The organism is Streptomyces sp. NBC_01454, assembly GCF_036227565.1.
GTDB lineage: Bacteria > Actinomycetota > Actinomycetes > Streptomycetales > Streptomycetaceae > Streptomyces.
In genome coordinates this window covers 1987059-2043702 of sequence record NZ_CP109460.1, presented here as the reverse complement: position 1 = coordinate 2043702, position 56644 = coordinate 1987059, and the positions used below count along the sequence as shown (strand labels likewise).

Annotated in this window: 50 protein-coding genes and 4 pseudogenes (2 of these 54 only partly in view); 36 read left to right on the top strand and 18 right to left on the bottom strand. The window is 71.2% G+C overall.

Annotation, left to right across the window (positions count from 1 at the left end; translation table 11 throughout):
* Positions 1-224 carry the 5' portion of a DUF3093 domain-containing protein gene (locus OIU81_RS08860; RefSeq protein ID WP_329145590.1) on the bottom strand. The gene continues 220 nt to the left of window position 1, outside the view, so the window shows 224 of its 444 coding nt (coding positions 1-224); the start codon lies at positions 222-224; its stop codon lies beyond the left edge, outside the window.
* Positions 225-282: 58 nt separating this feature from the next.
* Here OIU81_RS08860 and OIU81_RS08855 point away from each other — a divergent pair, with 58 nt between their 5' ends.
* From OIU81_RS08855 to OIU81_RS08820, 8 genes are all read left to right on the top strand, one after another.
* A complete protein-coding gene (locus OIU81_RS08855; protein WP_329145589.1) occupies positions 283-885 on the top strand; it encodes a PaaI family thioesterase in 603 nt (200 codons plus the stop codon).
* Positions 882-1403: a dUTP diphosphatase gene (gene dut, locus OIU81_RS08850; protein ID WP_329145587.1), complete on the top strand. Its 522-nt coding sequence runs from the start codon at positions 882-884 to the stop codon at positions 1401-1403. Before OIU81_RS08855 ends, dut begins: the two co-directional genes overlap by 4 nt.
* A 1-nt stretch (position 1404) precedes the next feature.
* On the top strand, positions 1405-2172 hold the full coding sequence (locus OIU81_RS08845; RefSeq protein WP_329145586.1) for a DUF3710 domain-containing protein: 768 nt from the start codon (positions 1405-1407) through the stop codon (positions 2170-2172).
* A gap of 326 nt (positions 2173-2498) precedes the next feature.
* Positions 2499-2588, top strand: coding sequence for a K(+)-transporting ATPase subunit F (gene kdpF, locus OIU81_RS08840; RefSeq protein WP_096212427.1), 90 nt, complete (start codon positions 2499-2501; stop codon positions 2586-2588).
* A 31-nt stretch (positions 2589-2619) separates the two neighbouring features.
* Positions 2620-4296: a potassium-transporting ATPase subunit KdpA gene (kdpA, locus tag OIU81_RS08835; protein WP_329154976.1), complete on the top strand. Its 1677-nt coding sequence runs from the start codon at positions 2620-2622 to the stop codon at positions 4294-4296.
* Positions 4293-6437 (top strand): potassium-transporting ATPase subunit KdpB, encoded by a 2145-nt coding sequence (gene kdpB, locus OIU81_RS08830; protein ID WP_329145583.1) that lies wholly within the window; start codon positions 4293-4295, stop codon positions 6435-6437. The genes kdpA and kdpB overlap by 4 nt, the downstream gene beginning before the upstream one ends.
* Positions 6434-7114 (top strand): potassium-transporting ATPase subunit KdpC, encoded by a 681-nt coding sequence (gene kdpC, locus OIU81_RS08825; RefSeq protein WP_329145581.1) that lies wholly within the window; start codon positions 6434-6436, stop codon positions 7112-7114. Before kdpB ends, kdpC begins: the two co-directional genes overlap by 4 nt.
* Positions 7115-7478: 364 nt before the next feature.
* Positions 7479-8225, top strand: a complete 747-nt coding sequence (locus OIU81_RS08820; RefSeq protein ID WP_443073948.1) for an ABC transporter ATP-binding protein — start codon at positions 7479-7481, stop codon at positions 8223-8225.
* 197 nt (positions 8226-8422) lie between these two features.
* On the opposite strand, the gene OIU81_RS08815 is transcribed toward OIU81_RS08820, so the two are convergent.
* A complete protein-coding gene (locus OIU81_RS08815; RefSeq protein WP_443073947.1) occupies positions 8423-8995 on the bottom strand; it encodes a GNAT family N-acetyltransferase in 573 nt (190 codons plus the stop codon).
* A gap of 292 nt (positions 8996-9287) precedes the next feature.
* Between OIU81_RS08815 and OIU81_RS08810 the strand changes: the two genes are divergently transcribed.
* From OIU81_RS08810 to OIU81_RS08795, 4 genes are all read left to right on the top strand, one after another.
* Complete coding sequence (locus OIU81_RS08810) at positions 9288-11840, top strand: sensor histidine kinase KdpD (RefSeq protein ID WP_329145577.1); 2553 nt, start codon at positions 9288-9290, stop codon at positions 11838-11840.
* Positions 11841-11919: 79 nt separating this feature from the next.
* Positions 11920-12603 (top strand): response regulator, encoded by a 684-nt coding sequence (locus OIU81_RS08805; protein WP_006602617.1) that lies wholly within the window; start codon positions 11920-11922, stop codon positions 12601-12603.
* A 124-nt stretch (positions 12604-12727) separates the two neighbouring features.
* Complete coding sequence (locus OIU81_RS08800) at positions 12728-13126, top strand: OB-fold nucleic acid binding domain-containing protein (protein WP_189096321.1); 399 nt, start codon at positions 12728-12730, stop codon at positions 13124-13126.
* Between the two features lie 3 nt (positions 13127-13129).
* Complete coding sequence (locus OIU81_RS08795; protein WP_443073946.1) at positions 13130-14002, top strand: DUF3159 domain-containing protein; 873 nt, start codon at positions 13130-13132, stop codon at positions 14000-14002.
* Positions 14003-14084: 82 nt separating this feature from the next.
* Here OIU81_RS08795 and OIU81_RS08790 read toward each other — a convergent pair whose 3' ends face one another.
* The gene (locus OIU81_RS08790) at positions 14085-14756 is read right to left on the bottom strand and encodes a potassium channel family protein (RefSeq protein WP_129251348.1); all 672 of its coding nucleotides are present in this window, start codon (positions 14754-14756) and stop codon (positions 14085-14087) included.
* Positions 14753-15421 carry a potassium channel family protein gene (locus OIU81_RS08785; RefSeq protein ID WP_006602613.1) on the bottom strand — a complete coding sequence of 223 codons (669 nt, stop codon included), beginning with the start codon at positions 15419-15421 and terminating at the stop codon, positions 14753-14755. The genes OIU81_RS08790 and OIU81_RS08785 overlap by 4 nt, the downstream gene beginning before the upstream one ends.
* A 330-nt stretch (positions 15422-15751) precedes the next feature.
* On the opposite strand from OIU81_RS08785, the gene OIU81_RS08780 reads away from it, so the two are divergent.
* From OIU81_RS08780 to OIU81_RS08755, 6 genes are all read left to right on the top strand, one after another.
* Complete coding sequence (locus tag OIU81_RS08780; RefSeq protein WP_329154970.1) at positions 15752-17725, top strand: NAD-binding protein; 1974 nt, start codon at positions 15752-15754, stop codon at positions 17723-17725.
* A gap of 352 nt (positions 17726-18077) precedes the next feature.
* The gene (locus tag OIU81_RS08775) at positions 18078-20129 is read left to right on the top strand and encodes an APC family permease (RefSeq protein ID WP_329145572.1); all 2052 of its coding nucleotides are present in this window, start codon (positions 18078-18080) and stop codon (positions 20127-20129) included.
* Between the two features lie 170 nt (positions 20130-20299).
* A complete protein-coding gene (locus OIU81_RS08770; RefSeq protein WP_329145571.1) occupies positions 20300-21622 on the top strand; it encodes a class I SAM-dependent RNA methyltransferase in 1323 nt (440 codons plus the stop codon).
* Positions 21623-21686: 64 nt separating this feature from the next.
* Entirely contained in the window at positions 21687-21992 is a 306-nt protein-coding gene (locus OIU81_RS08765; RefSeq protein WP_329142501.1) for a transposase, read from the top strand.
* Positions 21993-22027: 35 nt separating this feature from the next.
* Positions 22028-23152: an IS30 family transposase gene (locus OIU81_RS08760; protein WP_329142502.1), complete on the top strand. Its 1125-nt coding sequence runs from the start codon at positions 22028-22030 to the stop codon at positions 23150-23152.
* 9 nt (positions 23153-23161) lie between these two features.
* On the top strand, positions 23162-23416 hold the full coding sequence (locus tag OIU81_RS08755) for an integrase core domain-containing protein (RefSeq protein ID WP_329145569.1): 255 nt from the start codon (positions 23162-23164) through the stop codon (positions 23414-23416).
* Between the two features lie 322 nt (positions 23417-23738).
* Here the strand turns inward: OIU81_RS08755 and OIU81_RS08750 are convergent.
* Both OIU81_RS08750 and OIU81_RS08745 read right to left on the bottom strand, forming a co-directional pair.
* Positions 23739-24315, bottom strand: a pseudogene (locus OIU81_RS08750) (alpha/beta hydrolase fold domain-containing protein).
* 109 nt (positions 24316-24424) lie between these two features.
* The gene (locus OIU81_RS08745; RefSeq protein ID WP_329145568.1) at positions 24425-25276 is read right to left on the bottom strand and encodes a LysR family transcriptional regulator; all 852 of its coding nucleotides are present in this window, start codon (positions 25274-25276) and stop codon (positions 24425-24427) included.
* An 80-nt stretch (positions 25277-25356) separates the two neighbouring features.
* On the opposite strand from OIU81_RS08745, the gene OIU81_RS08740 reads away from it, so the two are divergent.
* On the top strand, positions 25357-25851 hold the full coding sequence (locus OIU81_RS08740) for a cupin domain-containing protein (protein WP_329145565.1): 495 nt from the start codon (positions 25357-25359) through the stop codon (positions 25849-25851).
* 97 nt (positions 25852-25948) lie between these two features.
* Here OIU81_RS08740 and OIU81_RS08735 read toward each other — a convergent pair whose 3' ends face one another.
* Together OIU81_RS08735 and OIU81_RS08730 are read right to left on the bottom strand one after the other, a co-directional pair.
* Positions 25949-26284 carry an STAS domain-containing protein gene (locus OIU81_RS08735; RefSeq protein WP_329145563.1) on the bottom strand — a complete coding sequence of 112 codons (336 nt, stop codon included), beginning with the start codon at positions 26282-26284 and terminating at the stop codon, positions 25949-25951.
* Positions 26281-26760 (bottom strand): annotated as a pseudogene (locus OIU81_RS08730) (PP2C family protein-serine/threonine phosphatase); the annotation flags it as partial. The gene OIU81_RS08735 and the pseudogene OIU81_RS08730, both read right to left, overlap by 4 nt.
* A 720-nt stretch (positions 26761-27480) precedes the next feature.
* Between OIU81_RS08730 and OIU81_RS08725 the strand changes: the two are divergent.
* Positions 27481-28686, top strand: a complete 1206-nt coding sequence (locus tag OIU81_RS08725) for a PP2C family protein-serine/threonine phosphatase (protein WP_329145561.1) — start codon at positions 27481-27483, stop codon at positions 28684-28686.
* Positions 28687-28732: 46 nt separating this feature from the next.
* Here OIU81_RS08725 and OIU81_RS08720 read toward each other — a convergent pair whose 3' ends face one another.
* The 3 genes from OIU81_RS08720 to OIU81_RS08710 form a co-directional block, all read right to left on the bottom strand.
* The gene (locus OIU81_RS08720) at positions 28733-29290 is read right to left on the bottom strand and encodes a DinB family protein (protein ID WP_329145559.1); all 558 of its coding nucleotides are present in this window, start codon (positions 29288-29290) and stop codon (positions 28733-28735) included.
* A 158-nt stretch (positions 29291-29448) separates the two neighbouring features.
* On the bottom strand, positions 29449-30000 hold the full coding sequence (locus OIU81_RS08715; RefSeq protein ID WP_329145557.1) for a hypothetical protein: 552 nt from the start codon (positions 29998-30000) through the stop codon (positions 29449-29451).
* A gap of 168 nt (positions 30001-30168) precedes the next feature.
* Positions 30169-31086: a hypothetical protein gene (locus OIU81_RS08710; protein ID WP_329145555.1), complete on the bottom strand. Its 918-nt coding sequence runs from the start codon at positions 31084-31086 to the stop codon at positions 30169-30171.
* 537 nt (positions 31087-31623) lie between these two features.
* Here OIU81_RS08710 and OIU81_RS08705 point away from each other — a divergent pair.
* The 5 genes from OIU81_RS08705 (at position 31624) to OIU81_RS08685 (ending at position 37244) form a co-directional block, all read left to right on the top strand.
* Positions 31624-32079, top strand: coding sequence for a MarR family winged helix-turn-helix transcriptional regulator (locus OIU81_RS08705; RefSeq protein WP_329145553.1), 456 nt, complete (start codon positions 31624-31626; stop codon positions 32077-32079).
* On the top strand, positions 32076-33134 hold the full coding sequence (locus OIU81_RS08700; RefSeq protein ID WP_329145551.1) for an ATP-binding cassette domain-containing protein: 1059 nt from the start codon (positions 32076-32078) through the stop codon (positions 33132-33134). Before OIU81_RS08705 ends, OIU81_RS08700 begins: the two co-directional genes overlap by 4 nt.
* Positions 33094-33957 carry an ABC transporter permease gene (locus tag OIU81_RS08695; RefSeq protein ID WP_329145548.1) on the top strand — a complete coding sequence of 288 codons (864 nt, stop codon included), beginning with the start codon at positions 33094-33096 and terminating at the stop codon, positions 33955-33957. Before OIU81_RS08700 ends, OIU81_RS08695 begins: the two co-directional genes overlap by 41 nt.
* Before the next feature lie 219 nt (positions 33958-34176).
* Positions 34177-35223, top strand: coding sequence for a beta family protein (locus OIU81_RS08690; RefSeq protein WP_329145546.1), 1047 nt, complete (start codon positions 34177-34179; stop codon positions 35221-35223).
* A 983-nt stretch (positions 35224-36206) separates the two neighbouring features.
* On the top strand, positions 36207-37244 hold the full coding sequence (locus OIU81_RS08685) for a methyltransferase (RefSeq protein WP_329145544.1): 1038 nt from the start codon (positions 36207-36209) through the stop codon (positions 37242-37244).
* Between the two features lie 211 nt (positions 37245-37455).
* Here the strand turns inward: OIU81_RS08685 and OIU81_RS08680 are convergent, their stop codons facing one another.
* Positions 37456-38613, bottom strand: a complete 1158-nt coding sequence (locus OIU81_RS08680) for a magnesium and cobalt transport protein CorA (protein WP_329145542.1) — start codon at positions 38611-38613, stop codon at positions 37456-37458.
* Positions 38614-38833: 220 nt separating this feature from the next.
* Between OIU81_RS08680 and OIU81_RS08675 the strand changes: the two genes are divergently transcribed.
* The 7 genes from OIU81_RS08675 to OIU81_RS08645 all read left to right on the top strand — a co-directional run bounded on the left by OIU81_RS08675 (position 38834) and on the right by OIU81_RS08645 (position 46365).
* Positions 38834-39223 (top strand): cell division protein SepF, encoded by a 390-nt coding sequence (locus OIU81_RS08675; protein WP_329145540.1) that lies wholly within the window; start codon positions 38834-38836, stop codon positions 39221-39223.
* 55 nt (positions 39224-39278) lie between these two features.
* Positions 39279-40739, top strand: a complete 1461-nt coding sequence (locus OIU81_RS08670; RefSeq protein WP_329145539.1) for a biotin transporter BioY — start codon at positions 39279-39281, stop codon at positions 40737-40739.
* Positions 40736-41098, top strand: a complete 363-nt coding sequence (locus tag OIU81_RS08665) for a nucleotide pyrophosphohydrolase (protein ID WP_329145537.1) — start codon at positions 40736-40738, stop codon at positions 41096-41098. Before OIU81_RS08670 ends, OIU81_RS08665 begins: the two co-directional genes overlap by 4 nt.
* Positions 41099-41576: 478 nt before the next feature.
* Positions 41577-42032: a DUF6099 family protein gene (locus tag OIU81_RS08660; protein ID WP_329154968.1), complete on the top strand. Its 456-nt coding sequence runs from the start codon at positions 41577-41579 to the stop codon at positions 42030-42032.
* Between the two features lie 322 nt (positions 42033-42354).
* Positions 42355-43590: an arginine deiminase gene (locus OIU81_RS08655; protein WP_329145535.1), complete on the top strand. Its 1236-nt coding sequence runs from the start codon at positions 42355-42357 to the stop codon at positions 43588-43590.
* 130 nt (positions 43591-43720) lie between these two features.
* Positions 43721-44725 carry an ornithine carbamoyltransferase gene (gene argF, locus OIU81_RS08650; protein WP_329145534.1) on the top strand — a complete coding sequence of 335 codons (1005 nt, stop codon included), beginning with the start codon at positions 43721-43723 and terminating at the stop codon, positions 44723-44725.
* A 182-nt stretch (positions 44726-44907) separates the two neighbouring features.
* Complete coding sequence (locus OIU81_RS08645; RefSeq protein ID WP_329145533.1) at positions 44908-46365, top strand: amino acid permease; 1458 nt, start codon at positions 44908-44910, stop codon at positions 46363-46365.
* A gap of 376 nt (positions 46366-46741) precedes the next feature.
* Here the strand turns inward: OIU81_RS08645 and OIU81_RS08635 are convergent.
* A pseudogene (locus OIU81_RS08635) lies at positions 46742-46864 on the bottom strand (ATP-binding protein); the annotation flags it as partial.
* Between the two features lie 594 nt (positions 46865-47458).
* Positions 47459-47713: pseudogene (locus OIU81_RS42315) on the bottom strand (ATP-binding protein); the annotation flags it as partial.
* Positions 47714-48015: 302 nt separating this feature from the next.
* On the opposite strand from OIU81_RS42315, the gene OIU81_RS08630 reads away from it, so the two are divergent.
* Both OIU81_RS08630 and OIU81_RS08625 read left to right on the top strand, forming a co-directional pair.
* Entirely contained in the window at positions 48016-48843 is an 828-nt protein-coding gene (locus OIU81_RS08630; RefSeq protein WP_329145531.1) for an enoyl-CoA hydratase family protein, read from the top strand.
* Positions 48844-48845: 2 nt separating this feature from the next.
* A complete protein-coding gene (locus OIU81_RS08625; RefSeq protein WP_329154967.1) occupies positions 48846-51170 on the top strand; it encodes a bifunctional salicylyl-CoA 5-hydroxylase/oxidoreductase in 2325 nt (774 codons plus the stop codon).
* 116 nt (positions 51171-51286) lie between these two features.
* Here the strand turns inward: OIU81_RS08625 and OIU81_RS08620 are convergent, their stop codons facing one another.
* Together OIU81_RS08620 and OIU81_RS08615 are read right to left on the bottom strand one after the other, a co-directional pair.
* Positions 51287-52264, bottom strand: a complete 978-nt coding sequence (locus OIU81_RS08620) for a ScbA/BarX family gamma-butyrolactone biosynthesis protein (RefSeq protein WP_329145529.1) — start codon at positions 52262-52264, stop codon at positions 51287-51289.
* Between the two features lie 145 nt (positions 52265-52409).
* Complete coding sequence (locus OIU81_RS08615; RefSeq protein WP_189096402.1) at positions 52410-53027, bottom strand: ScbR family autoregulator-binding transcription factor; 618 nt, start codon at positions 53025-53027, stop codon at positions 52410-52412.
* Between the two features lie 192 nt (positions 53028-53219).
* Between OIU81_RS08615 and OIU81_RS08610 the strand changes: the two genes are divergently transcribed.
* Positions 53220-54248 carry an MDR family NADP-dependent oxidoreductase gene (locus tag OIU81_RS08610; protein WP_329145525.1) on the top strand — a complete coding sequence of 343 codons (1029 nt, stop codon included), beginning with the start codon at positions 53220-53222 and terminating at the stop codon, positions 54246-54248.
* A gap of 52 nt (positions 54249-54300) precedes the next feature.
* Here the strand turns inward: OIU81_RS08610 and OIU81_RS08605 are convergent, their stop codons facing one another.
* Positions 54301-54936, bottom strand: a complete 636-nt coding sequence (locus tag OIU81_RS08605) for a TetR/AcrR family transcriptional regulator (protein WP_329145523.1) — start codon at positions 54934-54936, stop codon at positions 54301-54303.
* Positions 54937-55386: 450 nt separating this feature from the next.
* Between OIU81_RS08605 and OIU81_RS08600 the strand changes: the two genes are divergently transcribed.
* Entirely contained in the window at positions 55387-56151 is a 765-nt protein-coding gene (locus tag OIU81_RS08600) for an HAD family hydrolase (protein ID WP_189096405.1), read from the top strand.
* Positions 56152-56168: 17 nt separating this feature from the next.
* Here OIU81_RS08600 and OIU81_RS08595 read toward each other — a convergent pair whose 3' ends face one another.
* A protein-coding gene (locus OIU81_RS08595) for a PaaX family transcriptional regulator (RefSeq protein ID WP_329145520.1) crosses the window boundary here: on the bottom strand, positions 56169-56644 show its 3' portion. The gene runs 367 nt beyond the window's last position; 476 of the gene's 843 nt are visible here — the last part of the coding sequence; the start codon falls outside the window, past its right edge — the gene reads right to left on this strand; its stop codon occupies positions 56169-56171.

Genomic DNA, 56644 nt, shown 5'->3' with positions numbered 1-56644 from the left:
GGGATCTTCGCCTCGCCGGCGATCAGCGCGCCGCCCACCACCCGGATCCGCGCCGAGCCGTACGTGCTCACCGCGACCGCGGACAGCGCCGTGCCGCCGATCAGTCCGCCGAGCATCGGGAGCGTCCCCACGGGGAGCAGCATCAGGGCGCAGGCGACACCGATCAGCGCGGCGATCACCCACCAGGAGCGGGGCGCGGTGAGACGTTCTTCGTACGACTGCATGGCTCCAGCTTGGCACGGCGGCGCGGGGCCGTGACGTGCGCGGGTAGGGTCTGCACTCGTGAGTGGAACTGACAGAACGAGGGCGGAGCTGACGCGGCTGACGCCACCGAAGGACGCCGTCGCTCCGGTCCGGCATGCCGATGCGCCGGCACCCGGAGAGCTCCTCGGCGCGCACTACGACCGGTGCTTCGGCTGCGGCACGGGGCAGCCGCACGGCCTGCACCTGGAGGCGCGGGCCGGCGAGGGTGTGAGCGTACGGGCGGAGTTCACCGTCAAGGAGGCCCACCAGGGTGCGCCCGGCCTGGCGCACGGCGGGGTGCTGGCCACCGCGCTGGACGAGACGCTCGGCTCGCTGAACTGGCTGCTGCGGGTGATCGCGGTGACCGGCCGGCTGGAGACCGACTTCGTGCGGCCGGTGCCGCTGGGCACGGTGCTGCATCTGGACGCGCGGGTCACCGCGGTGCACCGGCGGAAGATCTACTCGTCGGCCGTGGGCCGCATAGGCGGTCCGGACGGTCCGGTCGCGGTCCGCGCCGAGGCCGTCTTCATCGAGGTGAAGGTCGACCACTTCATCGACAACGGAAGGGCCGAGGAGATCCAGGCGGCGATGGCCGACCCGGACCAGGCCAAGCGCGCGCGTGCTTTCGAGGTGAACCCGTGAGTCAGGGACGCAATCCCGTAGAGGTGCTGCTGCGGCGGCTGGACCCGGAGGTGCCCGTTCCGTCGTACGGGCATCCCGGCGACGCCGGCGCGGACCTGGTGACCACCGAGGCCGCCGAGCTGGCGCCGGGGGAGCGCACCGTGCTGCCCACCGGGGTGTCGATCGCCCTTCCCGAGGGCTATGCGGCATTTGTGCATCCCCGGTCCGGGCTGGCCGCCCGGTGTGGACTGGCGCTGGTGAATGCCCCCGGGACGGTGGATGCCGGGTACCGTGGAGAGATCAAGGTGATCGTGGTCAATCTGGACCCGCGCGAGAGCGTGCGGTTCGAACGATTCGACCGGATCGCTCAACTGGTCGTCCAGCAGGTCGAGAAGGTGCGCTTCCACGAGGTGGCGGAACTTCCCGGCTCGGCGCGGGCCGAGGGGGGATTCGGTTCCACCGGCGGTCATGCGGCGGTGGACGGCTCCACGGGCGGGAATGAATACGCATCGGTCGGTGCCGACCGGGAAGGACAGTGACGTGTTCGGACGTCGCAAGAAGAACGAGGCTCCTGAAGAGTCGGCCAAGGACACCACCCTCGCCGACGAGCAAGCGGTGAGCGACGCCGACGAGGACGGCGCGGCACAGCAGCGGCACAGTCTTCCGCCCGCGCCGCGCCCCGACGGCCCCTGGGACGCGTCGGAGGTCTCCGAGCCCGGCGAGGGCCGGGTGGACCTCGGCGGTCTGTTCGTGCCCGGTGTCGAGGGTATGGAGCTTCGGGTGGAGGTCGCAGGCGACGCCATCGTCGCCGCGACCGTGGTGCTGCAGGACAGCGCCGTGCAGCTGCAGGCCTTCGCCGCCCCCAAGAACGAGGGGATCTGGGGCGAGGTCCGCGAGGAGATCGCCTCCGGCATCACCCAGCAGGGCGGCGTCATCGACGAGGTCGAGGGCCCGCTGGGCTGGGAGCTGCGCGCCCAGGTCCCCGTGCAGCTGCCGGACGGCACGAATGGCGTGCAGGTCGTGCGCTTCATCGGTGTCGACGGCCCCCGGTGGTTCCTGCGTGGTGTGATCTCCGGCCAGGGTGCGGTGCAGCCGCAGGCCGCGGGCGTGCTGGAGCACATCTTCCGGGACACCGTCGTCATCCGCGGTGAGGCCCCGATGGCGCCGCGTGACCCGATCGTCCTGAAGCTGCCGGACGACGCCCAGATGGTGCCGGACGGTGTGCAGCAGGAGCCGGTCGAGCAGTCGCGCTTCGGCGGCGGTGTGGAACGCCTGGAACGCGGACCGGAGATCACCGAGATCCGCTGACACAGATGGCGGCCGGGCGGCGCGTGGGCGCCCCGGTAACGGCTGGATTGTGACGCTCGCAAGGGCCCGTACTCCCCGACAGGGGGTGCGGGCCCTTGGTGTTTGCACAGGTCAGACCGGGATGCGTAGAGATTCCGTCAACGGGGCGCCAATGGCCGTAAGGGAGGCGTCAACGGCGGTCACAGGCGGCGGGAAGGGCGCTTTGCTCTAGGAGTCCTTACCTCCTCATCCCTCTAGGAGCACACGATGGCCGACGTGGCCTTCGTCGTCGTCACCCTCGCGGTCTTCGCCCTGGTGGCTCTCGTCGCCAAGGGGGTGGCGAAGCTGTGACCGTCGAAAACACCGTCGGCCTGATCGTGGCCGTCGCCCTGCTCGGCTACCTGGTCCTCGCCCTCGTCTTCCCGGAGAGGTTCTGAGGTGTCGACTGCTGCTGCCGCGGCGGGCCAGATGAGCCCCGTCCTTGCCGGCGTCCTCCAGCTGACAGCGCTCACCGCGGCGCTGGCCCTGGCCTACCGCCCCCTCGGCGACTACATGGCCGCCGTCTACAACGCGCCCAGGCACCTCCGCGTCGAGAAGGTCCTCTACCGCTGCATCGGCGCCGACCCGGACGCCGAGATGCGCTGGCCGGCCTACCTGCGCGGTGTCCTGGCCTTCTCCGCGGCGGGCGTGCTCTTCCTGTACCTGCTCCAGCGCGTCCAGGGCGGGCTGCCACTGTCCCTCGGCTTCGCGTCGATCAGCCCGGACCAGGCGTTCAACACCGCGGCGTCGTTCGTCACCAACACCAACTGGCAGTCCTACAGCGGCGAGCAGGCCATGGGCCACGTCGTACAGACCGCCGGCCTCGCGGTGCAGAACTTCGTGTCCGCCGCCACCGGCATGGCCGTCGCCGTCGCGCTGGTCCGCGGCTTCGCCCGGTCCCGTACCGGCGAACTCGGCAACTTCTGGGCCGACCTGGTCCGCGGCACCGTCCGGGTCCTCGTCCCGATCGCGGTCCTCGGCGCCCTCGTCCTGGTCGCCTGCGGCGCCCTGCAGAACCTCTCCGGCATCCACGAGGTCGGCCAGTTCATGGGCGGCGCCCAGCAGACCAACGGCGGCGCGGTCGCCTCCCAGGAGGCCATCAAGGAACTGGGCACCAACGGGGGCGGCTACTTCAACGCCAACTCCGCCCACCCCTTCGAGAACCCCAACGCCTTCAGCAACCTCTTCGAGATCTTCCTGATCCTGGTCATCCCGTTCGCGCTGACCCGCACCTTCGGCAAGCTCGTCGGGAACGTGAAGCAGGGGTACGCGATCCTCGCCACCACGGTCGTCATCTGGCTCGGCTTCACCGCGCTGATGATGTGGAGCGAGTTCGCCCACGGCGGACCGGCACTGCAGGCCGCGGGCGCCGCCATGGAAGGCAAGGAGACCCGCTTCGGCGTCGGTTCCTCCGCGATCTTCTCGGTGGCCACCACCCTGACCTCCACCGGCGCGGTCGACGCCTTCCACTCCTCGTTCACCGCCTTCGGCGGCGGCCTCCAGCTGCTCGGCATGATGCTGGGCGAGATCGCCCCCGGCGGGGTGGGCTCCGGGCTCTACGGCATGCTCGTGATGGCGGTCATCGCGGTGTTCCTCGCCGGCCTGATGGTGGGCCGTACCCCCGAATACCTCGGCAAGAAGATCGGCACCCGCGAGATCAAGCTCGCCGCCTGCTACCTCCTCAGCACCCCGACGCTGGTGCTCGGCTTCACCGCGGCGTCGATGACGCTGCCGGACGCGCTGGGCTCGATGCTCAACACCAAGGCGCTGGGAGCCGGTTCGCACGGCTTCTCCGAAGTCCTCTACGCGTTCACCTCCGGCGCCAACAACAACGGCTCGGCGTTCGCCGGACTGAACGCCAACACGCCCTGGTACAACACCACGATCGGCCTGGCGATGCTGCTCGGCCGCTTCCTGCCGATGGTGTTCGTGCTCGCCCTCGCCGGCTCGCTCGCCGAGCAGCAGCCGGTCCCCGAGACCGCGGGCACCCTGCGTACCGAAAAGCCGCTCTTCTCCGGGCTGCTCGTCGGCACGATCCTGATCGTCACCGGTCTGACCTACTTCCCGGCGCTGGCCCTCGGGCCGCTGGCGGAGGGGCTGTCATGACCGTCCCCGTGAAACCGGAGGAGCCCGGCTCCATGGCCTCCCGCTCGACACTCACCCCGACCCGCGCGCCGCACCAGGACGTCCCCGGCGGGCAGCAGCCCGGCGACGGCCGTGTGGGCGGCGGATTCTTCGACCCCAAGCAACTGATCACGTCCCTGCCGGACGCGCTACGCAAACTCGACCCGCGGGTGATGGTCAAGTCCCCCGTGATGTTCGTGGTCGAGGTCGGCTCCGTACTGACCACGGTCTTCGCCTGCACCTCCCCGACGGACTGGTTCGGCTGGGCGATCGCCGCCTGGCTGTGGCTGACCGTGGTCTTCGCCAACCTCGCCGAGGCGGTCGCCGAAGGCCGCGGCAAGGCGCAGGCCGACACCCTGCGCAAGGCCAAGACCGACACCGTGGCGCGCCGGCTCACCGGCGAGACCGAGGAGCAGATACCCGGCACCGAGCTGCGCATCGGGGACCTGGTGGTCTGTGAGGCCGGCGACATCATCCCCGGCGACGGCGATGTCGTGGACGGCGTGGCCTCTGTCGATGAATCGGCAATCACCGGTGAATCGGCCCCGGTCATCCGCGAGTCCGGCGGCGACCGCTGCGCGGTGACCGGCGGGACGAAGGTGCTGTCCGACCGCATCGTCATCAAGATCACGACGAGGCCCGGCGAGACCTTCATCGACCGGATGATCAACCTGGTCGAGGGCGCCGCACGGCAGAAGACCCCCAACGAGATCGCGCTGAACATCCTGCTCGCGTCGCTCACCATCGTCTTCCTGCTGGCGGTGGTCACCCTCCAGCCGTTCGCGATCTACGCGGGCGCCGAACAGCCCATGATCGTGCTGCTCGCCCTGCTGGTCTGCCTGATCCCGACGACGATCGGCGCACTGCTCTCGGCCATCGGCATCGCCGGCATGGACCGGCTCGTGCAGCGCAACGTCCTGGCCATGTCCGGCCGCGCCGTCGAAGCCGCAGGCGATGTATCGACATTGCTGCTCGACAAGACCGGCACCATCACCCTCGGCAACCGCCAGGCCGCCGAGTTCGTCCCGGTACGCGGCACCACCGAGGCCGAGGTCGCCGACGCTGCCCAGCTGTCGTCACTGGCCGACGAGACTCCCGAGGGCCGCTCCATCGTCGTCCTCGCCAAGGAGAAGTACGGTCTGCGCGAGCGCCACCAGGGCGAGTTGACGGGCGCCGACTGGGTCCCGTTCACCGCCCAGACCCGGATGTCGGGGGTGGACGTCGACGGGCGCAAGGTCCGCAAGGGCGCGTCCGGTGCGGTCATCGCCTGGGTCCAGGAACGCGGCGGCCCCGTCGCCGAGGACGCACGCCGGCTCACCGACGCCATCTCCCAGGCCGGCGGCACCCCGCTGCTGGTCGCCCTGGAGGACGAGAGCGGCCCACGCGTCCTGGGAGTCATCCACCTCAAGGACGTCGTCAAGGAGGGCATGCGCGAACGCTTCGTCGAACTGCGCAGGATGGGCATCAAGACCGTCATGATCACGGGCGACAACCCGCTGACGGCCAAGGCCATCGCCGACGAGGCGGGCGTGGACGACTTCCTCGCGGAGGCCACACCCGAGGACAAGATGGCGCTCATCAAGCGTGAACAGGCCGGCGGCAAGCTGGTCGCGATGACGGGCGACGGCACCAACGACGCGCCCGCGCTGGCACAGGCCGACGTCGGCGTGGCCATGAACACCGGCACCTCGGCCGCCAAGGAGGCCGGGAACATGGTGGACCTGGACTCCAACCCGACCAAGCTCATCGAGATCGTCGAGATCGGCAAGCAACTGCTGATCACCCGGGGCGCGCTGACGACTTTCTCGATCGCCAACGACGTCGCGAAGTACTTCGCGATCATCCCGGCGATGTTCGCGGTGGCCTACCCGGGCCTGGACACCCTCAACATCATGCGGCTCTCCAGCCCCAACTCCGCGATCCTCTCGGCGATCATCTTCAATGCGCTGGTCATCGTCGCCCTCGTGCCGCTCGCCCTCAGGGGGGTGCAGTACCGGCCGGTCAGCGCCGACCGGATGCTGCGGCGCAACCTCGCCGTCTACGGACTCGGCGGCCTGATCGCCCCGTTCCTCGGCATCAAACTCATCGATCTGCTCCTCTCCCTCATCCCCGGAATCGGGTGACCGCCGTGAACAACTCCGTACGCAACACCGCCCGCTTGATGGGGGCGGGCCTGCGCGCCCTGCTCGTGCTGACCGTGGTCTGCGGGGTCCTCTACCCGCTGGTGGTCACCGGCGTGGCCCAGGCGGCGTTCCCCGGCAGGGCCAACGGTTCCGAGCTGAGCTCCCAGGGCAAGGTCGTCGGCTCCTCGCTGATCGGCCAGCGCTACGACAAGGGCAAGGACAAGGAGGGCAACCCCGTCCCGGACCTGAAGTTCTTCCAGCCGCGCCCCTCGGCGGGGCTGGGCAGCAACCGGACCAACGGCGTCAACACGCGCTACGACCTCCAGGTCTCCGGAGCGTCCAACCTGGGCGCGACCAACACCGACCTCGTCAAGGCGGTGAAGGAGCGCAAGCAGTGGGTCGCCGACACGTACGGGGTGCCCGCCTCGAAGGTCCCGGCGGACGCCGTCACCTCGTCCGGCTCCGGCCTCGACCCGGACATCTCCCCGGCCTACGCCCAGCTCCAGGCCGACCGCGTCGCCCAGGAGAACCGACTCCCCGCGGACCAAGTACGCCGGCTGGTCAAGGACCACACCGACGGCCGCACCCTCGGCTTCATGGGCGAACCCCGGGTGAACGTGCTGGAGTTGAACATCGCACTGAGGGACTTGGAGCGGGGGCAGGGAGGTGCGCACTGAGCGGGGGTGCGGTGCGGCCTTGGAGTTGACGTGCTGTCATGTGCCTTGCTTCGGCTGAGGGGTTGAGGGGTTGAGGAGAGGGGCTGAGGTGGTGAGGGGCCCTGGCCTTGTGGCTTCGCGGCCCTGCGGATCCAGCCACCGCAGGTGCCGCCCCCCCCGCCGTGGTGGCTGTGCGGCAGGAGGCTGTTTTGCGCCTGATTTCCGAGTCGATGCGGGAGTTTTCCACAGGCGTTGCCCGCCGCGCCGCGCCCTACGCATACTGACGCAACCGGCAGGCGAGAGGGATCCGGCGACCCGGATCCGGCGCCGCGGGGCCCGGTGGCGGGGATCCGGGGGACGGACCTGCGAGGTGGGGGAGCGGAGCATGAACGGCGGGGGAAGCACAATCGGGGCCGGCGAGGGCGGGCAGGCAACTGCCGTCGCCGAGAGCGCACGGGCGATGGTCGTCGTCGAGGATGTGCACCGCAGTTACGGGAGCGACGCCGGGGCCGTACATGCCCTGCGCGGGGTGTCATGCCGCATACCGCGCGGCGAACTGGTCGCCCTGCGCGGCCGTTCCGGATCCGGCAAGACCACACTCCTCAACCTCATCGGCGGCCTGGACAACCCGGACTCGGGGCGGATAGTCGTCGACGATACGCCGCTCGCCGGCCTCGGTGAGAGCGGCCTGCTGAAGATGCGCCGCGATCGAATCGGTTTCGTCTTCCAGTCCTTCGGACTGATACCGATCCTGAGCGCCGCCGAGAACGTCGGAGTGCCGCTGCGGCTGCGCAAGGTGGCACCACGCGAACGCGAGGAGCGTGTCGCTCTCCTGCTGTCCCTGGTGGGTCTGGCCGGCCATGTCGCGCAGCGCCCGGGTGAGCTCTCCGGAGGCCAGCAACAGCGTGTCGCGATAGCCCGCGCACTCGCCAACCGTCCGGCACTGCTCATCGCCGATGAGCCCACGGGACAACTGGACGCCGAGACCGGCATGGAGGTGATGGAGCTGCTGCGCGCCGTGGTCCGCAGCGAGGACGTCACGGCCCTGGTCGCCACCCACGACCCCCACCTCCTCGGCCTCGCCGACCGCGTCCTGCACCTGAACGACGGTCTGATCACGGAGGAGGGGTAGGGCGGGGGAGGCGGGAGGGGGAGAGGCGGAGGGGGCGGGGTGGGAGGGGAGGGGGCGAAGAAGGCGGAACTTGCCCCCAGCGGCTGGGCCTGGCCCCGGCCTCAAAGCCTCAACCGCCAACCCCAACCTGCACCCCCAACCCCCAAGCCCCAACCCCCACCCCCAACTCCCAACCCGGCCCCCTGCCCCGTAGCGGATTACCAGACGTCGCCGTCGCGCCAGTCGCAGGTGAGGTCGGTGTCGAGGTCGAGTGCCGTGGTTGCGGTCGGGAGGACGTAGATGCAGCCGTCCTCGTCCGCGGTGCGCCGGATGCCGTGCGGAGTGAGCGCCCAGGAGTGGCCGCGCCACAGCTGCCAGCCGCGGGCGGCGTAGAAGGAGGCGGCCTCGTCGGAGGCGCCGAGCGCACCGAGGTCGTAGCCGCTGCGGACCACCCGCTCCAGGGCGCTCATCATGGCCGTACCATGACCGCGCCCGCGCCGGTCCGCACGGACGCCGACGCCCTCCACATATCCGCAGCGCAGTGCCCGGCCGCCGTGCAGCAGACGTCGCTGGATCACGGAGGCGTGCCCGATCACCTCGCTGTCCTCCTGGACCAGGGCGTGCAGACCGCCGAGTGCGTGTTCCCAGTCCTCCGAGGTCATGTCGTCGAAGACGTCGTAGAGGAGGGCGCGGACCGCCTTGAGGGTGGCGGCGTCCAGGTCGGAGGTGTGGGCGATCCGTACGTCGGGGATGCGGGGCGTCGTCAGCTGTGCCTCGGTCATGTCGGTCATCGTTGCAGCCGTCCGGTGGGCGGGCGACGGTTTTTCCCGTCCGCGGCTACGCCTTGCCGCCGTGCCGGTGCGGATGTCCCCCGATGCACTTCCTGCGGCCCGTCCGCTCGTCCGCCCGTCCCCCGACCCGCCAGCCCCTGAACCGGCCCCCGCCGCCTCCCACGCTCCCCATCAGAGTCCCGTCAAGACCAGCCTTGAAGTCGTCCGATGCGGCTTTTATCCCCTTGTCGGGTCGTAGGGTCGCAGCAGGCTCAGCCCGGTGGGGGCGGCCTTCACGTAAGACAATGGGGCCATGGCACGCGGCAAGCTACGGATATATCTCGGCGCGGCACCGGGCGTCGGCAAGACGTACGCGATGCTGTCCGAGGCGCACCGGCGCGTGGAGCGGGGCACGGACCTTGTGGTGGCGTTCGTCGAGCACCACGGCAGGCCCCGCACGGAGGTCATGCTCCACGGGCTGGAGCAGATCCGGCGCCGGGAGCTGGAGTACCGCGGCGCGGTTTTCACCGAAATGGACGTGGACGGGGTGCGGGCCCGCGGCCCGGCCGTGGCGCTGGTCGACGAGCTGGCGCACACCAACGTTCCCGGGTCGCGCAACGGCAAGCGGTGGCAGGACGTCGAGGAGCTGCTGGAGGCCGGGATCGATGTGATCTCGACGGTGAACATCCAGCATCTGGAGTCGCTCGGGGACGTCGTCGAGTCCATAACGGGTGTGCGGCAGCGCGAGACCGTACCGGACGAGATCGTCCGCCGGGCCGACCAGATCGAACTTGTCGATATGTCGCCCCAGGCGATCCGCCGGCGGATGGCGCACGGCAACATCTACCAGTCCGACAAGGTGGACGCCGCCCTGTCCAACTACTTCCGCCCGGGCAACCTCACGGCGCTGCGCGAGCTGGCGCTGCTGTGGGTCGCCGACCGGGTGGACGAGTATCTGCAGGAGTACCGCGCGGAGCATTCGATCCGCTCCACCTGGCAGGCGCGGGAGCGCATCGTCGTCGGACTCACCGGCGGGCCGGAGGGACGGACGCTGATCCGCCGCGCGGCCCGGATGGCGGCCAAGGGGTCGGGCAGTGAGGTGCTCGCCGTCTACATCGCCCGCAGCGACGGGCTGACCTCGGCCTCGCCCAAGGAACTCGCCGTCCAGCGCACGCTGGTGGAGGACCTGGGAGGAACGTTCCACCACGTCATCGGCGACGACATCCCCGGTGCCCTGCTGGAGTTCGCGCGGGGGGTCAACGCCACCCAGATCGTGCTGGGGTCCAGTCGCCGCAAGGCCTGGCAGTACATCTTCGGGCCGGGGGTGGGCGCGAGCGTCGCCCGGGATTCCGGGCCCGATCTCGATGTGCACATCGTCACCCACGAGGAGGCCGCCAAGGGCCGGGGGCTTCCGGTGGTGCGCGGGGCGCGGCTGGGGCGGGCCCGGATCATCGCCGGCTGGCTCGTCGGCGTCGTCGGCCCCGTACTGCTCTCACTGCTGCTGACCAGTATCGCCAACGGTCCCGGGCTGGCCAACGACGTGCTGCTGTTCCTCTTCCTGACCGTCGTCGCCGCGCTGCTCGGCGGGCAGCTGCCGGCGCTGGCGTCGGCAGCGGCCGGTTCGCTGCTGCTGAACTTCTACTTCACCCCGCCGACGCACACCCTGACGGTCAGCGACCCGGAGAACCTCGTCGCGATCGTGATCTTCTTCGCGGTCGCGGTGTCGGTCGCCTCCGTGGTGGACCTCGCCGCCCGGCGCACCCACCAGGCCGCCAGGCTGCGCGCCGAGTCGGAGATCCTGTCCTTCCTGGCGGGCAGCGTGCTGCGCGGTGAGACGACGCTGGACGCGCTGCTGGAGCGGGTGCGCGAGACCTTCGGCATGGACACGGTGGCGCTGCTGGAGCGGGCCGGCGACGTCGAGCCGTGGACCTGCGCGGGCCAGGCCGGCACCGACCACGGCAAGCCGCTGCAGCGCCCCGAGGACGCCGATGTCGACATGCCGGTGGGCGACCACATGGCGCTGGCGCTGCGGGGCCGGGTGCTGCCCGCGGAGGACCGCCGGGTGCTGGCCGCGTTCGCCGCCCAGGCCGCCGTCGTACTGGACCGGCAGCGGCTGGTGGGCGAGGCGGAGCAGGCCCGGGAGCTGGCCGAGGGCAACCGCATCAGGACGGCGCTGCTGGCCGCGGTCAGCCACGATCTGCGTACCCCGCTGGCGAGCATCAAGGCCTCCGTCACCTCCCTGCGCTCCGATGATGTCGCCTGGTCCCAGGAGGACGAGGCGGAGCTGCTGGCCGGCATCGAGGCGGGCGCCGACCGGCTGGACCATCTCGTCGGCAATCTCCTGGACATGTCCCGGCTGCAGACCGGCACCGTCACCCCGCTGATCCGCGACATCGACCTCGACGAGGTGGTGCCGATGGCGCTGGGCGGCGTCCCGGAGGGCAGCGTCACCCTCGACATCCCCGAGGAGCTGCCGATCGTCGCCGTCGACCCGGGGCTGCTGGAGCGCTCGGTCGCCAACCTCGTCGAGAACGCCGTGAAATACAGCCCGGACGGGAGGGCGGTGCTGGTCTCGGCCAGTGCGCTCGGCGACCGGGTGGAGCTGCGGATCGCCGACCGCGGTCCGGGGGTGCCGGACGGTGCCAAGGACCGGATCTTCGAGCCCTTCCAGCGCTACGGTGACGCGCCGCGCGGCGCCGGTGTGGGGCTGGGACTGGCCGTGGCGCGCGGCTTCGCGGAGGCGATGGGCGGCACACTCGCCGCCGAGGACACCCCCGGCGGCGGGATGACCATGGTGCTCACCCTCCGGGCCGCCCCCGGCGGGCCACCCGCCAGGCCCGGTCTCCCGGCGCGGGCCACGACATGACCCGGGCCGCCGGGATCACCCCCACCCCACCTCGCGCGGGCCCGGCCCGCCGGGGGACGACACCACGAGGAGAACGCCAGTGAACCGGGTGCTTGTGGTCGATGACGAGCCGCAGATCGTCCGCGCCCTCGTGATCAACCTGAAGGCGCGCAAGTACGAGGTCGACGCCGCCCCCGACGGAGCCACCGCGCTGAAACTCGCGGCCGCCCGTCACCCCGATGTGATCGTCCTCGACCTCGGCCTGCCCGATATGGACGGCGTCGAGGTGATCAAGGGGCTGCGGGGCTGGACGCGGGTGCCGATCCTGGTGCTCTCCGCGCGGCAGACCTCCGACGAGAAGGTGGAGGCGCTGGACGCCGGCGCGGACGACTACGTCACCAAGCCGTTCGGCATGGACGAGCTGCTGGCCCGGCTGCGGGCGGCGGTGCGCCGGGCCGAGCCGACCGGGCCGGCCGACGACGAGGTGATCGTCGAGACCGAGGGGTTCACCGTCGACCTCGCCGCGAAGAAGGTCAACCGCGGCGGCCGGGACATCCGGCTGACCCCCACCGAGTGGCATCTGCTGGAGGTCCTGGTCCGCAACGCGGGACGGCTGGTCAGCCAGAAGCAGCTGCTCCAGGAGGTCTGGGGCCCCTCGTACGGCACCGAGACCAACTATCTGCGGGTGTACATGGCCCAGCTCCGCCGCAAGCTGGAGAGCGACCCCTCGCACCCGAAGCACTTCATCACCGAGCCGGGCATGGGATACCGCTTCGAGCAGTAGTGCCCGTGGCGGCCTGCCCCGCAGCGGCCTGCCCCGCGGCGGCCGGGCGCGGCTTTGTCAGGCGGGTACGAAGTCCCTGTGCGGGCCGTGATCCGTTGCCCCGGCCACCGGTACGCTGGGGGCCATGAGTGCTGGGACCCGATCCGAGAAGCCGGCCGGTCGTTTCCGCCGGATGCTCGACCGGCTGTCCTCCTCCGAGGAGGAGCTGCAGTCCGCCGAGCTGCAACAGGATGCGCAGAACGCGGGGTGCACCCGTATCTGCGACTGCGACGACCGCCAGATAGTCAAGGTCACCGGCACCCTGCGGCATGTCACGCTGCGGCCGCGCGCCGGGGTGCCCGCGCTCGAGGCGGAGCTGTTCGACGGCTCCGCGGCGCTCGACGTGGTGTGGCTGGGACGCCGCTCCATCGTCGGGATCGAGCCGGGCCGCAAGCTCATCGCCTCGGGCCGGGTCTCGCTGAGCCACGGACGCCGGGTGCTCTTCAATCCGAAGTACGAACTCCGACCGCTCGGACAGGAGTAGCCGGTGACGTCTTACGACCGACCGACCACTGACGCGCATGCCCACCCCGATCCCTCCGCAGGCCCCTCGTCCGCCCCGCCCGGCCAGGACGCCGAGGGCGCCCCTGACGGCAGGCAGCTGACCGAAGCCGCGCTGTTCGAGGCGTTCGGCGGCGTGCGCGGCATGGTGGAGACCGTGGTCCCCGGCCTGCTGTTCGTCACGATCTTCACGATCAACAAGGATCTGCACGTCTCGGCGATCGCCGCGCTGGCCGTCTCGCTGGTGCTGGCGGCGGTGCGCCTGGTCCGCAAGGACACCGTCAAGCACGCGTTCAGCGGTGTCTTCGGGGTGGCCTTCGGCGTGGTCTTCGCGATGATGACCGGCAACGCCAAGGACTTCTACCTGCCGGGCATGCTCTACACCCTCGGGCTGGCCGTCGCTTACCTCGGCACCACGCTCGCCGGCGTCCCGCTGATCGGGCTGATGCTGGGCCCGGTGTTCAAGGAGAACCTCTCCTGGCGCACCCGCAACCCCGGCCGCAAGAAGGCGTACGCCAAGGCCAGTTGGGCCTGGGGGCTGATCCTGCTCGCCAAGTGCGCGATCCTCTTCCCGCTGTACTGGTGGGCCGACACCACCCAGCTCGGCTGGGTGCTGATCGCGCTGAAGATCCCGCCGTTCCTGCTCGCCGTCTATCTCACCTGGATCTTCCTGGCGAAGGCCCCGGCGCCGATCGACGTCTTCGCCGAGATGGAGGCGAAGGAGAAGGCCGAGGAGGAGGCCGCCGAGCGCCGCCGCGGTGAGCACGCGGCCGCGGACCGGGCGACCGGCGCGCCGTACGGGGGCATCGCGGCACCGGCCGCCCCGGAGCGCCCGCAGGGGCCGCGGCACCGCCGCTGACACCACCGACGCACCGAACGCCGTGGCCCGGGAACCATATGGTTCCCGGGCCACGGCGTTCGGCGGGCCGAAGCGGCCGGTGCTACGACTCCTCGTGCCGCACCGACAGCAGGTCCTCCAGCTGCTCCTCGCGCGACTGCGCCGCGACGAACAGCAGCTCGTCACCGGCCTCCAGCGCGTCCTCCTTGTTGGGCGTCAGCACCCGCGTGCCGCGGATGATCGTGACCAGGGAGGTGTCCTGGGGCCACTCCACGTCGCCGACCCGGGTGCCGGCCAGCGCGGCCTCCGGCGGCAGCGTCAGCTCGACGAGGTTGGCGTCGCCGTGGCTGAAGCGCAGCAGCCGCACCAGGTCGCCGACGCTGACCGCCTCCTCGACCAGGGCCGACATCAGACGCGGCGTGGAGACCGCGACATCGACGCCCCAGGACTCGTTGAACAGCCACTCGTTCTTGGGGTTGTTGACCCGCGCGACCACCCGCGGCACGCCGTACTCGGTCTTGGCGAGCAGCGAGACGACGAGGTTGACCTTGTCGTCGCCGGTCGCCGCGATGACGACGTTGCAGCGCTGCAGCGCCGCCTCGTCGAGCGAGGTGATCTCGCAGGCGTCGGCCAGCAGCCACTCGGCCAGCGGCACCCGCTCGACCGAGATGGCGGTCGGCGCCTTGTCGATGAGCAGGATCTCGTGACCGTTCTCCAGGAGTTCGCCGGCGATGGAACGGCCCACCGCGCCCGCGCCCGCAATCGCGACCCTCATGACTGCGCCCCCTCGGGACCCGTGGCGAATGCCGCCTCGACCTTCTCGACCTCGTCGGTGCGCATCATCACGTGCACCAGGTCGCCTTCCTGCAGCACCGTCTGCGAGGTCGGCAGCATCGCCTCGCCCAGCCGGGTGAGGAAGGCGACGCGGACGCCGGTCTCCTCCTGCAGCGTGCTGATCTTGTGCCCGACCCAGGAGGGGTCGGTGTGCACCTCGGCGAGCTGGACGCCGCCGCTCGGGTCCCGCCACAGCGGCTCGGCACCCGAGGGCAGCAGCCGGCGCAGCATCTGGTCGGCCGTCCAGCGGACGGTGGCGACGGTGGGGATGCCCAGGCGCTGGTAGACCTCGGCGCGGCGCGGGTCGTAGATACGGGCCGCGACGTTCTCGACACCGAACATCTCGCGGGCCACCCGGGCGGCGATGATGTTGGAGTTGTCACCGCTGGAGACGGCCGCGAAGGCGCCCGCCTCCTCGATGCCGGCCTCGCGCAGGGTGTCCTGGTCGAAGCCGACGCCGGTCACCCGGCGGCCGCCGAAGGACGAGCCCAGGCGACGGAACGCGGTCGGGTCCTGGTCGACCACCGCGATGGTGTGCCCCTGGCTCTCCAGGGTCTGTGCGAGCGCGGAGCCCACGCGCCCGCACCCCATGATGACGATGTGCATGCTGATTACCCCGTGCCCTGTACTAGCGCGATGACCTGCACAAACACCCTGCTCACTACTTTCTTCTCCCAGTACCGGCGACACGAGGCCACGGCTCGCGACACGGACCCGGCGGGGTTGACGGGAACGCCGCCCGCACCGTGGTCCGGTACAACCGTAGCCGCAATGCCCGCCCTGGTAGGGGGCGCGGTGGGCGGCATTCGGATGGGGACCCGCCCGGCGGGGCGACCGTCTCCCGCACCGGGCTGCGCCGCGCCGGTCCCGTAGGGCACGCTGACCTGTGTGCCCAACCTGCCTCTCCAGCCCCAACAGGGCTCCTATGCCTCGCACATGGTCGTCTGCGGCGACGACGCGCTCGCGCACCGGCTCGCCGCCGAGCTCCGGGACGTCTACGGCGAACGGGTGACGCTGGTCGCCCCCTCCGCCCGGGAGCCGCACCGCCCCCGCATCCCGCCGCCGGCCCGCGCGCTCGACCGGGCGACCGCGCTCCTGGGCCGGGTGTCGGCGGCGGTCGCCCGTACCCCGCCGGTGCCGTCCGAGGCGCTCGGGGACGGCACGGAGCCCCCGGAGGAGACCGTACGGATCCTGGAGGCGGCGCAGCCGGACGACGTGGCGCTGACCGAGGCGGGCATCGCCGGGGCGGGCGCGCTGGCACTGGTCTACGACGACGATGAGCTCAACATCCACGCCGCGCTGCGCGCCCGCCGGCTCAACCCCCGCCTGCGGCTGGTCATCCGGCTCTACAACCGCAAACTCGGCCAGCATCTGGAGGAGTTGCTCGACCAGGCCGCGGCGGTCGCCGCCCTGGACAGCGACGGCGGCGGGGACGCGGGGGGCGCCGACGCCGCCGACGCCTCCACGACTGTGCTGTCCGACGCGGACACCGTGGCCCCCGCGCTGGTGGCCACCGCGGTCGCCGGGACCAGCAAGGTCATCGAGGCGGACGGGCTGCTGCTGCGGGCGGTGGAGCGGATGCCGGTGCCGCCCGGCCGGCCGGGCGACCCCGGCCTGTGCACCCTGGCGCTGCTGCCCGCCGGCAACGACCCCGGCCAGGAGCCGGGTTCGGGCCACAGCGGCGACGAGCGGCCGTTGCTGCTCCCGGACGATGCCGCGGTCGCGGGCGCCGCCGGCTGCGGCACCGTCGTCCTGGAGACCGTCTCCTATACGGGGCGGCCGGTGCGCCCCGCACGGCTGCGCGGCCGGGGCGCCCCCCTCGCCTCGCTCTTCTCCCGGCGGCTGCGCTGGTCCCTGGCCGGCGTCGTCGGCGCGGTGCTGGCGCTGGCCGTCGCCTCCTGGCTCACCACCGGTCTGGACCCGGTGCACGGCGCCTATCTCACGCTGCTGGACCTCTTCGCGATCAACGACCCGGCGCTCGGCCAGCCGCTGCCCCGCAAGATCCTGCAACTGCTGTCCGGGCTGACCGGACTGTTGCTGCTGCCGGTGCTGGTCGCGGCGGCGTTCGAGGGGCTGGGCACCTTCCGCAGTGCCTCGGCGCTGCGCCGCCCGCCGCGCGGTCTGTCGGGGCACGTGGTGCTGCTCGGCCTCGGCAAGGTCGGCACCCGCGTCCTGGCGCGGCTGCACGAGATGGGCATCCCCGTGGTGTGCATCGAGGCGGATCCGGAGGCGCGGGGCATCGCCCTGGCCCGCCGGCTGCGGGTGCCCACCGTCCTGGGGGACGTCACCCAGGAAGGCGTCCTGGAGGCCGCGATGATCGACCGGGCGGCCTCCCTGCTCGCCCTCAGCAGCGCGGACACCACGAACCTGGAGGCCGCCCTCTACGCCCGCAGTGTCACCCCGGGGCTGCGGGTCACCCTGCGGCTGTTCGACGACCGCTTCGCCACCGCCGTCTACCGCACCCTGCGCGCCGCGCATCCACGGGCGCTCACCCGCAGCCGCAGCACCTCCTTCCTGGCCGCGCCCGCCTTCGCCGGCGCGATGATGGGGCGCCAGATCCTGGGGGCCATCCCCGTCGAGCGCCGGGTGCTGCTGGTCGCCCGGGTCGGGGTGCGCGGCAATGCCGCCCTGGAGGGCCGTACCGTCGCCGAAGTGCTGCGGCCGGGGCGGCTGCGGGTACTGGCCGTCGACACCTCCGCGCCCGACGACGCGCAGGCGCAGGCCGCGGCCGCCGCGCCACCGCCGGACACCGAGCGCGAACCGGCCCGCCTGGTGCACGAACTCGGCGACGACTACGTCCTCCGGCCGCAGGACCGGGTGCTGCTGGCGGCCACCCGGCAGGGGCTGGGCGATCTCCACGTCCGGCGGCCACGGGCCACGGGAGCCGGGGCCGGGATCCGGCAGGGCTGAACCGGGGAGCGGGAGCGGGCACCACCGGTCCCGCCCGTTCCCCCGCCGCCGCGGCCCTCGCGCGCGGGGCCGCACCGTGATCCCCGCGTCGCACCCCGTCACCGGCGTGATCACTCCGTGACGGCCCCACTCGTTCCCGTGACGGGCGCCGAAGGTGCGTGACGAACGCCACAGCCCGGGCCGCCGGGCTCGGCCCGGGCGTGCGACGTGCGGATCCTGTGCCGGCACCGCCCTGTGGAGCACCCGTCAGCAGGCCGGATGTGCCCCGCGGGACCCACCGCGCTCCCCGGGGCGGTCACAGGTGTGGGGAGCGGGTGGGCGCGGGCCTTGACGAAGGCTTAGCATCCTCTGCGTGTCCAAACTGACCGACGTGCCCAAACGGATCTTGATCGGGCGCGCACTGCGCAGCGACAAGCTCGGGGAGACCCTGCTTCCCAAGCGCATCGCACTCCCCGTCTTCGCCTCCGACCCGCTCTCCTCGGTGGCCTATGCGCCCGGCGAGGTGCTCCTCGTCCTGTCCGTCGCGGGAGTCTCTGCGTACCACTTCAGCCCCTGGATCGCGGTCGCGGTCGTGGTGCTGATGTTCACGGTCGTGGCGTCGTACCGGCAGAACGTGCACGCCTACCCGAGCGGCGGTGGTGACTACGAGGTCGCCACCACCAACCTCGGCCCCAAGGCGGGTCTCACGGTCGCCAGCGCCCTGCTCGTCGACTATGTGCTGACCGTCGCGGTCTCCATCGCCTCCGGGGTGGAGAACCTGGGCTCCGCGATCCCCTTCGTCGTCCAGCACAAGACCCTGTGCGCGATCGCCATCATCGTGCTGCTGACGCTGATGAACCTGCGCGGCGTCAGGGAATCGGGCAAGCTCTTCGCGATCCCGACGTACGTCTTCGTGGCCGGCGTCTTCATCATGATCGTCTGGGGCGTGATCCGCGGCGTCGTCATGGGCGACACGATGAATGCCCCCACCGCGGGCTTCACCATCCACGCCGAACAGGGCGGGCTGGCCGGCTTCGCGCTGGTCTTCCTCCTGCTGCGCGCCTTCTCCTCCGGCTGTGCCGCGCTCACCGGTGTCGAGGCGATCTCCAACGGCGTCCCGGCCTTCCGCAAGCCGAAGTCCAAGAACGCCGCGACCACCCTGGCCCTCATGGGCGGGTTGGCCGTCACCATGTTCTGCGGCATCATCGGCCTGGCCATGGCCACCCACGTCAGGATGGCGGAGTCCCCCGCCAAGGACCTGCTCGAAAACGGCAAGCCGGTCGGCTCCGGCTACACCCAGAACCCGGTCATCTCGCAGGTGGCCGAGGCGGTCTTCGGCAAGGGCAGCTTCCTCTTCGTCGTCCTGGCCGCCGCCACCGCCCTGGTGCTGTTCCTCGCCGCCAACACCGCCTACAACGGCTTCCCGCTGCTCGGCTCGATCCTCGCCCAGGACCGCTATCTGCCGCGCCAGCTGCACACCCGCGGCGACCGCCTGGCGTTCTCCAACGGCATCGTCCTGCTGGCCGGCGCTGCCGCGATCCTCGTCTACCTCTACGGCGCGGACTCCACCCGGCTCATCCAGCTCTACATCGTCGGCGTCTTCGTCTCCTTCACGCTCAGCCAGACCGGCATGGTCCGTCACTGGAACCGCCATCTGCGCTCCGAGACCGACCCGGCCAAGCGCCGCCGGATGCACCGCTCGCGCGCCATCAACGCCTTCGGTGCCTTCTTCACGGGCCTGGTCCTGGTCGTCGTCCTCCTGACGAAGTTCACCCACGGCGCCTGGGTCGCACTGCTCGGCATGGTCATCTTCTTTGTGACGATGTCCGCGATCCGCCGCCACTACGACCGGGTCGCCGACGAGATCGCCGCCGAGGAGACCCCCGACGACGACGTGGTCCGCCCCTCCCGGGTGCACTCCCTCGTCCTGGTCTCCAAGGTGCACAAGCCCACCCTGCGCGCCCTGAACTACGCCAAGCTGATGCGCTCCGACAGCCTCGAAGCGGTCAGCGTGGACGTGGACCAGGCCGACACCAAGGCCCTGCGCGAGGAGTGGGAGCGGCGCGGCATCGAGGTGCCGCTGAAGGTCCTGGCCTCCCCGTACCGCGAGATCACCCGGCCGATCATCGACTACGTCAAGTCGCTGCGCCGGGAGAGCCCGCGCGACGCCGTCTCCGTCTACATCCCCGAGTACGTCGTCGGCCACTGGTACGAGCACCTCCTCCACAACCAGTCCGCGCTGCGCCTCAAGGGCCGCCTCCTGTTCACCCCCGGCGTCATGGTGACGTCCGTGCCCTGGCAGCTGGACTCCTCCGAGGCCGCCAAGCTGCGCGCCCGCAAGCGCGCGGAGTGGAACGCGCCCGGTGCCGTCCGCCGCGGACCGGTCAGCCAGCCGAAGAGGGAAAAGTCGGCCACCAAGAAGTAGCCGCCACCGCCCGGACCTGCGTCACGACCAGGTCCGGGCGGCACGGCCGTCGGAACGGTCGGGACGGACGGGACACGGGGGCCGGGGCACCGCACGCCGGGCCGTAGACTTGACGGTCGGCGTCCCGCCGTACCGCCCCGGCACCACCCCATCTCAGGAGCCCTCCCGCCATGCAGGCAGAACCGAAGAAGTCGCTGGTCGGCGAGGAGCACGAGGTCGAGGTCGGCCCGGTCGCACACGGCGGCCACTGCATCGCCCGCACCGACGAGGGGCAGGTCCTCTTCGTCCGGCACGCCCTCCCCGGCGAGCGCGTCATCGCCCGCGTCACCGACGGCGAGGAAGGCGCCCGCTTCCTGCGCGCCGACGCCGTCACGGTCCTCGAGGCCTCCAAGGACCGGGTCGAGGCCCCCTGCCCCTTCTCCGGCCCCGGCCGCTGCGGCGGCTGCGACTGGCAGCACGCCGCACCCGGCGCGCAGCGCCGCCTGAAGGCCGCGGTGATCACCGAACAGCTCCAGCGCCTGGCCGGGCTCACCCCCGAGGACGCCGGCTGGGACGGCACCGTCGAACCCGCCCCCGGTGACAAGGTCGCCAAGGGCGAGGTGCCGGCCTGGCGCACCCGCGTCCAGTACGCCGTCGACGCCGAGGGCCGTGCGGGCCTGCGCAAGCACCGCTCCCACGACATCGAGCCGATCGACCACTGCATGATCGCCGCCCCCGGTGTCTCCGAACTCGGCATCGAGCAGCGCGAGTGGCCGCAGATCGCCACCGTCGAGGCGATCGCCGCCACCGGCTCCCACGACCGCCAGGTCGTCCTCACCCCCCGCCCCGGCGGCCGCCTCCCGATCGTCGAACTCGACAAGCCCGTCTCCGTTCTCCGCGTCCACGAGAAGGACGGCGGCGTCCACCGCGTCCACGGCCGCCCCTTCGTCCGCGAACGCGCCGCCGACCGCACCTGGCGCGTCGGCAACGGCGGCTTCTGGCAGGTCCACCCGAAGGCCGCCGATCTCCTCGTCGAGGCCGTCATGCAGGGCCTGATGCCCAAGAAGGGCGACATGGCCCTCGACCTGTACTGCGGCGTCGGCCTCTTCGCCGGCGCCCTCGCCGAACGCGTCGGCGACAAGGGCGCGGTCCTCGGCATCGAATCCGGCAAGCGCGCCGTCGAGGACGCCCGCCACAACCTCGCCGACCTCGACCGCGTACGCATCGAACACGGCAAGGTCGAGGCGATCCTCCCCCGCACCGGCATCACCGACGTCGACCTCGTCGTCCTCGACCCGCCCCGCGCCGGCGCCGGCAAACAAACCGTCACCCACCTCGCCTCCCTCACCCCCCGCCGCCTCGCCTACGTAGCCTGCGACCCGGCCGCCCTCTCCCGCGACCTCAAGTACTTCGCCGAGGTGGGGTACGTGCCGCGGAGGATGCGGGCGTTCGATCTGTTTCCGGTGACGCACCATGTGGAGTGCGTTGTGGTGCTGGAGAAGGCGGCAAAGTGAAGCTTCCCCTTGTGACTGGACACCTGGAGACTGGGACATGAGGTTCCAGAGGAAGTAGTGCCAGGTGGGTAGTCAGTACTCCAAGCGGTATTCGGAGGAGTTCAAGCGGGACGCGATCGCGTTGGCCCGCTCCTCCGACAAGACGATCACGGAGGTCGCGCGGGATCTGGGGGTGAGTCCGGAGAGTCTGCGTGGCTGGGTCAAGCGTGACCGGATCGACCGCGGCGGGGGCACGTCGGGCGAGCTGACCAGCGCTGAGCGCGAGGAGCTGAAGCGGCTGCGCAGGCAGAGCGCCGAACAGCAGAAGACGATCGAGATCCTGAAAAAAGCGGCCTTAGATTCAACCGGTCAGAGCAACAGTGCTGGTTGAGGACGGTATACGTGGCGAGATTGGGTCGGCCGGGGATGTCGGACGAGACGAAGGCCGACCTGTGGCGGCGGTGGAGGTCCGGGGAGTCGATCAGCGTCATCTCGAGACAGATCGGCAAACCGCCCGGCTCGGTGTTCACCGTCCTCAAGCATCACGGAGGAATCGCTCCCGCGCCTCGCAAGGCGCGCGCTGGAAGCCTGACCTTGGGCGAGCGGGAAGAGATCTCGCGCGGGCTTTGTGCCGGCCATTCCTACCGGGCGATCGCCAGCCTGCTGGGGCGTGCGGTGTCGACGATCAGCCGTGAAGTCGGCAACAACGGCGGACGCGACGTCTACCGGGCAATCGCTGCGCAGGAACGGGCACTTGACCGCGCCAGGCGCCCGAAACGGTGCCTGCTCGCCACCAGACCGGCGCTCAGGCAGAAGGTGCTGACCCTGCTCTGCGAGGAGTGGTCACCCGAGCAGATAGTCGGCCACCTTCGTCGCTATCACGGCAATGACCCGGCGATGGAGATCAGCCACGAGACGATCTACCGGTCGGTCTACACCACCCGGTGGAAAGTGATCCCCCGCGAGGTCTGCAAACGCCTTCGCACCGGCCGCCCGATCCGGAAGAACAAGCGACACACGGTGAAGGGACAATGGCGCTCGCAGATCACCGATGCCCGGCCGATCGAGGAGCGCCCCCAGGCCGCGGAGGACCGCAGCGAGCCCGGACATCTGGAAGGCGATCTGGTGATCGGCTCGAACAACAGCCAGGTCGCCACCCTGGTCGACCGAAAGACGCGGTTCCTCACGGTCGTGAAACTCGCCAGCCGCCACACCAACGTTGTCGTTCCAGCTCTAGCCGAGACATACACGCGCATGGACTCCCGACTACGAGGCACGCTGACCTGGGACCGCGGCATGGAACTGGCAGCCCATAAGCGTCTCAGCACCGACACCGGCGTCGACGTGTTCTTCGCAGCCCCACGCAGCCCCTGGCAGCGGGGCACCAACGAGAACACCAACAAGCTGCTCCGGCAGTACCTGCCCAAAGGGACGAACCTCTCGACGTTCAGCCAGGGCGACCTTGATGCCATCGCGGCAAAACTCAACAACCGCCCCCGCAAGTGCCTGGGATTCCGCACCCCGGCCGAGAGTGTTGCCTTGACCGGTTGAATCTAAGCGTTGGGGCTTCGTGAGAGCACCGGCAGGACTGGCTCCTGCTTCGACAACGCCGCGGCGGAGAGCTTCTGGGCCGTGCTCAAGGAAGAGATCGGCACCCGGATCTGGCCCGACCGGGCGACCGCCCGCGCCGACGTGTTCACGTTCATTGAGACCTTCTACAACCGGCGCCGCCTGCGCAAACACGCTGTGTTCGGGTACCTCACACCCCACGAGACGCGTCAGCGGTTCCGTAACGCCCAAACACTGGCAGCGTAGAAGAAGAGTGTCCAGGATCACGGGGAAACTTCAGGGTCGTGGTCGTGAGCTGCGCAGACGTCCTGGGCCCGATGGGGGGCGCGTAACTCGTCGCATACGGGGATGACGCGGGTAGCCCGGGTGCTCGGGCAGTTCGGGCTGGGCAGGAAGCCTGGCAGTGAGAGCACCGAGGGTTTCCGGGCTGGCGCGGGGGCAGGTGAACGGACTTATAGCAATCCGCAGCGGTGTCATTGCTTCTCCGTCGTGACGCCCATATGACGCTCGTTCTGGTGGGTGTCACCTGGCTGCTTGTGCAGGTCCTGCTGGGTGCGAGGCGTATCTCTCAAGGGCTGGCTATCTGGAATCCTGGCGATGTTCGGCCCGACTCCGGCGTTGCCGATTGCTGCGACTGGCGCTGGGAGGCAAACGATCGCTGGCTTACCGTCTTTGACGAGTCGTAGGGGCGAAAGAGTAGGTGGGCCGCCCGGGACGCGCCGGTGATGCCGTGCCGGTCGCGAAGGCGCAGCAGCGTCACGGCGCTGAGGTGGGCACCGGCCGATTCGCCCCCGGTCAGCAGCCGTTGGGTGCCGACCTCGGCCCGCGGCGTGCTTCACCAGCCACCGGGCGGCCGTTTCACAGTCGTTGGGCCCGGCGGGGAGCGGGTGTTGCGGTGCGAGGCGGTACTCCACGCTGAGCACGGCCGGCCGTGCCCGTACCTTCACCCGGCCCTCAAAGACGCGGTCTTGGTCGTGCGGCAGTCTTTCCGGTGGTGTGTCGCCACCGAGCCGGTTGCGTCGAAGGGTGGCCAGCAGGGCCGCGTCCGGCGTCACTTCGCGCGCCGGGCGGCTCGCGGCAGTGGTCTCGACGTGCTTGTTGAATGCCAGGGTCTCGGCGAGGCAGTCCTCATCGGTGAGCGTCATGCCGCCCACGGTCGCAGCCGTCCGCGACAACGCGCTGGCACCGTTTCCTGGTGCCGTGCCGTGCCGTGCCGTGCCGTGCCGTGCCGTGCCCGGCCGGGGCCGTAAATGCTCAGTGGCGGTATGCGGCCCTCGCGAGCTCGATGAATGAGCGGATCAGCGGGTGGGTGTCGCCGCTGTTCCACACCGCCACCACTCGGCTCGGCGCCATGTCGAGCAGTGGGACCGCGGTCAGGTTCTCGGGGAGGTCGTGTCCGAGTGGGGCCAAGCCGACCGTGGCGTTCCAGAGCACGGCGTGCAGGCATTCCTGGACGACGCGTACCACCGGGCCCTCGCGCGGGGTGCCGCCGTTCCAGTAGGACTGCCAGGCCGGGTCGGTTCCCTGCGGGAACTGGAACCAGCGGCGGTCGGCCAGGTCGGCCAGTGTCAGGTGGTCGCGACGGGCCAGTGGATCGTCGGCGCGCAGTACCGCGCCGACCGGATCCGCGCGTAGTTGACGCACCGTCAGGGCGGTGTCGTCGAACGGCGCACGGGTCAGGGCGACGTCGACCAGTCCGGCGCGCAGCCCGCAGGTCGGGTCGGTCAGGTCGGCGTCGCGGATGCGGATGTCGACGCCGGGGTGGCTTCGGCGGAAGGCGGCCGCCAGCCTGGTGATGCCGGGGTCGGTGCCGTCACCCAGGATGCCGATGGTGAGGGTCGCGGCGCCGGCCGCCGCGGTCACGCGGAGGCGGACGCGGTCCGCCTGGTCGAGCAGGGCCCGCGCTTCGTCGAGCAGCACTGCCCCCACCGGGGTGAGCGTGACGCCGGCAGGGGAGCGGGCGAACAGCAGGGCGCCGAGCTCTGTCTCCAGCTGCTTGATGGCCCGGCTCAGCGGCGGCTGGCTCATGTGCAGCCGGGCGGCGGCCCGGCCGAAGTGGAGTTCCTCGGCGACCGCCACGAAATAGCGCAGGGTACGTAGCTCCACGCTGCCACGATATCCGCGAGGTATCGGCGTGATGGAACGGGTCTTGGACAGGCGCGGGGCCCTGGCGGTGCACTCGGAGCATGACCGAGGAAGCGAAGACCAGTGAACCGCAGGCCGGCCCCGCCGTATCGGTGGTCGGCCCCGACGACGGCGAGACGATCGTCATGGGCACCACGCGCATGCGCGTCCTTGAGGACGGCAGCCACACCGGGCACCGCCTGGGGGTCACCGAGTCCGTCCTCGCCCCGCACACCCCCGGACCGCCGCAGCACCGTCACGCCGAGCACGACGAGGGTTTCTACATCCTCTCCGGCACGGTGCGGTTCACCGTCGGGGACAAGGGCCACGACGCGACCGCGGGCACGTTCGTGATGGTTCCGCCCGGCGCCCCGCACACCTTCGCCAACCTGACCGACCGACCTGCCGTCATGCTCAGCATGCTCACCCCCGACCTGTATGTGCAGTACTTCCGAGACCTCCAGCGCATGACCGCCGACGGCAGGCCGCTGACACCCCAGGCCACCCTCCGGACGATGAGCCGCTACGCCACCGAGCCCGCTACCGATTTCGCCTGAGCCGACGGGACCACTCCGCCCGGCTGCCCGCCACCGGACCGGCACGGCCACGGCGCTCCCACTTCTCGGCGTCCGGGCCGCTCACCCACGGCGTGGGTCAGAGGGTGGCGGTCTCAGCGTCGGGGTGGAGGGGGAAGATCTGGTCGAGCCCCACGAGCCGCAGTACGCGCAGGGTGTTGGCGGGGACGGCTGCGAGTGCGATGTCCGCCTGGGCGGCTTGGGTGCGGTTGCGGGCTGCGAGCAGGGCGGTGATGCCGCTGGAGTCGCAGAATTCCATGCCGCTCAGGTCCAGGACGAGGCGTTGGCCCGGCTGGAGGGCGATCGTGGGGATCAGTGCCCGTAGCGCGGCGGCGCTGGCGTGGTCGAGGTCGCCGAATATCTCCACAACGGGACCGGTTGCGGCGTCTCGAGTAGTGATCTTCAGCGGGCTCATCGTCTGTTTCCCGTTCGGGGGTCAGGGGCCGGGGCGCCCAGCGCGAGCAGTGCGGTGTCGTCGTCGAGGCCGTCTCCGAGACTGTCCAGCAGGCCGGTCAGGGCCTGGACGACGGCAGGCGCGGGTTTGCCGGCATGGCCGGTGGCGAAGGCGAGCAGCGCGTCGTCCCCGTACAAGCCGGCGCGGTCCGTGCCGGTGCGCGCTTCGGTGAGGCCGTCGGTGTAGAGCAGGAGGGTGTCGCCGGGGGCGAGGACGGTGGTGGCGGTGGTGAAACGCGCGCCGGGCAGGACGCCGACGAGGAGGCCGCCGGGGGTGGGCAGGTAGTCGGCCATGCCGTCGGCGCGCAGGACGAGAACCGGCGGGTGGCCCCCTGACGCGAGATGGATGGTGAGCTGTCCGGTGGCGGCGTCCGGTTCGAGAGTGCCGAAGACGGCGGTGCAGTAGCGCGGGTCGCCGGTGCCGGTGTAGCGCTGGTGTGGGTGTGTGCGGGCGTATACCCGGCGCGTGCATCCGGTATCGGCTTCCGCTCCCTGCGCAGGGGGCAAGGGGCAGGTCGCCGTGCAAATCTCCCTGGTGAACGGTCAGTTCGACCCGGCCGGCGGTGCTCGATGGATTCGACTCCCGGTCTGACCTGCAACGCCTGTTGGGGTCACTACAGACGGCGGAGGGGGTTCGAGCTCGTGCGCAACGTCGCCGACCGTGTCTGACCCCGTCCCGGGCCCGGGCGCCCGCGAAGGCGGGCGGGGCCTTGCGCGGACCCGACGGACAGCCGGCCGGCAGGTCCCCGGGGCGCGGGCGACATCAAGGGCACCGTGGGGTGCCATGGGTGCCGTGGGCGCCTTGGGCGACGAACGCGGCATCGGCGCCACCCAGAGCTGACTCGTCGAACTCCGCTGAGGGATGGCGGAGTTATGTACGGCTCATGGCGCGGGCTGGCTCTGGCGGGTTGGAATACCCGGCGCCCTGGGAGGCCGTAGCGGTGGGCGCGGCCGAGCCCGGCGGGGTGAGGGCCGGCTGGGGCCGGCCGTCCTCCGGTCGCGCGGGGCGGGCTCCTCCGTCGGCGTTCGCCGCCCGCTGCGAGGTTGCCCGGGCTCACGGACGGGAGAGGACACGCCGTCAGCCAGCGTAATGACCGCCGGGGGTCGTTCGGCCGCGACAGGCTGTGGCTCTTGATCACGGTCGTGTCGGGAGCCCGTGTGGACAGGTCGGGTCAGTGGATCTTCGAGCGGATCGGTCGTGACCGCCGGCCGGACCGGGGTCGTGCGGGCGGACAGCTCACGGCGATTGTCGACAACAGTGGCTTCGAGGTGCCCCGGCCGCCCGCGTGGATGCGCTGGCTGCCGCTGGCCTACGTCGTGTGGGTCCTGCTGCTGGAAACCGTGACCCCCACGCCCTGGGCGGTGAGTTTCCTGCTCATCGCGCTGCCGGTCACCGCCGCGTACACACTCGGTCCCGTCGCGGTCGCGACGGTCACCGTCTTCGCGATGGTGCTGGAGGGCGTGCTCGCCGGTACCCCGTGCTGCACGGGACACAACGTCCACCAGCTGTGGGAGAACCACCACGTCGCCGCCTACATCGCCACCGGCCTGGTCGGCATCGTCGGTGTGGCGCTCGCTGCCCACCGCCGGCGCCAGGAGCAGCAGCTGGTCCGCGCTCATTCGGTGGCCGAGGCACTGATGCGCACCCTGCTGCGGCCGGTGCCGCACCAGGTCGGACAGGTGCTGGCGGCCGGTCTCTACCGGTCCGGCGAGGTCGGCAGCATGGTCGGCGGCGACCTCTTCGACATCCGCGCCACCCCGGCCGGGGAGCGCGCTCTCATCGGCGACGTCCGTGGCAAGGGGCTCCAGGCCGTCCGTACGGTCGCCGACCTCCTCGGCAGCTTCCGTGAGGCCGCCTACGACCAGCTGGATCTGCAGGCGGTCGCCGCGCGGATGGAGCGGTGCCTGACCCGTGAGGCCGAAGAGCTCCCCGACGACGAACTGTTCGTCACCGCTGTCCTGGTCGAGTACGACGCCGTCGCCCAGCAGGTGACCATCGTCAACCACGGGCACATCGAGCCGGTGCTGATCTCCCGCGGCGAGGTGACCGCCCTCACCGGACCGCCTGCCCTCCCGCTCGGCCTGGGCACCCTGGACGACGAGAACCCCGTTGCCTACACTCACCCCTTCACCCACGGCGACGTCCTGCTCCTGTGCACCGACGGCCTGATCGAGGCCCGCGACCAGAACGGGTCCTTCTACCCGCTCCTCGACCGCCTCCGGTACCGCTTCGCCGGTCGTCCCGCCCCCGGCCCCGTCGACGTCATCGACTTCCTCAACACCGACCTGCCACGCCACACCCGGGTCTTCCATGACGATGTCGCCCTCCTGGCGCTGGGGCCGTATGACGTCGGTGAACCGTAGGGCTCCAGGAGCCCGGTCCCTTCAGTGACGGCCCCGGAGCACGCAGTTAGATGCCCGTACGGCCGTCGAGGCGTTCGCGGAGGAAGTCGGCGTGGCCGCAGTGGCGGGCGTATTCGGCGATCATGTGGGTGTAGATCCAGCGCAGGGTGACCTGCCCGCCCATGAAGGGGCTGGTGTCGTCGAGGGAGTGGGTGGCGCAGCGCGCCCGGGCGCGGTCGATCTCGGACTGCCAGAGAGGGAGCGCCTGTGCGTAGGTGGCTCCTTCGACGAGGTCGAATCCGCCGTCGGCCCCGTCGGCCCCGTCGGCCCCGTCGGCCCCGTCGGCGCCCTCGGCGCCCTCGGTGTCGGCGTCGGACGGGAAGATCGGCGGGGCGTCCTCCTGGGCCAGGACGCGGCAGAACCAGTTCCGTTCGACCTCGGCCATGTGCTGGACGAGGCCGAGCAGCGTGAGCGGTGAGGGGGCCACCGACGCCGCGCGGAGCTGATGCTCCTCCAGACCGTCGCATTTGCGGGCGAGGGTGGTGCGGTAGAAGTCCAGCCAGCTCTCCAAGGAGGCCCGCTCATCGGCGTCCAGGGGCGGCATGATGCGTTCGGGAGTGCTCATGCCGTCATCGTGGCAGGGGGGTCTGACATTGCCCGGTGGCCGCGGAGAGAAGAGCGGGAGGGCGAGTAGGGGGTAGGGGGTAGGGGGTAGGGGGTAGGGGGTGGATGAGCCGAGCCGGCGGTCACCTTCGTCCCGATGGTCCCGGCGGGTTCCGCTCGTCACTCCTGCTGATGGGCGGTGCGCGCCGCATCCACGAAGTCCTCCAGCGCCGCCCAGAACGGGCGGAAGGCGGCGTCGAAGTCTTCGGAGTCAGCGGAGTCGTGACGGCCGTTGGCGTCGTGGGACAGGTCTGCCGTCATGGCCGCGTAGAAGGGACGGGTTGCCTGCTGGAGGGCGAGCGCCGCGGCGGCCGCCGAGGGTGGGCCCTCCAGTTCGACGACGCGCGCGCAGCGCCGGATCTTGGCGTACTCGGCGAGTTCGCGCTCCCGTAGTTCACCGAGGGCGGTGGTACGGGCCGGGGAGCCGGGCAGGCGGAGGGCGGCGGAGATCTCCCAGAACAACTCGCCCATGTGATGGGTCTGTTCGATGAGATCCAGGTAGGCCGTGCGCCGGCTCTCCCGCAGCCTTTCGGCCCGCTGGGAACGGGCGGCGATCTCGGCCTGGATCCTGGCGGCCTGGGTGCTGCCGCGGCCGGTGACCCAGCTGGCGAGCACCGCCGTGCCGCCGGTCACCGCCGCGATCGCCAGAGTCCACACCGCGCTGTCGCCCACGCGACGTCACGATACCGAGCCGTGGCGAAGCCTCGACCGCCGAGGGTCCGCAGGTACCCGCGGACCCTCGGCGGCCGACGCGGAACTGACGGCCTCCGTCTCCGCCACTACGGCCATCACTCCGCCACTACGGCCGTCACTTCCTTACTCCGTCACTCCGTCACTCCGTCACGACGGGAATTCGGCCGGTGGCACCGTGCTCGTGGTCGCATTGCCGCCGACGACCTTGTCCAGGGTGAAGGTCAGCACCGTGTACTGCGTCCCGCCGGGCACCCGCACCGTCTTGAAATTCGCCTGGTCGTCGAACTTCTCGAAGCTGCACTCGCGGGTGAAGGAGCTCTTCCGGCTGTTCCAGTCCTCGCCGGTGGTGAAGTACACCGTGTACGCGCCGCTGTTGACGCTCCGTATGGTCGCGTTCGACCCATGGCGTACATAAACGGAGAACGCGGTGCGCTTACCGCGGGTGAGTGCCACCACCGCATCGCGGGCCGTGCCGTTCTTGACGGTCAGCCGTCCCAGACCGGCCCGGCTGCCGTCGCGGACCAGGGCGCCGTTGGTGAGACGTCGGTGCGCGGCCCGTTCCGTACGCGGTAGGTGCAGGGGCGTGTCGTAACCGAGGGCGGCGAGGGCGCGCCCGGCGGCCTTCACGCTCTGCGGGCTCTGCGCCCTGCCGAGTTCGACACGGGGTGCGGTGGCGCAGTGGCCGCCGTCACCGCGGGCGCTCGTGAGGTCCTGTCCCAAGGCCCGTAGCGCGGAGACGAGTTGGCTGTTGACGGGTGAGGCGTCGTCGGGTGTCGCGGTCATCTGCAGGGTGTCCGCGGCCGTATCCGCGCGGGATGATGCCGTGTCCAGCGCGGTGTTCAGGGTGCTGCCCTCGTGAGCGTGGTCCACAGCACGCAGTGCCGTGTTGAGCGGTCCGAGGGCGCCGGTCAGCGTGTGGCGGTAGGCGGCGCGGTCGACGGATGGTGTCGGGCTGGGCGAGGGGGACGAGCCGGCCGCTGTGCTGTCTGCGGTGTCCGACGCGGTCCCGCTCGCGCCGTCCGAGGAGCAGGCCGACAGCGGCAGCGCGAGGGCGACGACCGTCACGGCGAGGCTCGCCGCCCGGTGCGTCGTGCGCAGTCGGCGACCCTGGCGCGGCAGTGGTGCGGGCGCGCTGCGAGTCCGGTCGTGGGTCGGACTCCCGCCCTCGTCGTAGGTCGGACTCCCGCCCTCGTCGTGGGTCGGTCTCCCGTGCCCGTCCGACGGTGTCCCGCCCGTTGCGCGCGCAGACGTGTACGTCCTCATGAGTCCCCCGATTCCCCCGGTATCCCCCGACATCCGGCAACTGCCGGAAGAACCAGGTTTCTCCGCCCACCAGGGACTGTCAAGGCCGTTGGCGGGGGCGGCAGTTGTGCGCTGTGATCTTCTTTGGGGGCGGCCGTATCGCTTGACGTCCCGGCTCGGCGTTCCGGCTCGACCTCCCGGCTCGGCGTCCCGCCGCGGGCGCTCCGGACGGGGTGCCGAGCCGTCCTTCCGGGCAGGTCACCGGGCCCGGGCGGCAGACGGGAATCCGGGTAGGCCGTTCGAGGCCCCCTCCGGCGTGCGTCTGCGCCACTACCTCTCACTCAGAGCTAAAATTGAGGCATGGCTGCAGGGGAGTTCCCCGACTCGCTCGCCGAGGTGCTGGCCGGTGTCCAGCGGCTGATCAGGCGCCGGCTGCGGGCCGGGCTGGCCGCTCCCCGGCTGCGCGGTGCCGAGGTGGAGCTGCTGCGGCTGGTCGCGGAGCGGCCCGGTATACGGGTGTCCGCCGCCGCCAGGGAACTCTGTCTCGCCGGGAATTCGGTCTCCACACTGGTCAATCAGCTCGGCCGGGCCGGGTTTCTGCGCCGTGAGACCGCCGCCGACGACCGCCGCTCGGCCCTGCTCTACCCCACCCCCGCGGCCCGGTCCCGGCTGCGTGACTGGGAGACCCGCCGCAGCGCCCTGGTGAGCGAGCAGCTCGCGCGCCTGCCGGAGGCCGACCGGGCGGCGCTGGCCGCGGCCCTGCCGGCGCTGCGCCGGCTCGCCCACAACCTGCACGAGGAGGCGGAGGGCACATGACCACCGACGACGAGGGACGGCCGGGGCACGGGCCCGGTTCCGGCGGGCCGGACCGCGCGCCGCGCACGCCTCCGGCCCCGCCCCCCGGCGCCCCCGGCCCGCCCGCGCCCCCTCCCGACGCGGTGACCTGCCGCGGTCTGCGCTACGCCTTCGGTGAGACCCGCGCCGTGGACGGCGTCGACCTGTCCGTCCGCCCCGGGGAGGTCTTCGGGCTGCTCGGGCCGAACGGTGCGGGCAAGACCACCGCGATCCGCTGCATCACCACCCTGCTGCCCGTCCCGGCCGGCATGGTGCGGGTCTTCGGTCACGACGCGTCCCGGGAGCGGATGGCGGTGCGCCGGCTGCTGGGGTACGTACCGCAGCAGCTGTCCGCGGACGCCGGGCTGACCGGCCGTGAGAACGTCGCACTCTTCGCCCGGGTCTTCGACGTCGCACGCCGTGAGCGGGCGGCCCGCGTCAGCCAGGCGCTGGAGGCGGTCGGCCTCGCCGACGCGGCGGGCCGGCTGGCCAAGACGTACTCCGGCGGCATGATCCGCCGCCTCGAACTCGCCCAGGCCCTGGTCAGCGCGCCCCGTCTGCTGATGCTCGACGAGCCGACGATCGGCCTGGACCCGATCGCCCGTACCAGCGTCTGGGAACACATCAACGCCGTACGGGCCGCCACCGGCATGACCGTCCTGGTGACCACGCACTACATGGACGAGGCCGACCAGTACTGCGACCGTGTCGCGCTGATGCACCACGGCCGGATCCGCGCCCTCGGCACACCGGACGAACTCCGTGCGGCCCTGAGCGCCCGCCGCCGCGCGGCCCGGACACCGGCCCCGCCCACCACCGCACCCTCGCCGGGCGCCCCCGCCCCCACCCCCACTCCCGCACCGGCGGCTTCTCCCGCCCGCCCCGTCCCTTCCTCATCGGCCCCATCGCGCCCATCAGAGACCGCACCGACACTGGAGGACGTCTTCCGGGACGTCGCCGGCAGCGGCCTCGACGAGCAGTCTGGAGACTTCCGCGATGTCCGAAGCACCCGCCGCACCGCAAACCGAGTCGGCTGAGCCGGCCACCGTCCCCGGCCGGCTGGACCTGCTGCTGGTCCCGCCGCGCGCCCGCACCGGCTGGCAGGTGCTGCCCGCCAGGGTCGTCGCGATGTGCGTGGTCGAGCTGCAAAAGCTGCGTCACGACCGGACCGAGCTGTACACCCGCGCGGTCCAGCCCGCCCTGTGGCTCCTGATCTTCGGTGAGACCTTCACCCACATCAAGGCCATCCCGACCGGCGGCATCCCGTACATCGACTTCCTGGCGCCCGGCATCATCGCCCAGTCGGCCATGTTCATCGCGATCTTCTACGGCATCATGATCATCTGGGAGCGGGATGCCGGCATCCTCACCAAGCTGCTGGTCACCCCGACCCCACGGTCCGCTCTGATCGCCGGGAAGTCCTTCGCCGCCGGAGTCAAGGCGCTGATCCAGGCCGTCGTGGTGATCGTGATCGCCGCGCTGCTCGGCGTGGCGATGACCTGGAACCCGCTGCGGCTGCTCGCCGTCGCCGTCGCGGTGGTGCTCGGCTCGGCGTTCTTCTCCTGCCTGTCCATGACGATCGCCGGGATCGTGCTCACCCGCGACCGGCTGATGGGCATCGGCCAGGCCATCACCATGCCGCTCTTCTTCGCCTCCAACGCCCTCTACCCGGTGGCGGTCATGCCCGGCTGGCTCCAGGCGGTCAGCAAGGTCAACCCCCTGAGCTACCAGGTCGATGCCCTGCGCGGCCTACTCCTGGGCACCCACGCCCATCTGGCCCTGGACTTCACCGTCCTGACCCTGGCCGCCGCTGTGGGCATCGCCGCGGCCGCGTCCCTCCTGGGACGCCTGGCGCGCTGAGTGGCAGGGCGCGGCCGGAGGCCGGCTGTGCACGCCGACGCGCCGCCGGCTGTTGCGGATTGCGGCGCGCGTACGTCAAGGCCCCGCGGGCGCGGTCCCAGTTGCCGCGCAGCCGGCTGCCGTGGCCGAAAGGGCGCTCTTTTCATGACGCTTCGCCGGGGACGACCCTGGTGCTGGGAAGCATGTAGGCGCGGGCAATCAGTGTCGAGGGGGGCCGCCATGCCCGAACCCCTGTACGTTCCCGTTCTCGCGACACGGCCGCATGCTGCCCATGCCTACCGTGAGCTGCGTCCGGCAGTCCAGGCGGCGGTGGCGCCGCTCTGGACGCTGCCGCCGCGCCCAGGACTGCAGCCGGATGTGCTCGCAGCGGCGCTGCGCCGCGATCTCGCGGTGGTCAGCCGGGTCCAACGGCACCGTCCGGCGTGGCTGGATGCACCGTTCGCGGACGGGACCGAAACCACGGCGCTTTGTGAAGTGCTGCCGCAGTACTGGTCGTTAACCCCCCTGCGGCCGGTCACGGGCCCCGGCAGGCCACCGGCCCAGCAGGCCGCGGCGCTCGCAAGCGCCGCGTCATGCGGTGGCGGTCTTGGTATCCGCGTCCGGATGACGGGTGAGTGGCTCGACGGTGCCGTCGAGGACGTGCGCGCTCTGCGAGACCGTGCGGATCCCGCCGTGTGCCTGGACCTGCTCCTGGACCTCGCCGCCGTCCGTGCCGACCGGCCGGATGCGGGAAAGGAGACGCTGCGGGCACTCGATGCGCTGATCCCGCTGGCTCCCTGGCGCAGCGTTGCCGTGATGGCGGGTGGCTTCCCGGAGCTCACGGCCGCGCTGGTGGAACAGGACCTGGCGGAGGAGCCTCGAACGGACTGGGGCCTGTGGCACGAGATAGGCGCCAGCGGCCGCGCCTATCTTCCCCTGCTCCGTTACGGCGATTACGGCATCCTGGCCCCACGCGCCCTCGAACGGACCCCCTCGGAGGGTAGAGGGGGCCCCTCGTGGGGTGTGCTGCGCTACACGACACAGCGCTCCTTCCTCCTGTGCAAGGTCCTTACCCGGGGCGAGGACCGTGCGGCGGTCACTCGCGCGGCCGCCGGGCGGCTCCTCGGCCTGGACGACTTCAGAGGGGCGGGCGCCAGTGCCGGGGAAGGCTGGCTGCGGAGTTGCGCCCAGGGTGCGGGACCTGTGGGTACCGGCAACCACACCGTCTGGAACCGTGTCGGCAACGTTCAGCACATGACGTACGTCGTGGAGAGCCTGCGCATCTGACGTACCTGCGTTCCTCGGACAGCATCCCCGTGCCCCGTCGGTACGGCCGAAGCCCCGTCACTCGCGCCGCCTTCTGAGCCAGTCGAGCAGCGCCATGAGGCCATACGAGCAGCACGACGGCCGGCCTTCGCCGCCGGCTTCGCCGATATCCAGCCGAGCCCGCGGTCCCGCCGGCCCTGCCACTGGATCAGGGTCACAGCAAGCCCACGGCCTTCGCCTCCCTTGCCACTTCAACGGACAATCCTCAGCGCGAGCGGCAGCCGATGGGCTGAGGATGGGGCCCTGGGTCGCCTGAACGCCTCCCGGCTTCGGCTTCCGGAGTCGGTGTGTGCGGCAAGGTCGGGGCGCGGGGTTCTTGAGAAAGGTTCGCCACGGGAGCCGTTCACGGATCTGTTGCGCAGCGGCATCGTCGGGCGGCGGGTAAATAGCGAATAAGAGCAACATCTGTTTCTGCAAGTGCCGTACGGCGCAATGCATATGGGGAATCACCTAGCCAGTTCTCTGACATGGTGAAGGGGGGCATCGGCGAACCAGAAGTGTGCCGGTGTCACTCAGCGGGCTTTCGCGGTCTTCCCGGAAAACAGGGGTGCCGTCGTGCGTCCGTCCGCCCTTGTCTTCGGGTGCGGCCGCCGGTCAACCGGTGCCGGAATCCTCGGAGGCGGGAAGTATGCGCCCACCTGCGCTCTGCCACCGGAGGGATAAGTGAGGTCGACGGGGCCGCAGTTCGCGGTTCAGCCAGGCCGTCACGGCAGCAATGTACGGCCCTGTGGCACCCTGAGTGGCCTATCCTCCCGGCATTTAGCGCCGTCTGTGCGCGTGGGACGCTGTGTCCTCACATGCGCACGCGGCCGCCCGCCCCGCGCCTGCTCAAGAGCTCCACCGGAACCGCCGTCGCCCGGCGCGATGCCTGCCGGGTGCGCACCCCTTCTGCTCATGTCGTGTGACCGAGGCACGACTTCCGCCGGTGTTCCAGGAGTTTGACCATGCAACGAGCCGACGAATCCGTCACGGTGGCCCTCCGGCCCTATATCAAGGCCCACTATCACTTCCAGTTCTTGAGTGCCGCGTTTCGCTTCGGCCTCTTCGGGATTCTCGAAAAGGATCCGGGGCTGACGGTCAAGGACATAGCCCTGCGGCTGGATTTGAACGAGCAGCCCACCCGTATCCTGCTGCTCGGCTGTACCGCGACCGGGCTTCTGCACAAGGACGGTGACGGCTATCACAACACCGCGCTCACCCGTCCTCTCGCGGAAAACCTCGACCAGGCGCCCGCGGCGTATATTCCGTGGGAGAGCCAGGGGATCTATCGGGCCATCAGCTGGTTCGCCGAGGCGCTCGACGAGGACTCGAATGTCGGCCTGCAACGGGAAATTCCCGGAACCGCACCGACCCTCTACGGACGACTCGCCGAAAACCCGGAGCTGGAATCCGCCTTCCACACCATGATGGGCTCGGTGAGTCAGCTGGTCGCCGAAGAGATCGTGGAAAAGGTCGACCTCTCGGGCCATCGGCACCTGCTCGACGTCGGCGGCGGCACGGCCGTCAACGCGGCGAACCTGGCGAGGAAGTGGCCCCACCTTCGGATCACGATCGGCGATCTGCCCTCGATCGCGGCGCTCGCCGAGGAGAAGATCGCGGACATGGGCCTGGCCGACCGGGTGGACGCGGTCAGTCTCGATGCCTTTCACGACGAGTTCCCGTCCGGCCCCGACGCGGTGCTCTTCGCCCACTTCCTCGAAATCTGGTCGGCCGACCGCATCCGCGGCCTGCTGGCCAGTGCGTCCCGGCAACTCCCCGCGGGGGGCGGGCTGTTCGTGGTCACCCCCTACCAGAACGACGACGAGACCGGCCCGGAGCGCTCCGCCTACCTCTCGGCGTACTTCCACACCATCGCGTCCGGCGAGGGCATGGTCTACACACCCAAGGAGTACGAACAGTGGTTCACCGAAGCGGGCTTCGAGCCCACACAGCGGGTGCTGCTCGGCCCGGACGCCGTGGTGATCTGCGGCCGTAAGATCTGACACCGCCCGCCTGCCGGGACGGCCCTGACCGACGGCACGGCACGGCGGCCATCTCGGAGCACCGGGCCACGTGGTGGCCACGGCTGTCGGAGACCTCCGGTGCGGTGAAGCCCGAACACCGTCCCCGCACCGGAGCTCTCCCCAGGGCGCGGCTGATGGACCGCTCTCCTGGCGCCCGTCGCCGCGGCCAGGGCGTCTCCGCCCCGGTTGCTCAGAGCCAGCCCCGGCGTTTGAAGACGACGTACAGGCCCGTACAGACCATCGCCATGAGGACCACCGCGAACGGGTAGCCGAGCGCCCAGTGCAGCTCCGGCATGCTGCGGAAGTTCATGCCGTAGATCGTGCCGACGAGTGTCGGTGCGAAGAGGATGGCGGCCCAGGCCGAGATCTTCTTGATTTCCTCGTTCTGCTCGAAGCCGGCCTCGGCCAGCGCCCGCATCTCCGCGTTCTGCTGCTGGTTCACCAGGGTCGCGTTGACGGTGAGGATGTCCTGCAGCGCCTGCCGGAAGCCGTCCACGCGCTCGGTGGTGTGCAGCGCGTGGTCGGCCACGTCGCGCAGATAGCGGCGCAGCTCCTCGTCGATGGCGTACTTCTCGAAGCCCGCGGTCAGGTTCTCCAGCATGCCGTTGAGCGGGCGGGTGGCGCGCTGGAATTCGACCACCTCGCGGGAGAGTTCATAGATCCGGCGGGAGACGCCGGGGTCGCCGCGGAAGACCTCGGTCTCGATCTCGTCGATGTCGTTCTGGACCCCGTCGACGACCGGCGCATAGCCGTCGACGACGGCATCGAGGATCGCGTAGAGGACCGCTTCGGGGCCGCGCTTGAGGAGTTCGGGGGTGTCCTCCATGCGGTGGCGTACGGCCGAGAGGTCGGGGGCGCCGCCGTGCCGCACGGTGATCACGAAATCGCGGCCGACGAAGACGTGCAGCTCACCGAAGTCGACCTCCTCGGCATCGTCGAGGTAGCGCGCGGCACGCAGGACGACGAACAAGGTGCCGCCGTAGCGTTCCAGCTTGGGCCGCTGATGGGCCTCGAGGGCGTCCTCGAGGGCGAGGGGGTGGAGGTCGAACTCCGAGGCCAGGGTGACCAGTTCGGCCGGGGTGGGGCGGTGCAGGCCGATCCAGGCGAGGGTGCCGGCGGCGGCGCGCTGCTGCTGGAAGGTGTCGGCGAGCGTGTCGTGGGTGCTGACGCGCCGTCCGTCGCGGTAGAGGGCGGCGTGGATGATGCTGTCGCCGGCTTCGGCCGGCGGTGCGGGGGTGCCGGAGTCGACCGGGGTGGTGGCGGGCGGGGGACCGGCGGGCCGCTTCTTCGCGGGTTTGCGCAGGCTGCGCAGGCCGCGCAGCCGACGGCCGGGAGGCTCAGAGCTCACGGCAGAACCGACCTCCGTCACAATGGGGATGAACAGGCACACAGAATCTCGACGCAGGATATCTGTCGCGGATGTCAGCACAGGTCAGGGGCCATGGTGCAGGATGGAAGAAGCGGTGACGCGGCGTGTGTCGCGTCCGCCGAGCTTTGTATGTTTATCTCTAGAATTGTGCGATGCAGATACCGCAGACAGCCAGCGCTCCCCTGGGTGAGGTGATTCGGTGAACGGCCCCGATGCCACCGACGAGCAGTGGGAAGGGCTCGCCGAGGTCGTCCCGCTCCGCAGCAGCCATGAATGGCCTTCCTGGCCCGACCACCGGGCTCTCCCCGAGGACGAACCGGCGGAGCAGCTGCGGCGCTTCATCGTCATCCGCGTCCAGACCTTCGCCGACGCCCGCGAGGTCGCCGAGTATCTGATGGCGCAGATCCCCGTCCTGCTGGACCTCAGCAGTGCCGATACCGATGTCGCCAAGCGCATCCTGGACTTCTCCAGTGGCGTGGTCTTCGGGCTGGGCAGCGGGATGCACCGCGTCGACACCAATGTCTTCCTGCTGGCCCCCGTCGGCACCGAGGTTGAGGAAGAGGCGGCGGGCGCCATCCCCCGTTCGTAGGAAGAGCTGTTGGGCGTAACGGTTCTCCGCTCGGGGTACTGCGTAGCGTCCGTATATGAATACCGACAGTGTGCGGCCGGCGGTCACCGAGTTACGGCTGTCCGCGTTCAAGACCCATCGCGGCGTCACCCTGCCGCTCGGCCCGCTCACGCTGCTGAGCGGCGGGAGCGGCAGCGGCAAGACCAGTGCGCTGCAGGCGTATGCGATTCTCGCCCGGCTCGGCAGCGGGGAGTCGCTCGCACGGGCCCTGGGGGAGGTGGCCGGCGGTCCGTCGGCGTGTGTGCCGGCGGGGGCGCGTCCCGACGGGCAGGGGCGGCGCGGCTTCCGTATCGGATGCACGGTCGACGGCCCGGCCGGCCCCGTCTGCCTCGATCTCGCCGTACAGGCCGAGCCCGAACTGCGCATCGTCGGTGAGCGGTTGACCGGTGCCGGCGAGACCTTGCTGACCACGGCTCTCACCGACCCCACCCGCCCCGCGGTCCAGGCGGCCTGGCACACCGCGGGGGCGACCCCGGTGACCCGTGCACCGCTTCCCGACGACCGGCTCGGCACCTCCCTGCTGCCGCTGCGCGTCGCGGGTAAGACGGCGGGCCAGCGACTGGTCCTCGCCGCCGCGGAACAGGTGGTGGTCGCGTTGCGGTCGGCGTTCGTGTGCGACCCGCGGCCGGAGGTCATGCGCTCCGTGGGGGCGGGCGGTGCGGGGGAAGGGCTTGGTGGGGACGGCGGTGGTGCCGCGGGACGCGGGGCCGGTGCCGAGGCACGGCGGAGCGGGCGGAGTGCGCGGAGCGGTGCCTCGGGGGGCGCTGCGGGCAAGGCCGCAGGCAAGTCGGGAGGGCCCGGTGGGGCAGGGGCCGCCGGTGCCTGGGGGGTCCGGGGGCGCAAGGGGAGCGCGGGAAGCGGTGCGGCGGGCGGCTGGGGTGAGGGCGCACCGGAGCAGCACGACGAGGGGCGGCTGCGGTCCGCCTGCGACAACCTGCCCACGGTGCTGGCGCGTACCGGTCAGGAGTGCGCGCGGCGCCATGCCGTGCTGGTGTCGGCGGTACGGGAGGCCTGTGTCGGCCCCGTGGAAGGGCTGCGTACCGTGCCGCACCCGTCGGGCGGGGCGGGGGCGTCCGTTGCCGGTGCGGTGGCGGGAGGCGGTGCCGGCTCGGGTGCGCAGGCCGTGCCGGGCGCGGAGCGGGTGCGGGCCGTCCTCGACAGGGGCGAGCTGGGGGAGCTGCCGGTCGAGCAGCTCGGCGACGGTGAGCTGCGGTTTCTCGCGCTGGCCCTGGTGCTGCTCACCGGGCCGGGCGTGCTGGCCATGGACCCGGTCGGGGAAGTTCCGTCGGCCCATCAGCAGATGACGGTGCTGGCGGACGGGATGGACCGCTGCATGGACCCCCGGCAGGCCCGTGAGCTGGTGTCGCTGGCCGTGCGGATGACCGAGCGCGGGCATGTGCGGCTGCTGGGGACGGTGCGCGATCCCTCGGTCGCCGACGGACTGCCCGGCGTACAGGTGCTACACCTGGGGGTATGAGTGAGGATCTTCATGCGCTGCAGCGCCGGCTGGCCGAGTTCGCGGCCGCGCGGGACTGGCAGCAGTACCACACCCCCAAGAACCTGGCGGCGGCGCTCAGCGTCGAGGCCGCCGAACTCGTCGAGATCTTCCAGTGGTTGACGCCGGAGGAGTCGGCGGCGGTGATGTCGAACCCGCGCAGGGCCGGCCGGGTCGAGGACGAGGTCGCGGACGTCCTGGCCTATCTGCTGCAGTTCTGTGAGGCGCTGGGGATCGACGCCCTGACGGCGCTCGCGGCGAAGATCGAGCGCAATGAGTCGCGCTTCCCGGCGGTCCGCTCGGCGCGCCCGGACCGGGCGCGGGAGGGCGAGGAGGAGTAGAGGGACGGGCAGTGACGGGGCGGGGGCCGGGTCAGCGGGGCGGGGGCGTCGGTCCCCGCCCCGCGGCGTGCGGTGAGCCCCTCGCGGGTGCGTACCGCCCTTCTCTGCGGCGGCCCTGGAGGCTTCTGGCCGACCCTCGGCGCTGCCTGCGGTGCTCCTTCAGCGCGCTTCTCGGCGCTCTTTCGGCGTTTCCTTCGGCGTTCCCTTGGGAGTTCACTTCGCCGTTCACTTCGCCGTTCACTCCGGGTGTCTTGCGTGACATGTGCCGGTGATGTGAGGGGTGGGGAGCCCGTGGCGCGAGAGGAAGACGCGCGGAGGAAATGACCCTCCATCACTCTATGGAGTCATGGATCTCTCCACGTCGCCTTGGTTGTCCACAGATTTGCGAATTCCCCTAGCTTTTTTGGGTGTTGACCCTCACTCTGGGTAGTGAAAAGAGTGCAGGGTGCATGCGATTGATGAGGAGAGGAGGGAGCGGATGGACGCGGTACGGATCATCGAGACGAGCCGGCGCGGTGTGGTGGAGGCGAACACGGTTCAGGGAGTGATCGTCGAGGCCTGGCAGGCGCAAGCCCTGGCGGAGGCGATAGGCAGCCACCTCGCGATATTCGGGCCGTACGAAGTGCGGTCCAGGGCCCGGGGACTGGGCGATGCGGGCGGGCGGTTCAGCGGGGGACTGCTGTGCCCGGTATCGGCCACCGGTGGGCTGCGGGCGGGTCAGCTGTCCGAAGTGCGCGACGTCAAGGAGGCATTAACCGGCCTGTGCCGATTGCTGCGGGAGGTGTGCGAAGCGCTGGTGGCCGTGGTGCTGCTGGCGGACGAGGACGGAATGTACTGGACCTGCGTCGAGGCGATGGACACCGTCGACGAATCAAGAGACCGCGTCGCCGGAATACTGGAGAGGCTGGAGGTGCGCGACCGGAACCCTGCCTGAGGTGGGCGGCGCCCCACCACGACCACGTCCACGCGGAATGCACACCCCGGGCGGCACGTCACCGCCACCGGGACCCGTTGCCCTCACGCCCGATACGCCACAGCCTGCCCGGCCGTCGTGCCCACCCACGCCTCTGCCGGCCGGCTCCCGTCACCATCCACCGTTCGATCGTCTCCTTTGCCGCTGCTCGCCGCCCGGCCCGTGCCCAGCCCATGCCCGTGCCCAGCCCATGCCCGTGCCCAGCCCGTGCCCGGGCCGACCCAACCGGTCCGACATCCCCCGACTCCCTCCGCGAAGTCGTCCTAGCGGCCAAGATGGGTGGATGGGATTCCAAGTCGACTCCGAGGCCGGGCGGCTGCGCCGGGTCATCCTGCATCGCCCCGATCTGGAGCTGAAGCGGCTCACGCCCTCGAACAAGGACGCCTTGCTCTTCGACGACGTGCTGTGGGTGCGCCGTGCGCGGGCCGAGCACGACGGGTTCGCCGATGTGCTCCGGGACCGTGGGGTGGAGGTTCACCTCTTCGGGGACCTGCTGGCCGAGAGCATGCAGATCCCCGAGGCGCGAAAGCTCGTCCTCGACCGGGTCTTCGACGAGAAGGAATACGGACCGCTGGCCACCGACCACCTGCGGGCGGCATTCGACGAGCTTGCGGTCCCGGAGCTGGTCGAGGCGCTGGTCGGTGGCATGACCAAGCGGGAGTTCCTGGAACGCCACCCCGAGCCGACCTCCGTGCGCTTCCATGTGATGGATCTGGACGACTTCCTGCTGGGACCGCTGCCCAACCACCTCTTCACCCGCGACACCTCCGCCTGGATCTACGACGGGGTGTCGATCAACTCCATGCGCTGGCCGGCCCGGCAGCGCGAGACCATGCACTACGAGGCGATCTACCGGCACCACCCGCTGTTCCGCGGCGAGGGCTTCCATGTCTGGTCGGAGGGGCAGGCGGACTTCCCCTCGACGATCGAGGGCGGGGACGTCCTGGTGCTGGGCAGTGGCGCGGTCTTGATCGGGATGAGTGAACGCACCACGCCACAGGCCGTGGAGCTGCTTGCGCGGGGGCTGTTCGCGGCGGGTTCCGCCCGCACGATCGTGGCGCTGGACATGCCCAAGCGCCGGGCGTTCATGCATCTGGACACCGTCATGACCATGATCGACGGCGACACCTTCACCCAGTACGAGGGCCTGGGCATGCTCCGCTCGTACACCATCGAGCCGGGGTCGGGCGAGCAGGACCTCAAGGTCACCGACCATCCGCCGGAGCACATGCACCGGGCCATAGCGGCCGCGCTGGGCCTGTCCGACATCCGGGTGCTGACCGCGACCCAGGATGTGCACTCCGCCGAGCGTGAGCAGTGGGACGACGGCTGCAATGTGCTGGCGGTGGAGCCCGGCGTGGTGGTGGCCTACGAGCGGAACGTCACCACCAACACCTTCCTGCGCAAGCGCGGCATCGAGGTGATCACGATCCCGGGGAGCGAGCTGGGGCGCGGTCGCGGCGGGCCGCGCTGCATGAGCTGTCCGGTGGCGAGGGACGCGGTGCCGGGGGCAGCCTGAGGTGATCCGTACCCTTCGGTGGCGGGGACCGGACCTCGTGCGGCCAGGGGCTCCGTATAGGGATACGTTCATTCGTATACAATTCCAATATTCGAGTCCGTCCCGACTGCCGCGAACCAGGAGCCCACCCATGGCGATAGACCTCAGGGGCCGCCATTTCCTCAAGGAGCTGGACTTCAGCGCCGAGGAATTCCGCCGACTGACCGACCTGGCGGCCGAGCTGAAAGCGGCCAAGCGCGCCGGCACCGAGGTCCCCCGCCTCCAGGGCAGGAACATCGCCCTGATCTTCGAGAAGACCTCGACCCGGACCCGCTGCTCCTTCGAGATCGCGGCCGCCGATCAGGGCGCCTCGACCACCTATCTCGACCCGTCCGGCTCGCAGATCGGGCACAAGGAGTCGGTGAAGGACACCGCCCGGGTCCTCGGCCGGATGTTCGACGGCATCGAGTTCCGCGGGAGCCGTCAGTCCGACGTCGAGGAGCTGGCGGCCCACGCCGGGGTGCCCGTCTTCAACGGGCTGACCGACGAATGGCACCCCACGCAGATGCTCGCCGACGTGCTGACCATGGCCGAGCACGGCCGGGGCCGCCCGCTGGAGGAGACCGCCTTCGCCTACCTCGGCGACGCCCGGAACAACATGGGCAACTCCTACCTCGTCACCGGCGCCCTGCTCGGCATGGACGTCCGGATCGTGGCGCCGAAGCAGCTGTGGCCCGAGGAGTCGGTCGTCGCGCAGGCGCGCGCGCTCGCCGGAACCAGCGGCGCCCGCCTCACGCTCACCGACGACGTCACCGAGGGCGTGCGCGGCGCGGACTTCGTGACGACCGATGTCTGGGTCTCCATGGGCGAGCCCAAGGAGGTGTGGGACGAGCGGATCGCGCTGCTGGCGCCGTACGCGGTCACGATGGACGTGCTGCGCGCCACCGGCAAGCCGGACGTGAAGTTCCTGCACTGTCTGCCCGCCTACCACGACCTCGGCACGGCGCTCGGCCGGGAGATCCACGACCGGCACGGACTGTCGTCGCTGGAGGTCACCGACGAGGTCTTCGAGTCCGCGCACTCCGTCGTCTTCGACGAGGCGGAGAACCGGATGCACACGATCAAGGCGGTGCTGGTCGCCACGCTCGCCCGCTAGGCGGCGGGTGCGCGCACGGCCTCGCCCGCGCCGCACAGCCCGTCGCCGCGAAGGGCGATCATGCAGGTCAAGCGGTTACCATCGAGCCGCTCGCGGGGTTCGGACCCACCGGTCCGGACCCCGCCTTCGTGTGTGGCCCACCCGCGCCGCGCGCACCGCACCACCAGAGAGAGAACCGCCCCATGCGCCCGCCCGTCTCCCGCCGCCGCCCCTCGGAGGCGCTGCGCACCGCACCCCCCGCGGCCTTGTCCGGACCGCGGATCAAGTCCCCCGACCTGCTCATCGCCGAGTCGGGTGCGGACCTCGAAGGCCACGGCCTCCGCCGCAGCATGGGGCTCTTCCAGCTCATCTGTTTCGGCATCGGCGCGATCGTCGGCACCGGGATCTTCGTCGGCCTGTCCGACACCGTCGCCGCGGCCGGTCCCGCCGTCCTCGTCTCCTTCGTGCTGGCGGCCGTCACCTGCGTCTTCACCGCCTTCTCCTTCGCCGAGCTGGGCGGCGCGATACCGGTGTCCGGCAGCTCGTACTCCTACGCGTACGCCACCCTCGGCGAGCGCACCGCCTTCCTCGTCGGCTGGTGCCTGCTGCTCGAATACGGCATCTCGATCTCGGCGGTCGCCGTCGGCTGGGGCCAGTACCTCAACGAGCTGCTCGGCAGCCTGACCGGCTGGCAGCTGCCCGCCGTGCTCTCCAGCCCGCCCGGTGACGGCGGCATCGTCAACGTCCCGGCCGTCGTCGTGATGCTGCTCGCCGCCCTGCTCCTGGTCCGCGGCATCGGGGAGAGCGCCCGGGCGACCGCCGCGATGGCCGTCCTGAAGCTCGCGGTCCTGGTCGTGTTCTGCGCGATCGGGCTCAGCGCCTTCCGGGCCGGCAACCTGACGCCGTTCGCCCCGGAGGGCGTCGCCGGCATCACCTCCGGCGCCTCGGTCGCCTTCTTCTCCTACATCGGCTTCGACGCGATCACCACGGCCGGCGAGGAGGTCAGGAACCCGCGGCGCAACATCCCCGTCGCGATCATGGTCTGCATCGGCGTGGTCACCGTCCTGTACTGCCTGGTCGCGGCCTCCGCCATCGGTGCGCTCTCCGCCGACGACGTCGCCGGCCGGCCCGCCGCGCTGTCGCTGATCGTCAACCGCGTGACCGACTCGGCGCTCGGCGGCGGGGTGATCGCCTTCGGCGCCGTCGTCGCCATCGCCTCGGTCGTCCTCGCGGTCATGTACGGCCAGACCCGCATCCTGATGTCGATGTCGCGCGACGGGCTGGTCCCGCGGATCTTCGAGCGGGTCTCGCCCCGGACGTCCACCCCCGTCGCCAACACCTGGATCGTCGCGGCGGTCTTCGCCGTGCCCGCCGCGGTCGTACCACTGGACGCGGTGATGAACCTGTCGACCATCGGGACGCTGGCGGTCATGGTGGCGGTCAACCTCAGCGTGATGGTGCTGCGCCGCACCCGCCCCGATCTGCCGCGCCGCTTCCGCGTGCCGCTCTTCCCGCTCAGCCCGCTGCTCGGCATCGCCTTCTGCCTGTACCTGGGCTACGGCACCGGCCCGGCGACCTGGCTCCAGTTCGCCGGGTTCCTGGTGGCCGGGGCGCTGGTCTACACGTGCTACGGGCGGCGTCGTTCGCGGCTGGCGCTGTGACCCCATAGGTGCGCCGGTTGTCAGGCTGCGGTCTTGCGTGGGCGTCCGCCCCGGCGGATGCCCTTTGCGCCGCGGATCCGGGCGCGTTCGCGGCGCCGGGCTGCGAGGACGTCGGGGTGGCGGGCGTGGGTGGTGCGCCGGCGCAGGTAGGCGTGCGGGGCCCGGGTCTGTGCGGTGCGGTGGCCGTGGTGGAAGTCGGCGACCGTGAACGGCCGTAGCGGGCCGATGCGGGCCTCGACCGGACTGGCCTGGTCAGGGCACTACTTCTCACGCAGATTCTCGACCGAGGCGGCCGCCACGGCCCTCTCGATCATGCCGGGCACACACAGGCGAACGGGCCGACAGGTCCCCACCGACGGCACCGGCCCCGCCGGCCTCACCGCCGGCGCCGGTGCGGCAGATCGGGAAGGGTGAACCAGACGGCCTTGCCGCACGCCGTCGGACGGCAGCCCGCGTCGAAACTCAGCGAACGGAGCAGCAGCAGGCCACGGCCCTGGTCACCGTGGCCGTGCGAGTCCCGGGTGGCCGCTTCAGCGGCTTCGGCTGCTTCGGCTGCTTCGGCCGCCTCGGCGGCATCGATGAACGGGGTGCCGGGGGCTCGGGTCTCCGTGGCCGGGGTCTCTGTGCTCGCCCCGGCGTCGCCCGTCTCCGCGCTCTCCCCGGCGTCGTCGCCTCCCTCGTCCTCGTCCCCGTCCCCCTCGCTGCCCCCGGCGCCCCCCGCACGCTGCGCCGGAACCCGGTCATCGGCCGTCCGGTGACCGTCCCTCGTACGCGTCCCGTCAGCCGCAGGGACCTCATCCGCCGCAGGGACCTCAACCGCCGACGGGGCCCCGTCCGCCGTCGCGCTCCGCTTCACCCACCGCACCGGCCCGGAAGCGTCGGGCGCTTCGGCCGCCCCCACATCCCCCACATCCCCCACATCCCCCACATCCCCCACATCCCCCACATCCCCCACATCCCCCACATCCCCCACATCCCCCGCATCCCCCGCCCCGGAACCGTCCGTGGCCGTCCCCGGCGCCCTCGCGGTCCCCGCCTCGCCCGCCGCCCCGGAAGCCGGCGCCGTGGCGTCGAGCAGCTCATCGATGAGCATCGGATCGCTGTCGTGCACCTCGATCCGGCAGCCCGGCCTCGCGCGCTCCACCACCAGCTCGATGGGGTGCGTACCGCAGGTGTGCTTGAGGGCGTTGGTCACCAGCTCGGTGGTCAGCAGCTGTGCGGTGGTCCGGTCGGCCGTCACCATGAGGTCCTGCATGGCGGTGCGGACCATCGCGCGGGCGACGGGGACGGCCGTCACGCCGTGCGGCAGCGTGATGCGCCAGATCGCAGGGGCCGGGGGTTCCGCCATGGGCCGTCGTTCCGTTCGCAAGAAGCCAGGTCGGCCGCAGGAGGTCGATCCGGACGGAACTCCAGCCTAGAAAGCGCGGGGGCGCCGGGGACAGGGGCGTGTGGCGGGGGCCGGGCATGCCGGAGGTCATGCGCGGCCGGGACTTTCGCCCCCTTCGCCGCACGGTCCCGGGGCGGCGGACCGCCGCCGAACGTGGGTCGTTTATCGCGTCCTCGTGACGACAGTCATGAAGGGGTGATAACTTCGAGAAGCATCCGGAACAGCATCCACCGGCCGACCGGCCAAAGGGGGCAGGCAGCCCGATGAGCCCGTTCGCAGGATCCGCCCGCAGTACAGATCCCTGGCAGCACCTCCGCGTGACCAGGAAAGACGGGATCGCCACCGTCACCCTCGCGCGCCCGGACAAGCTCAACGCCCTCACCTTCGAGGCCTACGCCGACCTCCGCGATCTGCTCGCGGAACTCTCCCGGGAACGCTCGGTGCGCGCCCTCGTCCTCGCGGGGGAGGGGCGCGGGTTCTGCTCCGGCGGCGACGTCGAGGAGATCATCGGCGCCACCCTGGGCATGGACACCGCGCAGCTGCTGGACTTCAACCGGATGACCGGGCAGGTCGTCAGGGCGCTGCGGGAGTGCCCGTTCCCGGTGATCGCGGCCGTGCACGGGGTCGCGGCCGGGGCCGGCGCGGTCCTCGCGCTGGCCGCGGATTTCCGCGTGGCCGACCCCTCCGCCCGCTTCGCCTTCCTCTTCACCCGCGTCGGGCTGTCCGGCGGCGACATGGGCGCGGCCTATCTCCTGCCGCGCGTCATCGGCCTCGGCCATGCCACCCGGCTGCTGATGCTCGGCGACGCCGTCCGCGCCCCGGAGGCCGAACGGCTCGGGCTGATCAGCGAACTGGCCGAGGAGGGACGGGCCGACGAGGCGGCCGCGGCGCTCGCCAAGCGGCTCGCCGAGGGGCCCGCGCTGGCCCACGCGCAGACCAAGGCGCTGCTCACCGCGGAGCTCGACATGCCGCTGGCCGCCGCGGTCGAGATGGACGCCGCCACCCAGGCGCTGCTGATGAACAGCGACGACTACGCGGAATTCCATGCCGCCTTCACCGAGAAGCGGACGCCCAAGTGGCAGGGGAAATAGCCATGCGGGTCGCCGTCGTCGGCGGAGGACCGGGCGGGCTGTATGCCGCGGTCCTGCTCAAGCGCCTCGATCCCGCCCGGGAGATCACCGTATGGGAGCGCAACGCACCCGAGGACACCTTCGGATTCGGTGTGGTGCTCTCCGACGAGACCCTCGGCGGCATCGAGCACGCCGACCCGGAGGTCTACCGCGCCCTCCAGGCGGAGTTCGTCCGCTGGGACGACATCGACATCGTGCACCGCGGCCGCACCCTGACGTCCGGTGGGCACGGCTTCGCGGCGCTCAGCCGGCGCCGGCTGCTGGCCGTACTCCACCGGCGCTGCCGTGACCTCGGCGTCGAGCTGCGCTTTCGTACCGAGGCCCCGCCCGCCGCCGAACTCGCGCGCACCCACGATCTGGTGATCGCCGCCGACGGGGTGCACAGCACGACCCGCACCGCGCACGCCGAGGTCTTCGGCCCGCGGCTGACCACCCACCGCTGCCGCTACATCTGGCTCGCCGCCGACTTCGCCTTCGACGCCTTCCGCTTCGAGATCGCCGAGACCGAGCACGGCGTCGCACAGCTCCACGCCTATCCCTACTCCCGCCCGACGCCCGGCGGGCCCGCGCCGGGCCCCGCCGAGGGGGAGCGGTCCCCGGGCGCCAGCACCGTCATCGTCGAGATGCGCGAGGAGGTCTGGCGTGCGGCCGGACTCGACCGCTGCGACGAGCGCGAGTCGGCGCAGTGGTGCGCCAAGGTCTTCGCGGACGCGCTGGGCGGCCGGTCGCTGCGCGCCAACAACTCCAGCTGGATCGCCTTCCGCACGGTCGTCAACGACCGCTGGTCCCACGGCAATACGGTGCTGCTGGGCGACGCCGCGCACACCGCGCACTTCTCCATCGGCTCCGGCACCAAGCTCGCCGTCGAGGACGCCCTGGCGCTGGCCGCCTGCCTCCAGGAGCAGCCGAACACCGCCTCCGCGCTGGCCGCCTACGAGCAGGAGCGCCGCCCCGTCGTCGCCTCCACCCAGCGTGCCGCCCGCGCCAGCCTCGCCTGGTTCGAGGAGCTGGCCACCTACCTCGACCAGCCGCCCCACCAGTTCGCCTTCAACCTCCTCACCCGCAGCCGCCGGGTCACCCACGACAACCTGCGGCTGCGCGACCCCGGATTCGTCACGGCCGTCGAGCGCGAGGCGGGCTTCGAGGCCACCACGCCACCCATGTTCACCCCGTTCCGCCTGGGCGGGCTGACCCTGCGCAACCGCGTCGTGGTCTCCCCGATGGACATGTACTCCGCGACGGACGGCGAGGGCACCCCGGGCGACTTCCACCTCGTCCACCTCGGCGCCCGCGCGCTGGGCGGCGCCGGGCTGGTGATGACGGAGATGGTGTGCGTCAGCCCCGAGGGACGGATCACGCCCGGCTGTACGGGGCTGTACACACCGGGCCATGAGGCCGCCTGGCGCCGGGTCACCGACTTCGTCCACACCTCCGCGCCCGGCACCGCCCTCGGCGTCCAGCTCGGGCACTCCGGCCGCAAGGGCTCGACCCGGCTGATGTGGGACGGTATCGACCAGCCGCTCCCGGAGGGCAACTGGCCGGTCGTGGCGGCCTCCCCGCTGCCCTACCGCCCCGGCGTCAACCAGCTCCCGCACGCCCTGACCGCGTCCGAACTCGCCACCGTACGCGAGCAGTTCGTCGGCTCCGCCGAGTCCGCCGCCCGCGCCGGCTTCGATCTGCTCGAACTCCACTGCGCCCACGGCTATCTGCTCTCCGGCTTCCTCTCACCGCTCACCAACCACCGCACCGACGCCTACGGCGGCGACCTCACCGCCCGGCTGCGCTTCCCTCTGGAGGTCTTCGACGCGGTCCGCGCCGTCTGGCCGGCCGAGCGCCCGATGACGGTCCGGATCTCCGCGACCGACTGGGCGGACGGCGGCACCACGGCCGACGACGCGGTGGCCATCGCCGGGGCCTTCGCCCGGCACGGCGCCGACGCCATCGATGTCTCGACCGGGCAGGTGGTCCCCGACGAACGCCCCGACTTCGGCCGCTCCTACCAGACCCCGTTCGCCGACCGGATCCGCAACACCCTCGGTGTGCCGGTCATCGCGGTCGGCGCCCTGTCCTCCTGGGACGACGTCAACTCCCTGGTGCTGGCCGGGCGTGCGGACCTGTGCGCGCTGGCCAGGCCGCATCTGTACGACCCGCACTGGACGCTGCACGCCGCCGCGGAGCAGGAGTACGCGGGGCCGGGCGCGCCCTGGCCGCTGCCGTACCAGGCGGGCAGCCGCACCCCGCCCACCGGACGTACCGACGTACCGAAGCCCCGCCTCACACTGCGGTGACGGGGAGGCACGGGCAGTGGGGCGGGGCCGTATCGGGGCCGCCCCGGCGGACTGCCGGGCGGGCGGCGGAGGAGCGGTGCGCGGTCAGGGGGCCGGCGGGCCGGCGAAGCGGCCGGTCAGGGCGTCGGCACGCTGGTGATCTGTGCCGAGATGACGGGCTTGTCGTGCTGCTCGACGGTGACGGTGGACTGCCGGCTGCCGTCGTCGGCCCGCTCGGTGGTCCGGGCCTGCACCCAGGACGGGGCGTCGAGTTCGGCGTAGCGCGCGAACGAGCACTCCAGGGAGACCGGGAGGGTGCTGCCGGGCGTGGACGCCTGCGCGGCCTGCCGGGCGGCCTCGATCATCAGCATCCCGGGCGCGTGGTCCACGGGGTGGTCGAAGAGCACCGGGTGTGAGGTCTCCACCCGCAGCTGCCAGCGGTCGGCGCGGTCGGTGGGGGAGAGCACCACGTCACGGTCGTGTTCCCGGGCGACCAGCTGCGGCGGGACGGCCTGCGGCACGGGCAGCTTGCGGGAGTTGGCGAGGTCGAGATCGCAGTACTCGCCGCGGAGCCGGCGGTAGACCGCCAGGCTGTGGCAGGAGTAGTCGAGGGCCGCCGTGGCCAGTTCGGCGCCGTCGCACAGGATCCGGAACTCCTGGCGGGCGGTGGCCAGCCGCTTGCCGCGGTAGATCATGTCGTGGTCGGTGACGTGCAGTTCGATCTCGGCGGGCTGTCCGGTGGTGCGCAGTGCCTCCGGTAAGAGGTCGTAGCGGACCCGCTGCCAGATGATCGGGTGGTCGAGCGGCACCTGGTGTGCGACATGGCTCAGTAATATCCCGGCCTGCCGCACCGTTTCTATCAGCAGAATCGGGTCGTGCAGACCGTGGCGCGGGCCGTAGAAGGTGTGGGCGCGCGGCCACTGGGCGCTGACCACCCAGCCGTCGGCGGCGCCGCGGCGCCAGTTGGTCAGGAAGACTTCGGAGATGGCGGTCCGGTGCACGTACTCCCGCGGCACCGTGCTGGTGAGAGCGGACGGTCGGCTTCCGTTGGCGTCCTCGCCTCCGATGTCAGGGCGCTCATCGCGCACATACGGCGCGAGCGTGGCGCTGGCCATAGTGGTTCCTTTCTGAGGTGCGGCTCTTCGCGCCCCGGCGGGCTGAGCCTTTGTAACCGTCCTGCCACACTAAGATACGGACCATGTGGTTTGTTTTCCAGTGCCGAACGGGCCCCGGATACATCGGGGCGGTGGACGGTGGGGGTCAGACCGGGATCGTCACACAACGGCCGTGCGGATCCAGGTGGCTCAGCGCGCCGGGGGACGCCAGACCCGGCAGGGTGTGCTTCCACAGGGCCGTGACGCGCTCCGGGAGGTCGGCGCGGTTGGTGGCGGCCCGGGAGAACAGCTGCACGCCCATGTAGGCGGCGACGAAGAACTCGGCCGCCCGGTCCGGTGCCACGCCGGGCAGTAATTCCCCGTTGTCGCGGGCCTCGGTGAACATCGTGGTGATGATGTCGGTCCAGGCCTGGTACGGCACCAGCGGGTTCTCGCTGAAGGTCGTCTCGACCGCGATACGGGTGCCGGCCTGCAGCAGCGGATCGCTGCGCAGGGCCAGCGCCACCTGGTGGGTGAAGTCGATGGCGTCCTGCAGCCGCGACTCGCTGACCTGGGGCAAAAATGGATCGGTCTGCTCCGTGATGACCGCGCGGGCCAGTGCGTCCTTGGACGTGAAATGGAAGTACACGGCGCCCTTGGTGACCCCGGCGCGCTGGATGATCTCTGCCATCGTGGCGGCCTGGTATCCGCGGGTGCCGATGACATGAGCCGCCGCTTCGAGGACGGCCCGTCGGGTGCGCACTGCGCGTTCCTGCTTGACCACCGATCATCCTCCGTATGCTCTCTTGGAGTTGTTGTGCCTGAGTGCGACCCGTCGCCCGTGGCCGCGCAGTCTATTTCCGCATCATAAAGAAGCCAACCATGCGGTATTGATTTGCGCCCGCTTCGGTGGCGCGATCCCGCGTCGCGGTCCGGTACGGCACCGAAGAGTGATACGAGCGCGAGGAGCTGTCCGATGTCCCCCACCGTCGTCCCCGCCATACCGGCCGTACACCGCGAAGTCCGGCTCGCCGACCAGGCCGAAGGTGAAGTGACGGCGGGTCATTTCACGATCGCCGAGGTCCCGGTGCCGGTCCCCGGACCGGGGCAGGTACTGGTGCGTACCCGTGTGATGGCGGTGACCGCTGCGATGCGGACACAGATGACCAAAGTGCCGCTGCCGATGCCGTCATTCGTCCCGGGGAAGGCGCTGTGGGGCGCCGCGGTCGGCGAGGTCGTGACCGCTCCCGGCGGCGGCTTCACCCCCGGGGAGCTGGTCCACCACCCCTACGGCTGGCGGGAGTTCGCGGTCGTCGAGGAGTCGCGCCTGCGGCGGCTCGACCCGGACGCTCTGCCGACGCCCGCCGCGCACCTGTCGCAGGGGGCGACCGCCTGGGGCGCGCTGCGCCGGGCCGCGGAGGTACGGCCGGGGGACACCGTCTTCATCACGGGCGCCGCGGGTGGCGTGGGCAGCCTGGCCGGGCAGCTCGCGCGCCGGCTGGGGGCCGGCCGGGTCGTGGGCAGCACCGGTTCGGAGCGCAAGGCGGTCCGGCTGCGTGCCGAGTTGGGGTACGACGACACGATCGTGCGCGGGGCCGGGCCGATCGAACGACAGCTGCGCCGGGCCGCGCCGGGCGGGATCGACGTGCTGCTGGACACCGTGGGCGGCGAGCAGCTCCCGGCGGCGCTGGCGGTGGCCCGCCCCGATGCGCGGTTCGCGCTCGTCGGCGCGCTCTCCAGCCAGTTGGGCAACAGCGGCGGTGCCCTGACCCCGCTGGAGCTGGACACGGGGCTGATCATCACGCGCCGGGTGACGCTGCGCGGCTTCGGACTGTACGCGCATCCGGATCTGCCGCAGGAGTGGACCAAGGAGTTCGGGCAGGGCTTGCGGGAGGGCTCGCTGGTCTTCCCGCACACCCTTCTCCAGGGGATCGAGCAGGCGCCACAGGCGCTGTGCGAACTCACGCAGGGGCGTCATATCGGGTCCGTGCTGGTCGAGTTGTGAGGGCGGGGCGCGGGGGCCGGGGCGCTGTCGGCCGGGCCGGCGGCCGCGCCGGTCAGCCGGCCGCCGGGAGCTGCGCCGGTGCCGGGATGCCGGCGGCCGCGATCCGGCCCGGCGCGGCCGGCAGCAGCGCCCACATGCCGACGATCGACTCCTGGTCCCACCACGTTCCGTCCTCGCCGCCCAGGTGGAGCAGGCCCACCACGAGCGAGGTCAACAGCTGGGCCGTCCGGCGCGGTTCGGCGTCCGGCGCATGCGAGCCGGCCGGCCCGCACGGCCCGCAGGTCACCGCCTTGTCGAGGAAGAGCGCGTACCAGCGCTGCTCCAGGGCGTAGATACCGAGTCCCGGCGCGGTCTCCGGCCGCAGCCGCAGTCCGGCGCGCAGTACGGCGTCCGACCGCACCCGGCCGAACAGCTCGACGGTGAAGTCCCGTACGGCGGTGGTCAGCGGCTGCGGGGAGCGGGCGAAGGCCTCCTCCACCTCCTGCAGCGTGGCGAGCGCGGCGTCGCGCACCGCGAGCGTGAGGTCGTCCTTGGACGTGAAGTGGAAGTAGAGGGCACCTTTGCTCAGCCGGGCCCGCCGGCTGATCTCGACCATGCCCGCTGCGGGTACCCCCTTCTCCAGGAAGGTCTCTGCGGCCGAGCGGATGAGTGCCTGGCGGCTCTGGATGGCGCGATGCTGGGTGGGCACGGTGTCCGTCCCGTCTCTAGTACGGCTGCGAGCTCAATGCAGTCTACATAGAAAACCAACCATGCGGTTCGGTATGCTTCCCCGGATTGGCCAGAACTGGCGCTCCCTGACGCGAAGCTGACGCCCGGTCGCCTGTTCGGATCTTCGGGGGCTCAAGAGGTGCGGTGCGTACCCAGTCTGGCCGTGGAGCGGAGTGTTGTCGACCCGTCAGGGCCGGTAACGATGCATTGACAAACAGCGCAGGCGGTTTTTAAATCTCCGAAGGCGGTAAACGGGACGAGGTCTTCCGACGCAGCCGCCGCGACGGTCGCGTACCGCCCTAGGACAGTGGTGCGCCATGGCGAGACCGCCTCTGCCTTCACCAGTCGTCGACCGCGGGCCGCCCGGCCGGCCGAGCCAGCAACGTCACCCGAGCCCCTGCACCCATAGGAATCCGGAAAGGTCTCAGCCATGCGCGTAGCAACGGAAGTCGGCGAACGTCCCGTGAGAGGCGCGCGGGGCGCCGGCGGTGAAACCATCAGGGCCGCCGTCTTCGATCTGGACGGCACCCTCGCCAACACTCTCCCCGCCATCAGCAAACTTCTCGTCAAGGTTGCCTCGGAACAGGGCTGTGCCGTGACCCCGCGGCAGGCCGCCGCCGCGATCGGCAAACCCCCCGGCCCCGCCTTCGGCCGGCTGCTCGGCCTGCCCGAGGAGGACGGCCGGGTGCAGGCCGCCATCTCCCGCTACCGCGAGCTGTTCTCCTACGAAGTCCTGTGCCAGGGGCCGCAGCTGCTCTTCCCCGGCGTGACCGCGGGGCTGTCCGCGCTGCGCGCCCACGGCGTCGAGCTCGCCGTCGCCACGTCCAAGACCACCCGCAGCGCCGAGGCGCTCCTCGACGTCATGGGCATCCGTGATCTGGTCGGTCCGGTCATCGGCCAGGACATGGTCCGGCGCGGCAAGCCGCACCCGGAGATGGTCCTGCGGGCCGCCGGCCGGCTCGGCGTCGCGACCTGGCAGAGCGCGTATGTGGGGGACACCGTGGGGGACATGCGGATGGCCGTCACCGCGCGCATGGAGCCGGTCGCGGTGACCTACGGGGTCGGCAAGTTCGGCGAGCTCGCCGGGGTCGCCGGCACCCGGATGTGCAGCTCCTTCAAGGACGTGGTCTCCGTGATCGCCGCCGCCAGGCCGCGGTCGGGCGTGCCCGTGGGGGCCCAGCAGCGCCGGCGCTGAGACCGGGGCAGGGGGCGCTAGGTCGTCAGCTCGTGTGCGTAACGGGCCCCGGCGGTGTGCAGTTTGGCGTGCAGCAGGCCGAACACCTCCGCCGCGCGGCCCCCCGGCCAGTCCTCAGGCAGGAGGGGAGAGGGCAGTCCGGGATCCGCATAGGGCAGCTGACGCCAGGCGTCCAGCGCCAGCAGATAGTCACGGTAGGCCGCCTCGGGGGGCACCTGGCGGCGCGGTGACCAGCGGTGCAGGACGGGCTCCTGCGCGGCGAGGAAGGCGCGGTGCGCCGCGGCCACGGCATCGAGGTCCCACCACCGCGCCACCGCGTCGGCCGTGGGGGCGAATCCGGCGTGGTCACCGGTGAACAGATCGACGTACGGGTCCAGTTGCAGCCGCTGGAGGGTGTGCCGGGTCTCCTCGTAGAGCTGTGCGGGGGCGATCCACACCCCTGGCGCGGCGGTGCCGAAACCCAGGCGCGCCAGCCGGGAGCGCAGCAGATGCC

Bases quoted from the DNA above. Each gene is read 5' to 3' on its own strand.
- kdpA (WP_329154976.1), top strand. From the start codon at position 2,620: ATGAGCCCCGTCCTTGCCGGCGTCCTCCAGCTGACAGCGCTCACCGCG.
- kdpB (WP_329145583.1), top strand. From the start codon at position 4,293: ATGACCGTCCCCGTGAAACCGGAGGAGCCCGGCTCCATGGCCTCCCGC.
- OIU81_RS08820 (WP_443073948.1), top strand. From the start codon at position 7,479: ATGAACGGCGGGGGAAGCACAATCGGGGCCGGCGAGGGCGGGCAGGCA.
- OIU81_RS08815 (WP_443073947.1), bottom strand. From the start codon at position 8,995: ATGACCGACATGACCGAGGCACAGCTGACGACGCCCCGCATCCCCGAC.
- OIU81_RS08810 (WP_329145577.1), top strand. From the start codon at position 9,288: ATGGCACGCGGCAAGCTACGGATATATCTCGGCGCGGCACCGGGCGTC.
- OIU81_RS08800 (WP_189096321.1), top strand. From the start codon at position 12,728: ATGAGTGCTGGGACCCGATCCGAGAAGCCGGCCGGTCGTTTCCGCCGG.
- OIU81_RS08790 (WP_129251348.1), bottom strand. From the start codon at position 14,756: ATGAGGGTCGCGATTGCGGGCGCGGGCGCGGTGGGCCGTTCCATCGCC.
- OIU81_RS08785 (WP_006602613.1), bottom strand. From the start codon at position 15,421: ATGCACATCGTCATCATGGGGTGCGGGCGCGTGGGCTCCGCGCTCGCA.
- OIU81_RS08780 (WP_329154970.1), top strand. From the start codon at position 15,752: ATGGTCGTCTGCGGCGACGACGCGCTCGCGCACCGGCTCGCCGCCGAG.
- OIU81_RS08770 (WP_329145571.1), top strand. From the start codon at position 20,300: ATGCAGGCAGAACCGAAGAAGTCGCTGGTCGGCGAGGAGCACGAGGTC.
- OIU81_RS08760 (WP_329142502.1), top strand. From the start codon at position 22,028: ATGTCGGACGAGACGAAGGCCGACCTGTGGCGGCGGTGGAGGTCCGGG.
- OIU81_RS08740 (WP_329145565.1), top strand. From the start codon at position 25,357: ATGACCGAGGAAGCGAAGACCAGTGAACCGCAGGCCGGCCCCGCCGTA.
- OIU81_RS08735 (WP_329145563.1), bottom strand. From the start codon at position 26,284: ATGAGCCCGCTGAAGATCACTACTCGAGACGCCGCAACCGGTCCCGTT.
- OIU81_RS08720 (WP_329145559.1), bottom strand. From the start codon at position 29,290: ATGAGCACTCCCGAACGCATCATGCCGCCCCTGGACGCCGATGAGCGG.
- OIU81_RS08705 (WP_329145553.1), top strand. From the start codon at position 31,624: ATGGCTGCAGGGGAGTTCCCCGACTCGCTCGCCGAGGTGCTGGCCGGT.
- OIU81_RS08700 (WP_329145551.1), top strand. From the start codon at position 32,076: ATGACCACCGACGACGAGGGACGGCCGGGGCACGGGCCCGGTTCCGGC.
- OIU81_RS08695 (WP_329145548.1), top strand. From the start codon at position 33,094: ATGTCCGAAGCACCCGCCGCACCGCAAACCGAGTCGGCTGAGCCGGCC.
- OIU81_RS08690 (WP_329145546.1), top strand. From the start codon at position 34,177: ATGCCCGAACCCCTGTACGTTCCCGTTCTCGCGACACGGCCGCATGCT.
- OIU81_RS08685 (WP_329145544.1), top strand. From the start codon at position 36,207: ATGCAACGAGCCGACGAATCCGTCACGGTGGCCCTCCGGCCCTATATC.
- OIU81_RS08670 (WP_329145539.1), top strand. From the start codon at position 39,279: ATGAATACCGACAGTGTGCGGCCGGCGGTCACCGAGTTACGGCTGTCC.
- OIU81_RS08665 (WP_329145537.1), top strand. From the start codon at position 40,736: ATGAGTGAGGATCTTCATGCGCTGCAGCGCCGGCTGGCCGAGTTCGCG.
- OIU81_RS08660 (WP_329154968.1), top strand. From the start codon at position 41,577: ATGGACGCGGTACGGATCATCGAGACGAGCCGGCGCGGTGTGGTGGAG.
- OIU81_RS08655 (WP_329145535.1), top strand. From the start codon at position 42,355: ATGGGATTCCAAGTCGACTCCGAGGCCGGGCGGCTGCGCCGGGTCATC.
- argF (WP_329145534.1), top strand. From the start codon at position 43,721: ATGGCGATAGACCTCAGGGGCCGCCATTTCCTCAAGGAGCTGGACTTC.
- OIU81_RS08645 (WP_329145533.1), top strand. From the start codon at position 44,908: ATGCGCCCGCCCGTCTCCCGCCGCCGCCCCTCGGAGGCGCTGCGCACC.
- OIU81_RS08630 (WP_329145531.1), top strand. From the start codon at position 48,016: ATGAGCCCGTTCGCAGGATCCGCCCGCAGTACAGATCCCTGGCAGCAC.
- OIU81_RS08625 (WP_329154967.1), top strand. From the start codon at position 48,846: ATGCGGGTCGCCGTCGTCGGCGGAGGACCGGGCGGGCTGTATGCCGCG.
- OIU81_RS08620 (WP_329145529.1), bottom strand. From the start codon at position 52,264: ATGGCCAGCGCCACGCTCGCGCCGTATGTGCGCGATGAGCGCCCTGAC.
- OIU81_RS08610 (WP_329145525.1), top strand. From the start codon at position 53,220: ATGTCCCCCACCGTCGTCCCCGCCATACCGGCCGTACACCGCGAAGTC.
- OIU81_RS08600 (WP_189096405.1), top strand. From the start codon at position 55,387: ATGCGCGTAGCAACGGAAGTCGGCGAACGTCCCGTGAGAGGCGCGCGG.